At 28.5% G+C, this 49,914-nt stretch carries 41 protein-coding genes and 7 tRNA genes; 20 read left to right on the top strand and 28 right to left on the bottom strand.

What is annotated here, in order from left to right; translation table 11 throughout:
• Positions 1 to 140 precede the first annotated feature (140 nt).
• The 3 genes from MSCUN_RS00265 to MSCUN_RS00275 form a co-directional block, all read right to left on the bottom strand.
• A complete protein-coding gene (locus tag MSCUN_RS00265; RefSeq protein ID WP_095609351.1) occupies positions 141 to 311 on the bottom strand; it encodes a preprotein translocase subunit Sec61beta in 171 nt (56 codons plus the stop codon).
• Between the two features lie 233 nt (positions 312 to 544).
• Positions 545 to 1,825 (bottom strand): phosphomethylpyrimidine synthase, encoded by a 1,281-nt coding sequence (gene thiC / locus MSCUN_RS00270; RefSeq protein ID WP_095609352.1) that lies wholly within the window; start codon positions 1,823 to 1,825, stop codon positions 545 to 547.
• Positions 1,826 to 2,010: 185 nt separating this feature from the next.
• A complete protein-coding gene (locus MSCUN_RS00275; RefSeq protein WP_095609353.1) occupies positions 2,011 to 2,859 on the bottom strand; it encodes a methanogenesis marker 8 protein in 849 nt (282 codons plus the stop codon).
• Between the two features lie 135 nt (positions 2,860 to 2,994).
• Between MSCUN_RS00275 and MSCUN_RS00280 the strand changes: the two genes are divergently transcribed.
• From MSCUN_RS00280 to hxlB, 6 genes are all read left to right on the top strand, one after another.
• A tRNA-Met gene (locus MSCUN_RS00280) sits at positions 2,995 to 3,103 on the top strand.
• A gap of 244 nt (positions 3,104 to 3,347) precedes the next feature.
• On the top strand, positions 3,348 to 4,082 hold the full coding sequence (locus MSCUN_RS00285; RefSeq protein WP_095609354.1) for a ThiF family adenylyltransferase: 735 nt from the start codon (positions 3,348 to 3,350) through the stop codon (positions 4,080 to 4,082).
• 499 nt (positions 4,083 to 4,581) lie between these two features.
• Entirely contained in the window at positions 4,582 to 5,919 is a 1,338-nt protein-coding gene (glnA, locus tag MSCUN_RS00290; protein WP_095609355.1) for a type I glutamate--ammonia ligase, read from the top strand.
• Positions 5,920 to 6,275: 356 nt separating this feature from the next.
• Positions 6,276 to 7,961, top strand: a complete 1,686-nt coding sequence (locus tag MSCUN_RS00295; protein WP_095609356.1) for a DUF128 domain-containing protein — start codon at positions 6,276 to 6,278, stop codon at positions 7,959 to 7,961.
• A 225-nt stretch (positions 7,962 to 8,186) separates the two neighbouring features.
• Positions 8,187 to 8,372 carry a 4Fe-4S binding protein gene (locus tag MSCUN_RS00300; RefSeq protein ID WP_095609357.1) on the top strand — a complete coding sequence of 62 codons (186 nt, stop codon included), beginning with the start codon at positions 8,187 to 8,189 and terminating at the stop codon, positions 8,370 to 8,372.
• 197 nt (positions 8,373 to 8,569) lie between these two features.
• Complete coding sequence (gene hxlB / locus MSCUN_RS00305) at positions 8,570 to 9,154, top strand: 6-phospho-3-hexuloisomerase (protein ID WP_095609358.1); 585 nt, start codon at positions 8,570 to 8,572, stop codon at positions 9,152 to 9,154.
• A 54-nt stretch (positions 9,155 to 9,208) separates the two neighbouring features.
• On the opposite strand, the gene MSCUN_RS00310 is transcribed toward hxlB, so the two are convergent.
• From MSCUN_RS00310 to MSCUN_RS00335, 6 genes are read right to left on the bottom strand one after another with little or no spacing between them, the layout of a single operon-like run.
• Complete coding sequence (locus MSCUN_RS00310; RefSeq protein ID WP_095609359.1) at positions 9,209 to 9,496, bottom strand: DUF2097 domain-containing protein; 288 nt, start codon at positions 9,494 to 9,496, stop codon at positions 9,209 to 9,211.
• 27 nt (positions 9,497 to 9,523) lie between these two features.
• Positions 9,524 to 10,312, bottom strand: a complete 789-nt coding sequence (locus MSCUN_RS00315; protein ID WP_095609360.1) for a formylmethanofuran dehydrogenase subunit C — start codon at positions 10,310 to 10,312, stop codon at positions 9,524 to 9,526.
• A gap of 40 nt (positions 10,313 to 10,352) precedes the next feature.
• Complete coding sequence (locus MSCUN_RS00320; protein ID WP_095609361.1) at positions 10,353 to 12,065, bottom strand: formylmethanofuran dehydrogenase subunit A; 1,713 nt, start codon at positions 12,063 to 12,065, stop codon at positions 10,353 to 10,355.
• A gap of 3 nt (positions 12,066 to 12,068) precedes the next feature.
• Positions 12,069 to 13,412 (bottom strand): formylmethanofuran dehydrogenase subunit B, encoded by a 1,344-nt coding sequence (locus MSCUN_RS00325; protein ID WP_095609362.1) that lies wholly within the window; start codon positions 13,410 to 13,412, stop codon positions 12,069 to 12,071.
• 7 nt (positions 13,413 to 13,419) lie between these two features.
• Positions 13,420 to 13,875, bottom strand: coding sequence for a molybdopterin dinucleotide binding domain-containing protein (locus MSCUN_RS00330; RefSeq protein WP_095609363.1), 456 nt, complete (start codon positions 13,873 to 13,875; stop codon positions 13,420 to 13,422).
• 1 nt (position 13,876) lies between these two features.
• On the bottom strand, positions 13,877 to 14,110 hold the full coding sequence (locus MSCUN_RS00335; protein WP_245837679.1) for a 4Fe-4S dicluster domain-containing protein: 234 nt from the start codon (positions 14,108 to 14,110) through the stop codon (positions 13,877 to 13,879).
• 438 nt (positions 14,111 to 14,548) lie between these two features.
• On the opposite strand from MSCUN_RS00335, the gene MSCUN_RS00340 reads away from it, so the two are divergent.
• The 8 genes from MSCUN_RS00340 to MSCUN_RS00375 all read left to right on the top strand — a co-directional run bounded on the left by MSCUN_RS00340 (position 14,549) and on the right by MSCUN_RS00375 (position 23,315).
• Positions 14,549 to 15,640: a formate--phosphoribosylaminoimidazolecarboxamide ligase gene (locus MSCUN_RS00340; RefSeq protein ID WP_095609365.1), complete on the top strand. Its 1,092-nt coding sequence runs from the start codon at positions 14,549 to 14,551 to the stop codon at positions 15,638 to 15,640.
• Positions 15,641 to 17,264: 1,624 nt separating this feature from the next.
• Complete coding sequence (locus tag MSCUN_RS00345; protein ID WP_095609366.1) at positions 17,265 to 17,486, top strand: hypothetical protein; 222 nt, start codon at positions 17,265 to 17,267, stop codon at positions 17,484 to 17,486.
• A gap of 16 nt (positions 17,487 to 17,502) precedes the next feature.
• Positions 17,503 to 18,153, top strand: coding sequence for a hypothetical protein (locus MSCUN_RS00350; protein WP_095609367.1), 651 nt, complete (start codon positions 17,503 to 17,505; stop codon positions 18,151 to 18,153).
• An 11-nt stretch (positions 18,154 to 18,164) separates the two neighbouring features.
• Entirely contained in the window at positions 18,165 to 18,662 is a 498-nt protein-coding gene (locus MSCUN_RS00355) for a hypothetical protein (protein WP_109582938.1), read from the top strand.
• Between the two features lie 430 nt (positions 18,663 to 19,092).
• Positions 19,093 to 19,872 (top strand): hypothetical protein, encoded by a 780-nt coding sequence (locus tag MSCUN_RS00360; protein WP_095609369.1) that lies wholly within the window; start codon positions 19,093 to 19,095, stop codon positions 19,870 to 19,872.
• A gap of 20 nt (positions 19,873 to 19,892) precedes the next feature.
• Positions 19,893 to 22,019, top strand: coding sequence for a hypothetical protein (locus tag MSCUN_RS00365; protein WP_095609370.1), 2,127 nt, complete (start codon positions 19,893 to 19,895; stop codon positions 22,017 to 22,019).
• Positions 22,020 to 22,066: 47 nt separating this feature from the next.
• Positions 22,067 to 22,207, top strand: coding sequence for a rubredoxin (locus tag MSCUN_RS00370; protein ID WP_095609371.1), 141 nt, complete (start codon positions 22,067 to 22,069; stop codon positions 22,205 to 22,207).
• Between the two features lie 220 nt (positions 22,208 to 22,427).
• On the top strand, positions 22,428 to 23,315 hold the full coding sequence (locus MSCUN_RS00375) for a LysR family transcriptional regulator (RefSeq protein ID WP_095609372.1): 888 nt from the start codon (positions 22,428 to 22,430) through the stop codon (positions 23,313 to 23,315).
• Positions 23,316 to 23,379: 64 nt separating this feature from the next.
• Here the strand turns inward: MSCUN_RS00375 and lysS are convergent, their stop codons facing one another.
• Positions 23,380 to 24,969, bottom strand: a complete 1,590-nt coding sequence (gene lysS / locus MSCUN_RS00380) for a lysine--tRNA ligase (RefSeq protein ID WP_095609373.1) — start codon at positions 24,967 to 24,969, stop codon at positions 23,380 to 23,382.
• Between the two features lie 476 nt (positions 24,970 to 25,445).
• Between lysS and MSCUN_RS00385 the strand changes: the two genes are divergently transcribed.
• Positions 25,446 to 26,099 (top strand): potassium channel family protein, encoded by a 654-nt coding sequence (locus tag MSCUN_RS00385; protein WP_095609374.1) that lies wholly within the window; start codon positions 25,446 to 25,448, stop codon positions 26,097 to 26,099.
• 487 nt (positions 26,100 to 26,586) lie between these two features.
• Here the strand turns inward: MSCUN_RS00385 and thiC (MSCUN_RS00390) are convergent, their stop codons facing one another.
• The gene (gene thiC / locus MSCUN_RS00390) at positions 26,587 to 27,891 is read right to left on the bottom strand and encodes a phosphomethylpyrimidine synthase (protein ID WP_095609375.1); all 1,305 of its coding nucleotides are present in this window, start codon (positions 27,889 to 27,891) and stop codon (positions 26,587 to 26,589) included.
• Between the two features lie 493 nt (positions 27,892 to 28,384).
• Positions 28,385 to 29,305, bottom strand: coding sequence for a carbohydrate kinase family protein (locus MSCUN_RS00395; RefSeq protein WP_095609376.1), 921 nt, complete (start codon positions 29,303 to 29,305; stop codon positions 28,385 to 28,387).
• 450 nt (positions 29,306 to 29,755) lie between these two features.
• Between MSCUN_RS00395 and MSCUN_RS00400 the strand changes: the two genes are divergently transcribed.
• On the top strand, positions 29,756 to 30,589 hold the full coding sequence (locus tag MSCUN_RS00400; protein WP_095609377.1) for a heavy metal-binding domain-containing protein: 834 nt from the start codon (positions 29,756 to 29,758) through the stop codon (positions 30,587 to 30,589).
• A gap of 186 nt (positions 30,590 to 30,775) precedes the next feature.
• Here the strand turns inward: MSCUN_RS00400 and nrdD are convergent, their stop codons facing one another.
• From nrdD to MSCUN_RS00435, 7 genes are all read right to left on the bottom strand, one after another.
• On the bottom strand, positions 30,776 to 33,091 hold the full coding sequence (nrdD, locus tag MSCUN_RS00405) for an anaerobic ribonucleoside-triphosphate reductase (RefSeq protein ID WP_180738358.1): 2,316 nt from the start codon (positions 33,089 to 33,091) through the stop codon (positions 30,776 to 30,778).
• A gap of 479 nt (positions 33,092 to 33,570) precedes the next feature.
• Positions 33,571 to 36,915 (bottom strand): DNA polymerase II large subunit, encoded by a 3,345-nt coding sequence (gene polC / locus MSCUN_RS00410; RefSeq protein WP_180738359.1) that lies wholly within the window; start codon positions 36,913 to 36,915, stop codon positions 33,571 to 33,573.
• Between the two features lie 299 nt (positions 36,916 to 37,214).
• Positions 37,215 to 37,664: a zinc ribbon domain-containing protein gene (locus tag MSCUN_RS00415; protein WP_095609380.1), complete on the bottom strand. Its 450-nt coding sequence runs from the start codon at positions 37,662 to 37,664 to the stop codon at positions 37,215 to 37,217.
• Positions 37,665 to 37,850: 186 nt separating this feature from the next.
• Positions 37,851 to 38,318 (bottom strand): zinc ribbon domain-containing protein, encoded by a 468-nt coding sequence (locus tag MSCUN_RS00420; protein WP_095609381.1) that lies wholly within the window; start codon positions 38,316 to 38,318, stop codon positions 37,851 to 37,853.
• Between the two features lie 25 nt (positions 38,319 to 38,343).
• Entirely contained in the window at positions 38,344 to 38,712 is a 369-nt protein-coding gene (locus tag MSCUN_RS00425) for a zinc-ribbon domain-containing protein (RefSeq protein WP_095609382.1), read from the bottom strand.
• Positions 38,713 to 38,949: 237 nt separating this feature from the next.
• Positions 38,950 to 39,369 carry a zinc ribbon domain-containing protein gene (locus tag MSCUN_RS00430; protein WP_095609383.1) on the bottom strand — a complete coding sequence of 140 codons (420 nt, stop codon included), beginning with the start codon at positions 39,367 to 39,369 and terminating at the stop codon, positions 38,950 to 38,952.
• Positions 39,370 to 39,597: 228 nt separating this feature from the next.
• Entirely contained in the window at positions 39,598 to 39,906 is a 309-nt protein-coding gene (locus tag MSCUN_RS00435; RefSeq protein ID WP_095609384.1) for a hypothetical protein, read from the bottom strand.
• A 717-nt stretch (positions 39,907 to 40,623) separates the two neighbouring features.
• Here MSCUN_RS00435 and MSCUN_RS00440 point away from each other — a divergent pair.
• From MSCUN_RS00440 to MSCUN_RS00455, 4 genes are all read left to right on the top strand, one after another.
• Positions 40,624 to 41,379, top strand: a complete 756-nt coding sequence (locus tag MSCUN_RS00440) for a class I SAM-dependent methyltransferase (protein ID WP_095609385.1) — start codon at positions 40,624 to 40,626, stop codon at positions 41,377 to 41,379.
• Positions 41,380 to 41,517: 138 nt separating this feature from the next.
• A complete protein-coding gene (locus MSCUN_RS00445) occupies positions 41,518 to 42,732 on the top strand; it encodes a hypothetical protein (RefSeq protein ID WP_095609386.1) in 1,215 nt (404 codons plus the stop codon).
• A 44-nt stretch (positions 42,733 to 42,776) separates the two neighbouring features.
• Positions 42,777 to 44,453, top strand: coding sequence for an ATP-dependent DNA ligase (locus MSCUN_RS00450; protein WP_095609387.1), 1,677 nt, complete (start codon positions 42,777 to 42,779; stop codon positions 44,451 to 44,453).
• Between the two features lie 98 nt (positions 44,454 to 44,551).
• On the top strand, positions 44,552 to 44,917 hold the full coding sequence (locus MSCUN_RS00455; RefSeq protein WP_095609388.1) for an exodeoxyribonuclease VII large subunit: 366 nt from the start codon (positions 44,552 to 44,554) through the stop codon (positions 44,915 to 44,917).
• 63 nt (positions 44,918 to 44,980) lie between these two features.
• Here MSCUN_RS00455 and MSCUN_RS00460 read toward each other — a convergent pair whose 3' ends face one another.
• The 9 genes from MSCUN_RS00460 to MSCUN_RS00500 form a co-directional block, all read right to left on the bottom strand.
• On the bottom strand, positions 44,981 to 46,678 hold the full coding sequence (locus MSCUN_RS00460; protein ID WP_095609389.1) for an AMP-binding protein: 1,698 nt from the start codon (positions 46,676 to 46,678) through the stop codon (positions 44,981 to 44,983).
• Positions 46,679 to 46,682: 4 nt separating this feature from the next.
• Entirely contained in the window at positions 46,683 to 47,246 is a 564-nt protein-coding gene (locus tag MSCUN_RS00465) for a helix-turn-helix domain-containing protein (RefSeq protein ID WP_095609390.1), read from the bottom strand.
• Positions 47,247 to 47,812: 566 nt separating this feature from the next.
• A tRNA-Glu gene (locus MSCUN_RS00470) sits at positions 47,813 to 47,887 on the bottom strand.
• A gap of 70 nt (positions 47,888 to 47,957) precedes the next feature.
• A tRNA-His gene (locus MSCUN_RS00475) sits at positions 47,958 to 48,032 on the bottom strand.
• Positions 48,033 to 48,070: 38 nt separating this feature from the next.
• Positions 48,071 to 48,154: transfer RNA gene (locus MSCUN_RS00480), tRNA-Leu, on the bottom strand.
• Between the two features lie 141 nt (positions 48,155 to 48,295).
• Positions 48,296 to 48,370 (bottom strand) — tRNA-Glu (locus MSCUN_RS00485).
• A 35-nt stretch (positions 48,371 to 48,405) separates the two neighbouring features.
• Positions 48,406 to 48,479, bottom strand: a tRNA-Ile gene (locus MSCUN_RS00490).
• Positions 48,480 to 48,491: 12 nt separating this feature from the next.
• Positions 48,492 to 48,564, bottom strand: a tRNA-Asn gene (locus MSCUN_RS00495).
• Positions 48,565 to 48,763: 199 nt separating this feature from the next.
• On the bottom strand, positions 48,764 to 49,774 hold the full coding sequence (locus MSCUN_RS00500; protein ID WP_095609391.1) for a radical SAM protein: 1,011 nt from the start codon (positions 49,772 to 49,774) through the stop codon (positions 48,764 to 48,766).
• Between the last annotated feature and the right edge of the window lie 140 nt (positions 49,775 to 49,914).

A 49,914-nucleotide genomic window follows, 5' to 3' on the forward strand; every position in this document is an offset into this window, starting at 1 on the left:
TAATTATATTTATATTTCTATTTTTATTTAATTTTATTCTATATTTTATATTAAATTAATAGAAATATTGTAAAAAAAAGTTTAAAAAAAAGGTGGTAATGTGTAAGTTTATTTATTACTTACTACTTTTTATAAAATATTTATATTGCTACATTGGTTGTGAATCTTAATGCTATACATATTAGCATAACTAGAATAACACCTATTACCACTTGTGTTGGTGATAATTCAATACCATAGTTTTCATCATTAAAGTATCTTACAAGTCCTGCTCCACTTGCAGGTAGTGTTTTTTTGCTTTCTTTAGCCATTGTTTTTCTCCTAAAATCATAAGAACTGATTTGTTTTAATATTGATTTTTATTGCGGTTTTTTCTTTATTTATTGAGCAAAATAAAATATATCTGATTTAATTTCAAGAACTAGAATTTTTCTTGAAATTTCTTTTTTTCATCTTAAAAAGATTATATATACTTATATATATTTTCAAATTATATTAAAACTTTGCATTATATACTACACTGCTTTTTTTTAATAAGAATTTTTTAATCTTTAACATGATCTTTAATCATTTTAAGAGCACAAAAGTCTCCACACATACTACACATCTGTTCATCTTCAACTTTTTGACTTTCATAATATTCACGTGCTGTATCAGGATCTATAGCAAGATTAAATTGTTTTTCCCAGTCAAATTCTTCACGTGCATGAGCCATGTCATTTTCATGTTTTATTGCTGATGGTAAACCTTTTGCTACATCTGATACTTGAGCTGCTATTTTTGATGCTATTACACCTTGTTTTACATGTTCTTTATTTGGAATACATAGATGTTCTGCTGGTGTAACATAACATAAAAAGTCTGCTCCACTAGCCCCCGCAATACTTGCTCCTATTGCTGCTGTTATATGATCATATCCTGGTGCAATATCAGTTACAAGTGGTCCAAGTACATAAAATGGTGCTCCATCACAGATTGTTTTTTGAATTTGCATATTTGCTTGAACTTGACGTATTGGTACATGTCCTGGTCCTTCTACCATAACTTGTACTCCAGCATCACGTGATCTTTTAACAAGACGACCAAGAGTTGTAAGTTCACGTATTTGTGCTATGTCTGTTGCATCATGAGTACATCCAGGTCGTAGTCCATCACCTAGTGATAGTGTTACATCATATTCACGACATATTTCAAGAAGATAATCATATTCTGAGTATAATGGATTTTCACACTCATTATGTACAATCCATGCAGCTGTAAGTGCACCTCCACGTGATACAATACCCATTAGGCGTTCTGAATCTTTAACAGCATTTACTGAATCTTGTGTTATTCCACAATGTACTGTTATAAAGTCAACTCCTTGTTTTGCTTGATTTATTATTGTATCAAATAAGATGTCAGGATCCATATCTACAATTGCTTTTTCATCTTTTGAAGTTCTAACTCCTGCTTCATATAATGGTACTGTTCCAAGTGGTATGTCTGTACGACTTCGTATTGCACGACGTATTTCATCAAGTTTTTCTCCTGTACTTAGATCCATCACAGCATCAGCACCATATTTTACTAGAATATCTAGTTTTTCAAGTTCATCATCTAAGCTTTCTTGTTCTGTTGATGATCCTATATTTGCATTTATTTTTGTCTTTAGGCTTTCTCCAATACCTGTAGGATGAGTATTTGCTGTAATATTTTTTGGTATTACTACTTTTCCACAAGCAATAAGTCTTCGTAGTTTTTCAACATCTACATTTTCATCTTCTGCTACTTGTATCATCTCAGGGGTTATATTTCCCATTTTTGCTTGTTCTAATTGTGTCACAATTTACTCTCCAAAAATTTAGTCAATTTATAAAATATATATAATCTTAAAATATTTTTTTTCTTAAAATAATTTCTATATCAAATATTATATTATAGTTCTAATTTATGTAAAATATAAAATATATATTTTCAAAAAAAGATTAAAAAAAAGGAAGATAAGAAGTTTTTAAAGTAGTTATTTATTTAAAGTAGTGGATTTGGTATATCTTCATCATTTTGTGGATATACATTTATACTTAGATCTTTTCCGGTTTTACGTAATCTATCATCAAGTAGTTTGTGTCCAGCTTCAGATGTTGCATACATTGATACTTTATCTCCATAATAGTAAGCTTTATTTTTTTGTGCATATTTACGTACATATTCTGATGCACATCCTGATACAATATCAGCATATTCAAATACATCTTTTATTTCATCTTCTGTTGCTGATGTTGTATGTGCTACAAGTATGTATATTGTTACATCATCTGGTAAATTCATTTCACGTATTTGTTTAATGAGTGGTGATGGTAGTATGGTTATGGCTATTTTTTTGTATCCTTTATCTAATGCCATTTTAAGACCTGCTATTGGATCAAGTGATGCAGTTTTAGGATCTAGAACATTTTCTATTCCTACATTTTCTATTACTTCTGGTATTGGTGTAGTACTAACTAGTGCTGATACTCGTCCTCCTACTCCTTGGATTATTTCAGGATCATCCATTAATAGTGTTCCTACTCCATCACATGCTCCTACTACTACATCTATATTTCCAAGTTCTTTGTTTGTTTTTAGTATTTCTGATATTCCTACAGATAGCATGTCATCTAGGCGTACTTTTCTTTGTGGTGTACACATTCCAAAGTCATCTATTCTATATTGAATGTTTTTCTTTATTGCTTCTGGTGTTATTTTTTCCATTTTATGATATTTATTAAATATTGGGCAGTAGTCTATTTCAGGTTGTTCTACTTTTGTTACTTTTCCATTTTCTATTGTTACTTTTGCTCTTCCTATTGCTTCAATTACGTGTTTATCTTTAATCATTTTTGCATCCTTTCTTTATTTTTTTTTATGTGTATTTATTATATTTTTTTTTAGTATTTTTAATTTTTAGTTTGTGAGTTATGAAACCATAAAATATAAATATGACTTTAAAGATATCTATTACTAAGTAGCCACGCCGGGGTGGCTCAGCTGGTTAGAGCGCACGGCTCATAGGGTATTAAGCAGAGCTCTGACTTTTTCCTGGGATACCGTGAGGTCGCGGGTTCGAATCCCGCCCCCGGCACTTATACTATTAAAAATAATAGTATGAGTAGTAAAATCTTTAATAAAATATAAAAATGTTATTTAACATTTACAATATTTTTTTCTTATTTTTATAAATACTAATTTTTTCTTAAATTTCAATATTATAATTCTATGATTTAATCATTTTTTTTATACATGATATATTAACAATTGTTATATTAGTTAAATGATATAAATAATTAATTAAGAAAATCCAAGAAAAAATAAAGGATGAATATATTATGGTAAATCTATATGATGAAATGATAACAAGACAAAAAGAAATATTTACAACCACACAACAAGAAAAACTTAAAAATACACCTGTATGTATAATAGGATGTGGAGGTCTTGGTGGTTCTGTAATTGAACAATTAATACGTGTTGGATTTGAAAATTTAACAATAGTCGATGAGGATGTATTTGATAAAACTAATATGAATCGTCAACTAAGATCAAATATTGACACAATAGATAAGCCAAAATCACAAATAACAAAAACTTACATAAAAAAAATAAATCCTAATGCTAATATTACCTCATATAATATGAAAGTAGATATGGATAATGTTTCAGATATTATAAGTAACTCTAAAATTGTAATTGATGCTGTTGATAATATATTTACACGTGTATTAATCTCACGTTTTTGTTATGATAATAAGCTTTTATTTATTCATGCTGCAATTGATGAAACCACAGGACAACTTACATCATTTAATCATAATACACCTACATATGAGGAACTTTTTAATCTTAAATCAAAAAATATGTCAATAAATGAAGCATGTGAATATTATAATAATATTAATTTTAGAAAACCTCAAGTTTTAGGTACAACTGCTGCTATTTTTGGATGTTTAGAGGTTAATGAGGTTATTAAACATGTTTTAAAATTAGATGATAGGATTTTAGCTCCTAATCTTTTACAATGGGATGTTTTTAGTCCTTTATCTTTAGATATTATTGAACTTTAATACATTTTTTACTATCTTTTTATGTTAGATTATAAAGTTTATTAGACTTCATGTTTTTATTAGAAATTTAATAGTTGTTTATAGTATTTTATTGTATTTTTTTTATATTTTTACTTTTTTGTGCTTATTTTTTTCTATTTTTTATTTCTTTTTTTATATAAATTTTTAAATATATTTTAATTACATATATAATAATATTATTTGAATTATGATAATATGAGTTTGAAACTTTTTTATGAGTTTAGTTTTAAATAGAGACTAGTTTCAAGGTTTTTTATCATTTTTTTATTTTAATAAAGTAATTATTCAAAATATTTAAATACTATTACTTTAAAAAATAAGCACAAGTAGGAAAAGGGCTTCCGACTATATGTATTTTTATTTAAGAAGAATAAAAAAAAATCATGAAAAAAACCCAAACTAGGAAAAAAAATATAAAAGAAAACCTTCAAAAAAAACACAAAAACAAAAGAATAATTTAACTTAGGTGAAAATTTTTATGTCAAAAAGAGATGACAAAATAGATGAAATTGTCAAAGCAATAGACGAATACGGTTCAAAATTTTTAAGATTCCAATTTGTAGATATACATGGAACACCAAAAAACTTATCAGTATCACTAAACCGACCAGATGATGTAGAACACATTATAGAAGATGGACTACTATTTGATGGATCATCCGTACCAGGATTTGTAGGAATCAACGATAGTGACCTCGCATTAAAACCGGATCTCAGCACATTTTCAACACTCCCATGGAGACCAGATGAAAAAGGAGCATGCAGATTCATATGTGATGTATATAATATAGATGGAACACCATTTGAAGGCGATCCAAGAGGAGTACTTAAAAAATCACTCAAAAAAGCAGAAGAAAGAGGATACCAATTCAACATGGGTCCTGAACCTGAATTCTTCTTAATTGAACAAGATGAAAAAGGAAACTACAAACCAGCAGACGATGCAGAATACTTCGATGTAGAGCCACTAGATCAAGGGCTAGATGTAAGAAAAGAAATAGTACTCGGACTTGAAAAACTAAACTTCAACATAGAAGTAAGCCACCACGAAGTAGCACCAGGACAACATGAAATAGACTTCAGATTTGATGATGCACTAAAAACAGCAGATGCAGTAGTAACATTCAAACAAGCAATCAAAGCAATGGTAGACAACCTTGGATATCAAGTAACATTTATGCCAAAACCATTCTTTGGAATAAATGGAAGTGGAATGCACTGTAACCAAAGTCTATTTAAAGATGGAAAAAACATATTCTACGACCCAGATACAGAAACACAACTCTCCCAAGAAGCAATGTACTTCATTGGAGGACTACTTGAACATGCAAAAGCATTATCAGCAATACTCTCACCAACAATTAACTCATACAAAAGACTTGTACCAGGATATGAAGCACCATGCTACATAGCATACGGATTAAGAAACAGAAGTACACTACTAAGAATACCAGCATCCCGTGGAATTGGAACAAGAATTGAATGCAGATCACCAGATCCATCATGTAACCCATACTTAGCATTTGCAGTACTACTTGAAGCAGGACTTGATGGAATGGATAATAAAATTGACCCAGGAGAACCAACAGAATTCAATGCATTTTCACTAACACAAGATGAACTAGCAGAACAAGGAATAGAAACACTACCAACCAGCCTCTGGGAAGCATACCACTCTCTAGAAAAAGACGAAGTAGTTAAAAATGCACTAGGAGATTATGTATACAACCAATTCTACAATATAAAAAGAGCAGAATGGGATGACTACAGAATACAAGTATTTGACTATGAACGTGAAAAATTCCTAAACATCTAAAAATTAGGGTATTTATATGAAAAATACCTAAAATTTAACCTCCCATACCTTTTTTTCATACTTTCAAAAATCTTCTAAAAAAATCCTAATTTAAACATCAAAAAAAATACATATAAAAGAAAAAAAATAGAAGCTAAAATTTAAAATAATTTTTTTAAAACTAATAAAAGAAGATTTAAAATAAAATATAGAATTCTCTTTTTTCACATGGAAAAAAACTAAGTCCTTTTAATATTTACAAAAATAAATAATCCAAAAAAAATCTTAAACTCCAAAAAAATGAAAAAAGAACTTAAAAAAAAACTAAAAAATATATGTAAAAACAACTTAAAAAAGGGGATGTGATTACTATTTCTATGAAACAAGAAACAGATATGAAAATGATGGAAATCTTACGTATACTCTATAATAAAAATGAAATACTAGGAGCTAAAGTCATATCAGAAGAACTAGAAAAACGTGGATATTCACTAGGAGAACGAGCAGTACGATATCATATGCACATACTTGATGAAAAAGAACTAACAGAAAAAGTAGGCTATAAAGGACGTAAGATAACTAAAAAAGGTATAGAAGAACTAAAAAAAGGACTAATATATGACCAAGTAGATTTCACATCCTCCCTTTTCCAGGAAAAAATGTATAATGTAACACTTGAACCTCGTACATCTAAAGGATCTGTTATTGTAAATCTTTCATCAATAAATGATCTTGAAAGTATAAAACCAATAATCAATGATGTATTTGATGTAGGACTAGCTGTAAGTGACAGATATAACATTATACAAAAAGATGATAAAAAATACATAGAAACTGTATGTGGAACAACAATAGATGGAGTATTTCAGAAAAAAGGAATAATATCAAAACCTATTTGTGGTGGACTTCTTCAAATTGAAGATAACATGCCAATAAACTTTATTGAACAAATATCTTATACAAAAACTTCAATAACACCACTTGAAGCATTTACAGGACAAGGATCAACATCAGTACTTGATGTAATAAGTAGTGGTACAGGTGTAATACCTGCAAACTTCCGTATGATACCAGCAGTTAAAAAACCTGAAGCTATACATATTCTAAATCAACTTGCAAAAATTGGAATATCTGGTGTTATAACAATGGGTGAAGTAGGAAAATCAGTACTTGGAATACCAGTAAATGATGGAATGATAGGAATTGCAATAATAGGTGGTGTAGCTCCACTTTGTGCTGCACAAGAGGAAGGATTTGATCTTAATGTTAAACTTGCTGATACTTCTGTTGAATATAGTAGTATGAAATCTGATAATCTCTACACACCAAAATTACCATTTAAAGCAGCACATTCAAAAGTAGATGAAGTAAGATTCTTAATGAACAAGATATATAATATAATCTCAGAAGTAACATATGATGTAAATAAAGAACAAGGAAATGTAATAACAAACATATCCTATCTAAAACGTGAATATCTTGATGATGCAATAGAAATAATGAATGAAGTATATAAGAAAAAACCAGAATACTGTGTGGGAAATAAGTACTCAGTAATTAATGCAAAAGATAATATGGTAGGAATTGCAACACTATGTAGTTTAACTGTTGATGGAATCCTTACAAATCATGGAGTAAGTTCAACACCAGAATATAGTGGTGTACTTGATATTTATGGAAATAATAAAAGATTCATTGATCTTATATCCTATGAAGGCTCATCAATAGATCCACATGAAATATTTATTAAAAAGAACATGCAAAACATTCAAGGATCACTAGATGATGATGGAAAAATACTAGCAAGTGTACATACAGTACCATATATAGCACGTGATATGACAATAGATATATTTGAATTACTTGAAGATTCAGGACTAGGAGCATTAAATGTTGGAAAACCAAATGAATATACATATAATGCACGTGTTGAAAAATATAACTTTGGATATGTACTTTCAGGTGGACTTAATCCAATAGCAGCAGTTCATGAAAAAGGCATACCTGTTGATGTAAAATCACTTGAAACAATAATGGACTACAACCTATTTGAAGAATTATGAGAAATTACCATAGTTATTATAAAACAAATAATAATAATGTATGTTATTTATCAAAATAACTTTAATAAATCTTAATTTTCTTAGATTTTTTTAAATTATTTGTTATTTCATAAATCAAGAGGTATAACAGACGTTATTTAAATAAATATTTATATTACATTAAAGAAAGATAATGAATAATATAATATTAGTGTTTGGTTTTTATAATGTGTGGTGTAAAAAGAAATGGTTAATTTTAACAAACAGCTATGTAATGGAATAGATAAATGTGAATCAAATGGTGTATGTATAGTGGTATGTGCACTAGATGCAATAGAAAATATAAATAATTACCCAAAGATAAATGAAGATGCATGCACAGAATGTGAATTATGCGTAAGAAACTGTCCAAATAGAGCATTTTCATTATAAAAACTCTAACCTTCCTTTTTTTATATTAATATAACAAACTTCTTTTTTTTTAATAAATAACAAAATTAAATAATCATTTTAAATAAATATAATAACAACAAAGTGATTAAAAAAACATTTTATTATCTTATTATTTTTTCATACAAAATGAAGTAGTAAGAAAAAAAATTAAAAGAATTTTATAGGAAATAAATACTATGATTTATGATGATGCATTAAATGACATAATAGAAAACGTAACAAAAACAACAAAAAATGTTAAAGATGAAGAAGTTACTCAAATGACAAAAATGCTAGAAGATGTAGAGAATATTTTTGTTATGGGACTTGGACGTTCAGGACTTGTTGCACGAGCATTTGCAATGCGTTTAATGCATCTAGGATTAAGTGTATATGTAGTAGGTGAAACCACAACTCCTGCAATATGTGAAAATGATTGTTTACTTGCAATATCAGGATCTGGAGAAACAAGTCACATAATAAGCACAACAGAAATAGCAAAAGGTATAGGATCAAAAATAATAGCAATTACATCATATCCTGAAAGTACATTAGGAAAACTATCAGATATCATAATACAACTTCAAGGAAGAACAAAAATAGATGCAGAAAACGATTATACCTCACGTCAAATTAGTGGAATGCACCAAACACTCTCCCCTATGGGAACAATTTTTGAAATAAGTGCACTAATATTCCTAGATTCAATAATAGCACAAATGATGGATGATCTTGGACAAACAGAAAAAGATCTTAAAGCTCGTCACACTGTACTTGAATAAAAAAAAATAGAAAAAAAAGAAAAAATACTTAACCACCCATTTTTACACTTTTTTTTATATGGATGAATTAACTACTATAACAACTTCATCTGTATTTGTAATATAGCGAAGTTCAATAATATCACTTAGTATACTTTTAATATTAATTTCAATTACCTGATTTAGAATTTCACCTTCAAGTTGTAAGGTTATAATAACATTATCATCTTCTATGTCAATAAATAGAATTTTACCAGGTATAAATATTCGATTATATGAAATTTGAAGATGAGCATTTTCCTTGAAGTTTTCTTTAATATAATCAATTAACTCATCTTCATATAAAATTACTTCATTAACCACTTAATAATACAACTCCCCTCTTTTTTTTCATTGTTTTATCCATAGTTGTGCTTTTCCACGTACTGTTTCATCACCCGTATAGAGGGCATATTTTCCAATATGATATTCTCCATTTATCTGTGGATTTTGTATTACTTCTTTTTTTGTGAATCCTTCAAGTATTTCACCAACATCTCCATTTACAACTATTATTCCACGTTTCATTTGTCCTGCAGGCCATTTGCTAATATTTCCATTTATTTGGATATATCCTCCAGTCATGTGTATTGCTGGTAGCATGTCACAGTTTCCATTTACTATAATTTCACCACCTGACATACATTCACCAAGTTGTCGTCCTGCATTACCATTAATTAGTATGCATCCTCCATTCATTCCACGCCATTCTCCCATGTAGGATGCTCCACAGAATTCTTTTACATCTCCATTAACTATTATGTTTCCACCTTGCATTTCACGTCCAACATAGCTTTCAGCATTACCATTAACTATGATTTCACCACCCTGCATTTGAGCACCAAGATGCATATCAACATTACCATTTGCTATGATTTGTCCTTTAGTCATACGAAGACCAATATATTTTACACGATCTAAATTTCCATTAATAATAATAACACATTCATCACCACTACTTGCTTCACCTGTAGTTGTTATATTAAAGTAGTCTGATAAGTTTTCTCGTCTATTTCCATGATAAATTAATGTGTTTTCTATTTCATCATCTGTTTTATCATATAATAGTTCTGGGAGTATATTGTCAAATTCAAGGGGAATTTTTGTATGTTGTTTCATAAATAAGTTTATTGTACGCATAATATAATCAAATCCTTTTTTTTCACTTTTATTTTTTTTTTCATGGTTTTATATCTACACGTTTTTCAGGTTTTGTGTAATGTTCTGGTACTCCATAGTTTTCATACTTAATTGTGTAGAATCTGTTAAATTCAGGCTTAATAGTTTCAACTAGTTTTTCTTCTTTTTCTTCAAGTCCACATACATTAGTCCATATATGACGACTTGGTGTTGTTTTTATAATTTTTCCATCTTTAACTAGTATTTGTCCATCTTTAATAGTATAAAGTGCATTAAGAAGCTTATCTTCAATAACTTTGGAGTTATTTTTAGAAGTTGGATCAAAATCATCCACATTAATATCATATACTGATACATCAGCTTTTGCACCTACACCAAGATGTCCTCTATCTTCAAGTCCTAGTATTTTTGCAGGTGTTGAACGTGTAATTTGTGCTATTTCATACCATGAATATTCTCTATCATAGGATGGTAGTGATGTTCTATTTGATGCCCATGGATGTACTTCATTATCTAGCATATCATTTAGTTTTTCATTACTCATAATCCATGATATTATCTTAGGATATCTGATAAATGGTCCTCCATTTGGTGAATCTGTTGTTAATACCATTTTTTCAAGATCTTTAACACCAAGTAGGAATTCTAATCCTATTGCCCATTGAAATGCACTTACTGGTGCTTTAGCTGAGTATATTGATGGAAGTAGTCCTGCTGCTGTTTCAACTTCAATATCTTTATTTGCCCATTTAAGTCCTGAAATCTTATATAGATCATACTGTGTTGGTGCATCTGCAGTCATTGTAGTTGTTTCATCAAATGTGATTTGTCCAATATCAAATGTAATATGATCATTATGATTTATATAATCAATAAGTTCATCTGCTGCTGATGTTACATCACGCCAGGTTGTTCCTGCATAGGAGTGAAACTGGATGTGTGTTGAATGAAGTATTTGATCACGTTTTACGTTTTTGTTTTTCTTAATATCTTTAACACATTCATATGTTTCTAGTGTTGTTTCATAATTACCAGGATGTCCTAGATCATTTGTATGTACATGTACAGAATGTGGTAATGCAAGATTTTCATTTACCTGTGTTAATGCTCGTATTACTTCACGTCCTGTTACATTCCAGTGTTCTTCTGGATCATCTAGTCCATGTACATTTTTTCCCCATCCCCATGCTTCACTTCCACATGGATTTACTATTTTAATTCCATATCCACGAGCTAGTTTTAGCCATTTTGATATGAATATAGATAGATCTTCCAGATTATTTTCTTTTACATATTTTAGCATAAACCAGTTATTTCCAAAAAGTGTAAGTGTTGGAATATCAAGGTTAGGAATTTCATTTATTTCCTCATGTGCATGTTTTGCTTCAAGTGGTGGTACTGCTGCTTCAGTTACTGTTGTATATCCCATCTTTGTATATCTGTATCCTATGGTTGGACATGTAGGTAGTGAAAATCCTGCTTCAAAGCCATGTATTTTACTTGTTGCTGGTTTTATTCCACGACGTATATCTTCAGGTCTGTATAATCTTCCTGTTGAAAGTTTAGGTCCTGCAATGTGTGAGTGAAGATCTACACCTCCTGGCATTAGAAGTTTTCCATTTACATTGATTCTTTTTGCATCTGTTGATACACTTTCAACTATTTTATCATCACATATGTAAATATCCTTTTTTTCTCCATTTATATGGTTTTTTGGATCGTATACTATCCCATTTTCTAGTATGTATTCCATAGCTTAGTTTTCCTCCTTTTTGTTTCTTATTTGTTGTAGTTTTTCATAGATATGTGATAGTATCCATCTATCTGAATGACAGTTTTCTGGTTTTTCTATTACTTTTTTCATGTATATTGGTATTGAATCCATACGGTATGCTGTTCCTTCAGTTTCAACTCCTACTCTGGTACTTGGTAGTACTACATCTGAAAGTTCTGTGAAAGGTCCCCAGTGTGTATCTATTTGTACTACTGGTATGTCTACTAAGTGTTTTATTGTATGTCCTGGAAATTGTATTACAGGATCTGCTGCTGTTGCCATGAAAAAGTCTGCTTCACGTCTATTTAATAGGTCAATTGTTGTGGTTTCACCTATCATGTATCGTGGATATCCACGTGCAAAGTCTACTCCATATGGATATCCTGTTTCACTTGTCATTGCCATGTTAAATCCATTTACATTGAAAAATCCACGCATTGGTAGCATTGACCATTTAGAGTAGGCATTTAAGTCTTCTACTACTTGTATTAGTATGTCTATATTTCTTTGTTTAGTTTCATTTTGTGTAAGTCCAAGTCCAAAGAATAATGCTCCATTTTCAGCATTTTTCATAGTTTCAGCAAGTTCATATATTTTTTCACGTTTTATTCCTGCTACTTTTTTGGCTTTTATTTTTTTTCCTTGTATTGCAACTTTAAGTGCATTAAAGAATGCATAATCCTGGTTTATGTCATATTGTATTACTTGATCTGATACTTTTGCTGTATTTGTATATTTAGGATCAATTGTTATAATTGTCCGATCCTCACGTCCATTTTTTCGGAAGTATCCTTGTGGAAATGTTGTGTATCGTGACATGTGTCTTGGATGATCATCCATTGGATTTGTTCCAACATATAATATTACATCTGATCTGTTTTTTACTTCTCCTAATGTCATTACAGGATGTCCTATGTTTTGGAATGCTTGTATTGTTGAGCCGTGACATATTGTTGATTGGTTATCTATTACTGATCCTGTCATTTCTGCGATTTTTATTCCTTCTTTTATTGCTTCAACTGATGTTTCACCCCAACCATAGAGTACTGGTCTTATACTTTCATTTAGTAGATGGGCTACTTTTTCTAGTGCTTCATCCCATGTGCATTCTGTTAGTATTCCATCTTCGTTTCGTATCATTGGATTTAGTAGTCTTTGGTCTTGGTCGTTTATTATTTTACTTGCACCAAGTCTGCATGCATGTCGTACTCCTACTATTTTTTCATCTTTTAGTAGGTATGTTATGTCATCACAATTATTTCCACAGTATGAACATGAACAGTTTTTAACTTCTTTATCATAATCTGTTATTGGTTGTTGTGTCATACTCATTTTATTCCCCTATTTTTTTATATACTGGTTTTTCACCAAGTGATTGTGTATTATCATGGTTGTATTTGTTATATGTTTGACTTATCAAATCAGTAGTTAGTAGTACTGGTTTTTCAGATTTTTTTATTGTTGCTTTTATTCCCTTATATGTTGGTATATTACAGCAGTATGTCTCAGGATTTACTACTATGTTAGCCCATGGTCCACGAGGTATGAATATCATGTTTTCATGTGGTGCATCGTGTGATTTTTTAACGTATAATGTTACTTCTCCCCACTTTGTTTTTACATCTATTTTGTCTTTACTTTTAAGATGTAGTTTTTCCATATCTCTTGGATCCATGAATGCTACTGCTGTTGATTGTCTGTATTCATCTTTTAGTGTTGATCCTTTTTTTTCATAGAAAGCTTGGATAATACTTGTTCCTGTATTTATTATTACATCAAGTTTGCACATTTTATTTGTCTCCATGGTATATTGCTTTTGTTGGACATGTAGTGTTACATATTAGGCATTCATTACATTTTTCTGGGTGAAATAGTTTTATTATTCCATTTTCAACTAGCATTATTACATCTGTAGTGTCAGGTCCATTTCCTCCTGTTATTTCAGGACATATTTGCTGGTTTATTGGACATACTATTACACAAGCTCCGCATCCTAGACAATGGTCTTGATTAATTTTTAACATTATAAAAGTATACTCCTATTTAAATTCATTTTTATCATTCATTATTGCCTTTTTTTTGTAAGATTATATTTATTAAAAATAAAAGGTAATATCATGTTTTTTTTTATTATTATAAAGGTGGTGATGTTCAAATTTTGTTGTATTAATATATTTTCTTTAAAAAAAAATCCCATTTTACATATTAATAGCTATTGTATATTATTTATGTATTTTTTAATTTATAAGAATTTATCAAACATTTTTTTTGATATATTTATGAGTTATTTATTTTTTAAAATTTAGTATGAAAATCTTATAAAATTTCTAATAATTTAATTTTTAAACTTTAAAATCAAGTATTTTTGTTATAAAATAAACTATCTAATTATAATAATAACTAATAATAAAGTATAATAATATATAAGCCTTTAAAAAAACTTATAGGTTGGTATGATAAATATGGGAAAAGTTAATAAATCAGAAATTGATGAAATACTTAAAAATTATGATAAAAAAGACATAACAATTGCAACATTAGGAAGTCACACAGCACTCCACATTCTACGTGGAGCAAAACAAGAAGGATTTAAAACAGCAGTAGTATGTGAAGAAGGAAAAGATGTACCATACAAAAGATTTGGAGTAGCAGATGAATTCATATACGTAGATGAATACAAAGACATAGTACGTGAAGATATCCAAGAACAACTTCGTGCAATGAATGCAATAGTAGTACCACACGGATCATTTGTAGCATATGCAGGATTAAGTAATGTGGAAGATAAATTTGTAGTACCAATGTTTGGAAACCGTGACATACTCCGTTGGGAAGCAGAACGTGACCTTGAACGTGACATGATCATGAATGCAGGAATTCGTATGCCAAGAAAATATGATGGACCTGAAGACATTGATAAAACTGTAATGGTAAAATTCCCAGGAGCACGTGGAGGACAAGGATACTTTATATGTTCAAGCTTTGAAGAATTCCAAGAAAAAATTGAAGAAATGAAATCACGTGACTGGATAACAGATGATGATGTAGCAGATGCACACATTGAAGAATATGTTGTAGGAACAAACTTCTGTATACACTACTTCTACTCAGTATTAAATGATGAAGTAGAAGTACTAGGAATGGATAGTCGTTATGAAACAAACATTGATGGAATTGTAAGAATACCAGCAGCAGATCAACTTGAAGCTAACATCAGCCCATCATATGTTGTAAGTGGAAACCATCCTGTAGTAATACGTGAATCACTACTTCCACAAGTATTTAAAAACGGAGATAACCTAGTTGCTAGTGCAAAAGAACTTGTAAAACCAGGAATGAATGGACCATTCTGTCTACAATGTCTTGTAAATGATGATCGTGAAATTGTAATATTTGAAATGAGTGCAAGAATTGATGGTGGAACAAATAGCTTCATGAACGGTTCTCCATATTCATACATACAATTTGGAGAAGAAATGAGTATGGGACGTAGAATTTCTCGTGAAATTAAAAATGCAATTGCAGAAGATAAACTAGAAGATATCATAACATAGATAATATGATTCTAAGTAATCATTAAATTTTCACCACCTCTGATATTTTTTTTTATCTTTGTAGAAAATCTTTTTTTACAAAATTTTTTCATTGTAAAGTAAATATTGGAGCTTTGTAGAAATCCCTATTTTTTTCATAGATTATTTGATTTTATGACCGTGTAAAAAAAATTTCAGGGTTTCAAAAAATTTTATAATTTTTAATCTAAATATTTTATTCGTTTAAAAAAGTTTAATTTTATAAAATAAGAATGTAGAATCAATATAATAAAAGGAGTATATATTTTAAAATGTTTAAATGAAAAAATACATACTCTTAGGAGTATATTGATATCATATCTTATAATATTTATGATTTTGAAAAATGGAAAAAAATAAATTTAGAATTTAAATCTTAAAATAATCATTAAAATCATGCTAATAAAACTAATTTTAATTTTGATAATCGTTTCTATTATTTTTGAGAATAAAAGATGTTTGTCCACATTATAGTTCAAAAAAAATAATTAAATATGAGTATAAAACAATAAAATTAATAATATTAAACTAAAGAAAAGTAAACATTAAAATAAGGAAATATAAATGTGAAAAACTTAATAAATAATTTATTACAGACTTATCATACTTTGTTTTACCAATAAATATAAAAAAAAGCCAATAATTGATAAAATAATATTATTATTTTCTATTTTTGGTTATAGTATCTATAAAATATAGGATTATTTAAAACAACAATCAAATATGGGAATTTCACATCAAAGTATTGAAAACGTGATTAAAAACTATAAAATGAAAATAAAGAAGAAAATTTGAGTTATTAAGGATATTAATTATTTGATAATCTTTGGATAAAAATTAATGGAAATTTAGAAGTATCTTTTAGCTTTATTTGATGTTAAAAAGAATACTTTAATTTCGATGAATGTACTCGAGGACAAGTCAGAAAAGACAATAAAGAAGTTTTTAATAAAATCAACACGTAACTTAAAATCTAATTTCAATAACAACAGATTTAAAATCAAGTTACAGATTACTAATAATATAATTGGGATTTAAACACCAATTATTCAAAATTAACACAAAAAATAATCTTATTTCAAAAATATTAACCAAATTAGTACAGCCTTACTTTAAAAACTTAATATATGCACTATAAAATTAGAATATAGAACTAACAACAAATAAAATCTAAAATAAGTTCTAAAAATTATTCCTAAAGTTAATAAAAAAAAGAATAAAATTAGAATATTTTAACGATAAAAATAAAGTTTATTGAAAAACTCTAAATTTTTTGACAAAGCTCAATTTTAAAATAGAAAGACTTAAAATAATTAAAAAACAAATTATATATTGTAGGATTATTTTTTGTGTTCATAACAAAAATTTATCCAATATTTTTAAATAAATAATTTATTCTATTTTTTTTTAAATTTAAAACTTGTATTTAACAATAATTTTTTATTTTAATAAATATAAACTATAATTTAATAATTTAAAAATAAATTAACAAATTTTAGACAATAATATAAACAATATAATTATAATTTATTTATTAATAATTTTATGAAAAAATAGGATTTCAACAAAGTCTTAATTATAAAAAGTTATAATAAGGAGTAAATAAATGAAAATAACTAAATATAATTGTTTTTTATTAATAATTATGATAATTATAATTTTATCTTCTATTACAGTAATATCAGCAAATGATACTAATAGTACAAGAAATTTAAATTATAATATTTCAAGTAATGACTCATATATGATGGAAAACAATACATCTATAAATTTTAAACAAAAAATAGATAATAATATAATTAAAGAAAATACCAATAATAATCTATAAAAATGGTGGAGTTGGATTGTATATTCATAATGTATATTATTCATTACCTAACCAAACAATTATAGTCAATACAAGTAATTATAATAAATTTATTAAGACAAGTAATTCTGCAGACATTAATGAAACATACTATAATTCAACAAGTGGTGGAGTAATACATCGTGATCAAAATCAACTTTGTTTCATAAATGAACATGTTGATGAAATATGGATAGTATCAGATACGTATAATAAAAAATGGTTAAGCATGAAAGAAAAAATAGATATTATTACTAAACTAGGAGATTCTACTGGAATTTTAACTGGACTTATTCAAAGTAGATGGAATTTTAATATTTTAAGTAATCCACTTTTTACAGTTCCTTCTTTTGTATTATTATCGTATTCATCATTTGTATTCATTCATACAACTGATTTATGGATTCGTGATAATTATATAAATTCTTCACAATGGGGCAAATACCATACTCATAAGAATCATTTTGATAGCTATGATTATGTTGAAATTTTTAACACTTCTGATCCTTCACGAGTAGATATTGTTGAAATACCATATACTATTCATGGTTATGATAGAAATAATGCTATATATATTCCTTATGAAGGTGAACCAAGAAATTTAACTGTTTCTGAAACTTATACATATTTTCAAAATGAGACTGTATAAAGGTGGTATTGTTGTATAAAAATAAATTATTAGAAAAAATACCTAAATCATCAAAGTTAGCAATATTATTAATATTTTTACTAATACTTTGGATTATTTTGATAAAAGATTCTATATGGATAGCTCCACTTATGATATATTCAATTTTAGAATGTTTTATTAACTCTGATGAATTAAGTGATAAAATGATTACTGCAAAAGGAAAAGATATATATTTTTTTGGATTTAGTTATAATATTTTAATACCAATAATTACTGTATTTGCTGTTTGTACAGGTATTGTTAATATTAAGGATAATAATTTAAATAATTATATTTTGGTTTTATATGTGATTATTTATATTTATGAATTTATTTTATTTACTTTATGTTTAAATCCTCGAAAAATGATAAATTTCATAAGAAATAAAGGTTATAGAATAAGTAAAATAGAAGATTATAAAAAATTATTAAATTTATTAATTATCATTGGATGTGTTCCACCAATTATATTAATATTAATAGTATAGTATATTTCTCTAAGTTCATACTTTATTATTTGTATAACTTAAAGTGGTTAGTTAAACAATTAAATATTCTATTTATGATGAATTCATAGTTTTTAGAGAAACACTATAATATTAATTTTAGTGGAAAATTTCTTCTCTTCTTTTTTTTTAATTTTGTATAAATTAGTACGTATCTTATAAGATAATCCTTAAAGATATGTATATTTTAGATAAAAATGAACTTTTAAAGTATTATTATATTAGAAAATCATTTATTTTTTATAAAATACCCTCCAAAATGCTTAAAATTAATTTTATTCTAAAAACCTTTTTTATAGATGAATATATAATGTAATATTTGAGAAAGTCATAAAATATTTGAAGATGACTTTTATAAATCAAATAAGTAAAAAAATATTCAAAATTATTACATGAAATGGTATGATTAACAATGAATAAAAGTAAATTGCTTTCTTTTATTATAGTTTCATTCTTTTTATTATCAGTAATAACCACAGTAAACGCAGCACAAAATGATACACAAACAACCGATCAAATAACAGATAATACACAAAATACAAATACCAACATAGAAGAAAATACAAATGCTAAGGTAAATCAAAAAAGTAGTAAAAATATAGAAATACAAAAAAGTAGTGACTCTATAAAAACTGGAAATCAAAATATAAAAGTAGCAACAAAAAAACAAACAAAAAAAGATACAACATTAGATGTTAACAACTACCAACAACTCACAGATGTGATAGAAAACATAAACCAACAAACAACAACAGAAACACATACAATAAACCTACATGATGGTGATTATACAATTATCAATCCAATAACAATAACAAACACAACACCACAAAACATAATAATCAATGGAAATAACCAGAAAATCGATGGAACAAACACAAAACAATTTTTAACAATAACACCAACAATAACACTTACAATAAACAACCTAGTAATAGTTAATACAAATGCCCAAAATGCATCAGCAATAAAAAATAATGGAAATCTAACACTAAATAATACCATAATCCAAAATAACACAGCAACAGATACATCAATCATAATGTCAACAAATGCAAAACTTACAATCATAAACTCAGATTTATCAAATAACAAAGCAACAAACATGGGTGGTGTAACATATAATAATAACACAACAATAAACATAACAAACTCCACACTAAATAACAACACAGCATTAAATGGGGAGTAAACTATATCTACGAAAGTAATATGACAATATACAACTCTACATTTAACAATAATTTTGCAACAAATGCAAGTGTAAATTATAATATACAATACAGTAACCTAACAGTAAATAAATCACAATTTAATCACAACCAAGCAGAATTAGATGGTGGAGTAAATTTCAATGCTAACAATTCAGATATACATCTGTTAAATTCAAACTTCACATATAACAATGCAACATATGGTGGAGCAGTACACAACAATAATACAGGAACTATAACACTAAAAAACTCAACATTCATGAACAACGGAGCAATGTATGGTGGAGTAATCTGTAATTACGGAGATGGAGATATAATAATTGAAAATTCTTCATTTTTAAATTCAAATGGAATGTATGGTGGAGTAAATTTTAATGATAAAGGAAATATCTACTTTAGAAATATATACTCAGCAAATAACACAGGAACATATGGTGGAGAAAATTATAATCATGATGGATTTATAAGTATTGAAAATTCAATATTCCAAAATAATACAGGACGAAGAATAGGAGGAGTAAACTATAACTTTGAAAATGGTATAATGATAATTAAAAATTCCACATTTAAAAATACACAATTAATACCATCTGAAGGATCAATAGGAGGTATTGATGTATGTGGTGGAGTAAATTATAATTATATTGGAGCTGTTATGAATATAACAAATTCATCATTTATAAATAACACATCAAACTCATCAGGTGGAGTATTATATAATATGGGTGATATGAATATTAATAATTCCATATTTACAAATAATAAAGCTATACAAAATGGATCAGCAATATATAACATAGCAACATTAAACATAACAAACTCAAATTTCACAAATAACTTCGGTGTACATAATGAATCAATATATACAACAGTAAATATAGCATTAACAAATAATACAATAGTAAATGAAATACCAACAGTAATAGATCAAAACACACCATTAAACTCACCAATACTAGAAGTTTCACTAAATACACCAGTAACATATACAATTGAAAATAATACAACTACAATATCAAAAAATGCATCAAATATCATAACAACAACACATACATTTACAACAAATCAAACTATAACAATACCAATAAACTATCCATCATACAGTGCAAATAACACAAACATATCATTAATCGTAATACCAGCAAGACTTAATCAAACAATCAATGCAACAATAAATACACAACAAACAACATTAAATAACCTAACAATAACAGCAATACTCAAAGATCAAAATGGTAATAATATAACACAACAACAACGAGTAACAATAAAAATAAATGGAGTAACACAACAACAACTAACAATAAATAATGGACAACTTAAAACAGTAGTAGATACATCAAACTTCACATCAAAAAACTACACAGTAACCATAATAGTCAGTGATACAACACGATATAATAAAGTAGAATACACACAAAACCTTGAAATAATCAATCGTAATGCAACAATAAACTTTATAACAAACACACCAGAAGTACTAGGACAACTAGTAATTAATGTAACATTAAAAGACATAAACACATCAACAACAGAAATTAACAATGGATTCATAATTTACAAAATCAATGGACGTACACTACGTAATGCAGATGGAAGTGAAATAAGAACTATTGTAACAAATAGCACATCACAACTTATCTTTAACATACCAGAAACAATTGGAAAAGGAACATATAACATTACAGCTAAATACATAAGCTCATATTACAACCGTGTTGAAAATATAACATTTAACCTAACAATAACACCAAAAACTATAGTTAACTCAACACTTACATCAATAACAACAACACAAAAACAAAATACAACACTAAATCTAACAATCAAAGATGAATATGGTAATGTAATTACAGGTAGAATATATTCTGTTGTGAAAATTAATAGTGTAACATATAATAGAACATATATAGAAGATGGAAAACTTAACGTTGTATTAAACACAGAATCTTTCATAAATCCAAAATATAATATAACAATAAAAACAGGACCAAGTCCATTATATACTCAAGCTGAATTTAACATGACACTAAATATAGTAAAATCAGATACAACACAAACTAATAAAACAAAAAACATAAAAACAACAAACATCACAACATATAATAATCAACAAGTAAAATGAAAAACAACAATAAAAAAAAATAATATTCTTATAAGGAGGAATTAATAATGCAAAAATGGAAATGTACATTATGTGGATGGATATATGACCCAGAACGTGAAAATGGAGTAGATTTTGAAGATTTACCAGCAGACTGGAAATGTCCCCTATGTGGTGCAGGAAAAGAAGCCTTTGAACCTGTAGAATAAATTAATCCACTAAAAACACATAAATCTATGTAAAAATAAGAAAATTTCAAAGTTTTTTTATTTCTACAATCTTTTTTTTTATTCTTTTTTAAAAATATAACCTCATAACATTTACACTTGCAATACACGTTTTAAAACTATTTTTCTTAAATTATAATTATCTTAATTAACTTAAATGAAAATACTATTATTTATAAAAAAAATATTATCTTGATTAGTTATGAAAATTAAAGCTAAAATAAGTCTCAGTGTAGATGATAATACATATGATTATAAACTCTTTGAAACACTTGATGCTATAAATAAACTGCATTCGCAACGAAAAGCAGCAAAACATGTAGGAGTTTCACACTCAGTACTTAATAGACGTATACTAAAAGCTGAAAAACAACTTGATGAAAAACTAGTTGATGTAACACCACGTGGATCATATCTTACAGAATTTGCTCGAGATATTCTTGATGAATATGAAACTTATATGCTTCGTCTTAATAATCATGATTCTATGATAAAAGTAGCAGGTGGTCCTATAAGTTGTGAATTTCTTCGTGAACTTGCAATAGGATATAATTTGGCTAATATAAGTTTTATTGAAACTGATCCTGATACTGCATATGATTTGGCTAATATGGGTATGATTGATATTCTTGGATTTGATGATCCAGTATTAGCATATATTCATAATCTTGAACCAATACCACTTGGACGTGATTATCTTAAAATGTTAATACATCCTGGTGAGGTTTTTAATTCTATTTATGATCTTGAGGGTTTATCATTTATTGAGGTTGAAAATTCTGCACAAAGACTTGTTTGGAATAGTCTTGTAGATTATAATGTTAATTTTGATATTGTATCAACTGTAAGTTCTTTTCATGAGGCAATACGGATGGTTGAAAATGATCCAAACTTATATACATTCATAAATAATAGTATGTCATATACATCAGAAAATACATCTAATGTATTAGAGGATAATACTAGTCATATAATCAGTGCTTTAAATGTTAAAAATGATAGTTTAGTTGAAAGTTTTCTTAATTTTGCATCACATAATGCACAAAAGATAACTGTAAGTTATGGATTTAAACATTTACTTGATGAATGAAAAAAAAAGTTAAATTAAAAAAAAGAGGGTGGTGAATTTTTTTAATAAAAGAATTTTATATTATTTATTCTTCTAATCTAAATCTTTTTACAACAAAGTCCTTATCAAGTGATAGTACAAATGATGCTGCTCTTGGTCCTTGTTTTTTACCTATGATTGTTTTATAGATTGCTTGGAATGCTTTTTGTGGTTTCATACCTAGTGCTTCAAGTATTTCATACATACGATCATGGAATTCTACATCACTATTAAATGTTTCATTTTCAAGAACATCTGCAAGTTGAGATAGGAACTCTTTTTGTTCATCTGTAATTTCAATACGTGGCATTTTCTTCATTACTTGGAATTTTACAAATTTAGGAGCATATGTTTCAAGCCAGTTGTTTACATATTCAAGACGTTGGAGATAATCTGCACGATCTATGTCATTTAGTTTACTAAATTCTACATCTTCTAGACGTGATTGTAGTTGATGATTTTTCTTAAGTATTTCATAGATTTTTTCAGCATCTCCATTTGCTATTTGGTATGCAACAGTTAAGAATCTGTATGATGCTTGGAATGGCATTACAGGTGATTTTTCTTTAATTTGTGATACTTCATATATTTTAGTTAATTTTTCTTTTTCTTTTGGGTTACTTGCTTCTTCTTCATCATATGCTATTCTTTCGGTACGATCATATTGATCCATAAGATCTAAGAATCCCATTTTTGGACTGAAATCTTTTGGTTTTAATGGTTTGTTTCTGAATATGAAGTAGTTTAGTGTTTCTGGTTTTCCTATTTTTAGCCATGCTTCAGGTGAGAAGAATACTCCTTTTGATTTACTCATTGCATCTCCATCAAGTGTGATCCATTCATATGGAACTGGGAATGGTGCTGGGTAATCAAAGATTTCTTCAGATATTATTTTACTTACGTCATATGATCCTCCACTTGCTGCGTGGTCTTTTCCAAATGGTTCACATACTATTCCTAGTATTTTCCATCTTGCTGCCCATTCAACACGCCATGTGAGTTTTCCTTTTCCTGTAGTGTAGTCTTCTTCACCTTCATGTCCGCATTCACATTTGTATTTTACCATTGTTCCATCATAATCATATGCTTCTGTTGTATTTACACGTCCACATTCTTCACATATTGGGTTGTATGGTAGCCATGTTTCTTTTAATGGGTGTTCTCTGTATTGGTTGAAGATTTCACGTATACGATCAGCGTTTTCTAATGCTATTTTTGTAGCTTCTGTGTATTCTCCACCTTTATACATCTTTGCTCCACTTTCAATTATTAGATCTTCTATATCAAATTCACCTAGTGCTTCTGTGAATGGTTTTTGGAAGTGTTCTACAAAGTTGTCACAACATCCTTCAGGACAAGGTATTTCATAGTATGGTTGTCCTAAGTATTTTTCATATGATTCTGGTAGTGGGAATGGTACTTTTCTTAGTGGATCATAGTCATCTGCTATCCATAGTGTTTTTGCTTTTGCTCCGAGTTTTCTTAGTTCTTTACTTACAGCATTTGCTATGAATACATCACAACTGTTTCCTATGTGGATTGATCCTGATATGGATGTTCCACTTCCTACTGTATATTCATCTTTATCTTCTTGGTATAGTTCCTCAGCTATTCTTTCTGTCCAATGTTTTGTCATTTATATCACAAAAATTTCCTTTATTTTTGATTTAATTTAATTAGTGTTAAAATTATATGTAAACCTATGTAAACCCATTAATTAACATGAAAAACTTTTCATACATACATTTTTTTTGTTATTTTTTTTTAAATTCATTAAAAAAAATTCCATTAAATCTCCTTTTTATATTACTCTTTTTTTTAGTTTAAAAAAATCAGATCTAAAAAAATTTTAATAATATATAATTTATGGAATGTTAATTTGGGAAAATGAAAGGAATACTTTTTTTCATATTTTTTTTATACTATTTTAAATATTTGTAACTTATACTATTAACTACTTTTTATTAAAAAAATAATATAGATTAATTATTTAAGAACAATGAAATATAAATTATAAACTATAAAGAACATGAAAAAATATTAAATTTATTTTTTATAGTAATATAAAAAAGGAAATTAAAAATTATCTTATATTGAGAGGAGAAAAGTAGTATGTATGTAATTATTGTAGGTGCAGGACGTGTAGGACAAAATCTTGCAAACTCACTAATAAGACAAGGAATAACAGTAACACTAATTGAGGATAATGAAGTTAAATCATCCGAAGTTGCAAATGAAATAAATGCAATGGTAATAAAAGGTGATGCAACTAATATTAAAATACTTGAAGAAGCAGATATTAGTGAAGCAGATGTATTTGTAGCAGCAACAGGACATGATGAGGTAAATCTTTTAACATCAGTACTGGCACAAAAATATGAAAATATTAAAAAAATAATAGCACGTGTAAATGAACTTGAACATGTAGAAGCATTTAATCGTGTGGGAATAAAAATTACAGTAAGTCCTGAATCAACTGTAGCAACATATCTTGAACGTATTATTACAAGACCTAAAATTGCTGATCTTATCGTACTTGGACGTGGTACAACAGAATTACTAGATATTAAAATTGAAAATAAGAAATTATTTGGAAAACGAGTACTTGATTATAGTCCTACTGAAAACTATATGGTATGTGCAGTTTATGAAGATAATGAGTTAATAATTCCACAAGAAGATACATTATTTTATAAAGATCAGAGAATTTCAGTACTTACAAAATCAGATTATGTAGATGAGGTTACAAACTTCTTTGCATCATAAAAGTAAACTAAATTCTTCCTCTTATATCAAACTCTTTTTTTTAGCAGATTTTTAATTATTCTACTATTTTTATTTTTAGAATTAGTAATTTTATTAATAGTTGAAATTTTTTTAAAATAAGATAATTTTTTAAAATAAGATAAAATAAAAAAAGAATAATTTAAGTTTCATGGTATAAGTTTCATGGTATTATTCTTAAATTATTATATGTTAAGATTTTAAAAAGAAAAAAATATGGCATTTTTTCTTTCTATCGTGTTTCATTTTTTGTGATATTTAAATAAAAATAATTTTTTAAGGTTTTTTTATAAATTGTCTTATATTCCTAGATAAAAAAGATATGAAAAAGATGAAATATAGGGATAATTTATGGTGATTATCCTACATTTCTAAGGGATTCTTTTCTCTTTTTTGGTATAAAACATTTTATTTTTAATTTTTTTTTATAATTTATGTCTGATATTTTTGTATAAAAACCTTTCACTGCTTAGTTATCGAAAGCTTCTTTGTCAGCTTTATCTAACCATTGGTTTACAATTTTAATTGCACAGTAGTTTCCACACATTGTACAGGTATCATCTGCTTCAGGTGGTCTTTTATCTCTGATAGCTCTTGCATCTTCAGGGAATAATGCGTGTGCGTATTGTTCTTCCCAGTTGAGTTGTTTTCTTGCATCAGCCATTTTGATATCTTCTTGTCCGAATCTTTCCATGTCTATTGCAAGGTCTCCTGCGTGTGCTCCGATTCTTGTTGCAATTACTCCTTCACGTACATCTTCTACTCCTGGAAGTGCGAGGTGTTCTGCTGGTGTTACGTAACATATGAAGTTTGCTCCGTATCTTGCACATTGTGCTGCTCCTATTGCTGATACGATGTGGTCGTATGCTGGTGCAATATCTGTTACTATAGGACCGAGCATGTAGAATGGTGCGTTTTTACACATTTTTTTCTGAATGTTGATGTTTGTTTCAATTTCGTTAATTGGGATGTGTCCTGGTCCTTCTACGATTGTTTGTACTCCTCTTTCTCTTGCTCTGTCTACGAGTTCTCCTAATACGATTAGTTCTTGTATTTGAGCTCTGTCTGTAGAGTCTGTAAGTGCTCCTGCACGCATTGCGTTTGCCATACTTAGACATACATCGTATTCTTCTACGATATCTAGTACTTGGTCGTAGTTTTCATATAATGGGTTTTCTACATCGTGGTGTACCATCCATGAGGATATGAATGATCCTCCTCTACTTACAAGTCCTCCTTTACGTCCTTCTCTTTTGAGTCTTTTGAGGGTTTCACGGTTTACTGAACAGTGGATAGCCATGAAGTCTATTCCGTCTTTTGCTTGTTTTTCAATGTTTTTAAGCATGTCGTCTGGTTCCATGTATATTGCGGATCCTTCTTTTTCGATTGCTTCTACTGCTGTTTGGTATATAGGTACGCTTCCTACAGGTTTTTTTGTGTTTGCAAGTACTGTTCTTCTTATGTTGTCTAAGTCTCCTCCGATACTTAGTTCCATAAGTGTGTCTGCTCCTGCTTCTTCTGCAACTTTTGCTTTTTCAAGTTCCATGTCAAGATCATTAATATCTGTGGATGTTCCTATTGTTGCATTTACTTTTGTTCTTAGGTTTTCACCAATACCTACTGCTACAGTTTCTCTTTGGTTGTTATCTGGTATTGCAATGTATCCTTTTGCAACCATTTTTCTGATGTATTCAGGGTCTAATTGTTCATCTGCAGCTACAGCTTTCATAGCTTCGGTTATGTTTCCTCTCATAGCTTCTAACATTTGTGTCATTATTTTAAACTCCTATATTGTTATTAATCTTGTCTATTTTTTAAGATAGTCTATAAAAGCCCAAAAAACTAAGTTTGGTTTTTAATAAAATGTTAATACCATTTTTTTTGATATAGATTAATGTTATTAGTTTTTAACATCCCTTTTTGCTATCTTCTTAAGACTTGTGTAATACTTTTTTTAGATATAGTATTTAAAGGGTCTCATATTTTGGGTTAATTTTATGATTTTTTGATGCTAAATTTTTGTTAATTTTTGTTTTTATGTAAAAAATCTTAATAGATTAGAATGTTTTTCAAGTAATTTTAAAAAAAGGTAATACTTTTACATATTAAAAATAATACTTTTGTCTGGATTTCTGAAAAATTTCTAAAAAAAAGAATTCAAAACTAAAAAAATCTTAAAAAACAGGCCCAAAATTCAATAAAATTTTAACATAAAATGGATTAAATTCAAAAAAAGTTAAAAAAATGGTGAGGATTTTATGATTTTTTTAATCATTATAAAAATCATTCATTTTTTCAAGAACTTGATCTTGTGTAGGAATATTTGTCTGTGTACCTTGAGCTTGAACAATATATGATGCAACAGTTGATGCAAATTCACCACACATTTTAACATCATTACCTCTAAGATACTGACTTAAGAATGCTGCACGATATGAATCTCCAGCACCTGTAGGATCTTCTGCTTTAACTGTTAAAGCATCAATATGAATTGGATCTTCACGTTCTTGATATATTTCACTACCATTACTTCCAAGACTTTTAACAATAATGCCAGGACCATAATCGAGAATTTCATCAATATTCATTTCAAGCAAATCACAAATACATTCAATTTCATGTTCATTACCAAATAAAATATTACAATTTTGTAGCATGTCATGTAAATTCTGTGTTGTATATAAAGTTAAATCTTGTCCAGGATCAAAAGATACAAGTTTATCATTAGCATATGCAAATTTAGCACATTTAATGTTATATTCAGGATCTCCTGTTGCAATATGCATAGCTTCAGCATCTAAAATAGCAGCCTCATTAATAGGTGTTGTTGAATACTTTTTAGCTGCACCCCAGTAGAAATAAAACATTTGTTGATCCTCAGGATTTGTTAAAACAAAAGCTGTAGGTGTGTTAAGATTATCAGCAACAATCATATTAGCAATATTAACTCCATCATCAATAAGCTGACTTTCATATTTACTACCAATAAAATCTTTACCAACACATGAAATAAGATCAACATCTAGACCCATCTTAGATGCAATAACAGCAACATTACCAGCTGCTCCTCCATGTAATTGTTCAAGATTTGTAACTAAAGCTGATGTATTAACTTTTGAAAATTCCTTAACTTGCATGATGTAATCAAAACATGTATGTCCTATAACCAGTAAATCAATTTCTGACATTTATTGTCCTCCTTTAAAAAGAATTTAAATATTTTTTAATTAAGAATAAAAAAAATAATAGAAATTATTCTATATCGTTTTTATCTTTATGTAAAGTATTTTTTATTATTTAAATAACTTAAAAATTTTTTTCTTATTTAATCATACTACACTACTTTATTTTATAAGAAAAAAAGAGATTTATTATTAAAAAAAAATATGATTAAATAATTTTCATATACTAAATATATGTATCTATGTATCATAATAATTTTATTGAAATATAAAAATTTGAATATAAAATTTCAATAATACCAAATAAAAACTATTATCTAAATTCAAATCTTATCCCCTTAAAAAAGTAGTCTTATTTTTAATTGTTTTAAAAAGATTTATCTAAAATTATAATGAAATAATAATATAAAGTATGATCTAACAGGTTTTACTAGAAATAAAGAAAAATGATATAAAATGTTTGAAAAACTACATGATAAAGGATTACAAATCCACGTACTTGCAATAATAATAGGAACACTGGTAGGAATACTATCAGTATATGTATGTGTAGAACTTAATCTAGCTGTATTTGGATTTAATATATGTATTATCATATCACCTGTTATTGCAGGATTTGTTGAAACTGTAATTGCACAGTACTTCACACAAAAAACATCAGGTGCAATAAGTGCAATAATATTATTTGTTATAACAAATATAATAGGATGGCTTGTATTACCACAAGAACTCACATTTAACATCTTTACAATCGGAGGACTTCTTATGATGCTTCAAGCAGCATTTCCTCTGACAATGAACTGTATATTAATAGGTCTACTTCTAGTACTTGTAACAAATTTTGGACGAATTATTGGATATATCGTGAGAAAACTACATTTAAATCCACAAAAAAATGTAATGCCCCTTGAAAATATTGAACTTAAAAATAATTATGGAATACTAATTATTAATGAGGGAATAGGGGTAGATATAAAAAAATACTTTGGAATGATAGTAGTTGAAGATATAATAAAATTTAAAGATAAGTCAAGCCAGGAAACAATAGAGTATATGGAAGGTAGTCTTGCTGATAAAAAGTTGATAAAATATAAAGATTATCTTAAATCTAAGGAATTTATTATTAATGAACTTGAGTCTGAGGCTAAAAAGATAGGTGCTAATGCAATTATAAATCTTAAAATTGAATATACAAACTATAACCAACAATTACCACCTGACATGCTTATCATAGCATATGGTACAGCAGTACTTGTTGATGAATCATATATTTCAAATCCTATAGAATGAGCGAAATTTATAATAAATATTATTAGTTTTTTTTATCTACTTTATAATCTCCCAATATCCCTTTTTTTTAATTAAAGAAATTTATGTTAACTCTTTTTTTTGTAGATGAAATTTATTTTTAAAAATAGAAAAAATAGAAGGAAGGGTGGTTAAGTTATTAGAACATCAAGGTCTCTTTTTTTAGACTTATTGTTCCCATCGTTTTCTATCAAGTAACTCTTGTTTTTTACCTTTGTTCCATCCACCAGATGCACTATCTGCATGTCCTACTTGTTGTACATATCCTGTTATTCTATCATACCATTCAACGTTTTTAGTTTCTCCACAGTGTGAACAGGTGGTTTGAAGTCCTTTCATTAATGTTTTACAGTTTATACAGAAACTTAATGCACTACTGTATGCCCAGAAACCAATGTCTGTTTTTCGTGTAATTTTTTGTGTTAGGCTCATTAAACTATCAGGATCACTGTATGATTCTCCCATAAATGCATGGAAAATATGTCCTCCTTGTGTTAATGGGTGGTATTCTGATTCTATTTTTATTTTTTCAGGTAAGCTCATGTTTGTATCTACTGGTACATGGCTACTGTTTGTGTAGTATGAAGCATCACTATCTCCATTGCAGATTACTTGGTCAGGGTATTTTTCACGATCCATAGTTGCAAATCTGTATGCAGTACTTTCTGCTGGTGTTTGGATTACTCCCCATCTTAGTCCTGTTTCTGCTTTTAGTTCATCTGCACGTTCATTTATGTATTTTATTACATCAAGTCCTAGTTGGTTTGAACTTGGATCTTCTAATCCTGCACCTGTTTGTGCTTGAAGCATTTCATTTAATCCTACAAATCCAAATGATAGTGTACTGTTATCTACCATGTAGTATGGGTCTTCTCCCATTTTTTGTGTTAAAAATGGTAGTATTTTATAGTCATTTAGACATTTTAATGCTCGTTCACGTCTTAGGAGTAGTACATCTTCTACTATTTTCATGTAGTCATCTAGGTAGTCAAATATTTCACGTTCATCTCGTGCATTATATCCTATACGTGGTAGGTTCATTGTTACATATGCAAGATTTCCTGTTCTTAGACAGTCTTTTTCCCAGTCACCTGTCCAGTTATCTGATAATCTTGTTCTGCATCCCATGTAGTTTGCCATGTTTCCCATGTAGTCAGGGAGCATGTTTATGAAGTATGCTGTTCCAAATTTAGCTGATAGGTAGTGTACACGATCGATGTCTTCTGTGAATTCTGGTGTTAGGCACTCTTTTCTTAGGTAGTAGATTGTGTTTGGGAAAAGGTGTGGTTTTCCTTCTGAATCTCCTTTTATGAGTGCTTCTGTGAATGCTTTTTGTAGTAGTCTTACTTCTTTTTCAAAGTCTCCATATACTCCTACTACTTTTCCTCCAGGTCCGTATGCTGGTTCATCTTTTAGGAAGTCTGGTACTGTGAATTCTAATCCTATACTTGTGAATGGTACTTGTCCTCCACGTGCTGCGTAAGCCATGTTGAGGTTGAATATGAGCATTTCTACTGCTTGTTTGATTTTTTCATATGGAAGTCCTGCTGCAAATGGTGCTACAAATACGTTCCATAGACTCATTGCTTGTCCTCCACTCATGTTTTGTTGTGCTGCTAGCATTATTTCTCCGGAGTGGTTCATGAGTGTTTCTATGTGGTTTGGTGCTCCTGCTACACTTGTGTGGTCTCCTGTTCCATCTACTTTTAGTCCGTATCTTATGAATTGTCTGAGGTCATGTTGGAGACAGTTTATTGGTCTTCCTGCAAAGAATTCAAGATCGTGTATGTGTACAGTTCCATTCATGTGTGCATCTGCTAGGTTGTGTGGTAGTATGTTTAGTAGTGCGTATTGTTTTAATGATTCGTCTGCTACGTATTTGTGTATTGTTTCAGGGTTGTTCATCATGTTTGCGTTGTCTTTGTTTCCTGATTCTATTAGGTTTGTTATGTTGTATACTGGCATTCCTAGTCTTGTGTATTTACGTCTTAGTGATTCGAGTCCATTTTCTGTTAGTTTTGTGTTTACCATTTCGCGTATGATTGGTGCTGTTAGGTAGTCGAGTTCTAGTTTTTTAAGTTCTTTGTATACGTCATTTGCTATTTTATTTGCTAGTTTTGGTGTTGTTTGTGTTTCTTGTACTAGTGTTTTTGCTATTTTTTCTTTGTCGAATGGTTCTATTGTGTCGCGTGCTGTTCTTACTCTTAGTGAGTTGTAGTTGTAGTATTTATCTGCAAGGTTTTTGTTTTCTTTTTTAAGGAAGTTGTATATGATGTTTTTTATTTCTTTAGTAGTTATATCTTCGTGTGCTTCTTTTGATACTTTGTGTGCTATTCTTTCTGCAAGACCTAGTGGTATATTTATCATTATACAGGATTTGATTAGTTTTTCGTAACTAAATTTTTCTTTTATACCATCATTTTTTATTACGTATATTTCGTTAAGGTTGTATGTATCGGATATGGTTTCTGGGTCTTTCATCATTTTATATCACATGCCTTGTTTATTTTTTTTATATTTTTTTTCTTAGTTAATTATTTAGTAGTGTAAATATATATAATTATGTTAGTACTTCTACGAACGTTTTTGGTATTTGAAATGAATGAATTTAAAAATCATAAAATTAAGTAAAATGTAATAAAAACTAGGTTAAATCTTGATTAAAATTATTAATTTTTAAAATGAATAATTAAGTAAGTTATTTATATAAAAATAACTAAAAAAATAGATTTATTTTATATTTTATTAATTTATTTGTCTGTTTTACCTAATTTTATGTGGGTGGTGGTTATGGGTGTGTTTGTTGATCTTTTGTGTTTTTTTATATTATTTTGGGTTAATTTTCATAAAATTTTGCATATTTTCTTTAATTTTAGTGCATGTTTGTACGAACAATATACCCGTATAGGTATACTTATTTTTTAAAATAAAAAAAAGAGATAGAAAAAAGAATTCTCCTATCTTTAGAAGAATACATCAAGTGAACTTTGTCGTGACTTATCACTTTCAAAGAGTGAATTAATTGATGTTTCAAGAATTTCAATACGTTCAACAACATATGGACTAATAGGATAACGATGAGATAAATCCTTTGAAATTTCAAGATACTTAAGAACAGATCCTTTAGAAATACTAAGTATAAGATTATTTCCACATTTACACTCACCACTTAATGGTATTCTACGATATTTTTCACCACATTTTGTACATCGTACTTTTTGTCTTGAAAATGCACGAATATTTCCTGTCATATCAGGTAGGAAGTGTGAATTAAGAACACCTTCAACAACTCCTTTTTGATCAACACATCTTAGTTTTTCAGCAAGTCCTATTTGATGTTCTACCTTTTCAGGCATTGAATCTAAAATCTTATAAAGACATGTTTTAGGACCTGCATGGATAGATGAGGTAGGATGTGAATACATAATTCCATGATACTGTTCATCAGTTCCAAGTCTTCCTTCAACATTATCTATCATATCATTAACATCTGATGGTTTAACACCACCTTCCTCTGTTTTACGATAAATCTCAAGTGGTATTCTCCACATACAATCAATGTTATGTGATTCATCATCAATTTCCTCAGGATCAATACGACTACTTAATACCAGAGGTGCATCCATACTACCTCCACGTGTACTAGGCAAGTATGTCTTTCCAAAATTAAGAAGTGCATCTAAAAGAAGCATTACAGCATCCTCATCACTATCACAATTTCGACGTTTAGCAGAATGGAAATATGGATGAGCATAACAACCAGCAGCCTTAGTATATCCAACAATACGACCAAGAACACCTGCTGATGTGTGTGGTGCAAGCCCAGCTATAAGTTCACCTACAAGATCTACACGATCTTCTGCATTATAAAATGGTTCCATATCATAATAACGTGTAAGTAAATCATCTATGAATTTTGAGACTTTAAGCAAGTAATCTCCACATTTTTCACTTACAACAACATCCTGAATTTTAAGTTCTATAATCTGATCATCACTAGTAATAGGTTCATCATAAATATCATGTGTATATCCCATTTCTAGTATTTTTTCATAAGGAACTCCAATTTCACTTGGTATGAAGTGTGTTAGTGGAAGATCTGTTGAATCATGTCTTACTGTTCCATCACGATATGTGTATATTTCATTTCGAGCTCTAAGAATTCCTTTTTCTAGTGGTTCTGGGAATTTATCCTCTGATATTAATCCTTTAACACCTTTTATTTCATCAAGACGTCTTATATTAACATTTTCAAATGCACGATTTAATTCACGATCAAGCTTAATGTTTTGAGTTGATGATGATAATAGTTTCGTATGACTTCCACACACAGGACATATTGCCCGGTATGATGTTATACCACATGCTTCATTTGTACATTGACATTTTGCTAGTGTTACTTTAATTGTTCCTTTTTTTGCAGCTTCTGTAATGTTTCGTAGATTTCCAGCATAATTTCCAATTGGGAAAAGAGAGTGTGGTGCAGGTCTCATTAATCTTTCTTTAGTTTTTTCTGGTCTTCCTACACGTCCTCCAATGTAAGTTGGTGCTTTAGCTTTAAGTTTAACAGGACTAATCATACATACAGCATCAAGTGATTTCATATCTTCATCAAGTAATACATGAGTATGAAGAGTACGCATTAAAGTATAAAGTACATCATTATCTATTATAATAGTATCATCAACTACTTTATGTTCAACTCCAATTACTTCAAAAATTCTTTTATGGTAATCTAGTGGTAATGGATTAGTATCACATTCATATACTGAATCTGCAGTTTCAATATTCTCATAAAGAAAATCATGTAATTCATTTAGTTCTTGTTTTGATACATCATGATAGTAGTATGTATATTTTGGGTGTAGTGGTGTATCTGTTTTTTCTGCTATTTCAAATGCTTTTTTAGCATCTATTGGAAGTTTTAGAAGATCATCTAATTCAAGTTCACATTTAAAATCTATGTCAAAATCATCTTTGGTTTCTTTATAGTATTGTGAGTTTTCAACTTCCTGTGCCCACCATTCTTCACACCAACATGATATATCAAGTGGTATGTTTCCACGTAGATATTCACCAAATGCTACAAGCATATCTCCAATAAATATTATTTCCACAACATCATTACGTATTTGTTTTGCAAGTTTTATGTCATTTACTTGTATTACATCTCCATTTCGTAGTTTTACTATTGGACCTTCTATAGAATCACATGGTACAACACAGTTTCCTTTTCCTGGTTTTTCAATTTTCATCTGTGTTCCTACAGCTAGAAATTGTACTATTTCCATTGTAGCTGGATGTATTGCCATTGATGCAAGACCACTATCACGTGTTCTTCCATATCTAAGTCTGAATCCTCCTTTAGTACTTGGATATGCCATCACTGGTCTTCCACCGATGATATCTTCCATGTATTTTGCTTTCTTTTTAGGTTTTATTTTTTCTTCATCAGTTTTTTTATCATCTTTTTCTTCTTTTTTTGTTGCTTTTGGTGCTGTGAATTCCTCAAGCCATTTCCATCCATCGATTTTGAGGTTGTTTGCATATTTTACAATTTTTCGTGATTTTTGAATTACACCTTCTGCAATTGCCAGTAGTGCTCCTCCTCGTATATGGTTGGTTTCTACTCTTGGTAAATCCCTATTTTGTACTTCTATTGGATCTGTTTGTTCTCCTGTTACTTCTACTGGTATTCCTCGTACTGCTCGTCTTACTTCATCAGATGTTGGTGAGTATTGGAGGTTGGTTACTTCTGATTCATAGAGTTCTACTTCTTCTACGTATCGTTCTATTTCATCATCTGTTGGCTTGTATCGATCTAGTCCTTGTGCCATTCGTATGTAGTCACCTAACAGTACAGTAAGTGCTGCTGCTGTTCCTCCTGCACTTCTAATTGGTCCTGCGAAGTATACTCCAAAGCATTTTCCTCCATCTGGGTTGTCTTTTATTTTGACTTTTGCAATTCCTTCTAGTGGTGCTGCAACTACTCCTTCTGTTAATATTGCAAGAGCTGTTCTTATTGCACTATCAGCATTTTTTTCTTGTATTTCGTAGTTGTTTGTTCCATCTTCTATGTCATCTTTTGTTGCTATTTCTTTTGCTATTTGAAATGCAACTTCTTCACGTGACATGTTTTCTTCTAGTTGTTTTATTCTTTTTGCTACACCTTCAGGTCCTACTAGCCCTTCTACACGTTCTGCTAAGTCCTTTGCTAGTGGAATTTCTGGTGTTAGTTCAAGATCTTTTCCTTTTTTCCTTGCTTCTGTTGCTATTTCATATAATTGCTTGGTTTTCTCTTCAAGCATGTCAAAGTAATCCAGATAAATTCCTCCCTTAAAAATTAGTTTTCTTTTTATAATAATAAAAGGGTGATGTTTATTATTTTTTTTTGTGGATGATTTAGAATTTTAATATTTTTTCATCTTTTTTTCATTAAATTAGTCTAATATATTATATGTATTTTATATAGAATCTGTATTATAATTTTTTCGATAAAATTAAAAAAAAAGTTTAATTCGTGTTGAATATGTTTAAATGTAAAATGAGTAGAAGTTTATAAAAAAAATAGAATAAGATAATAATTTTAAAAATATACTCTATTTTTTTATTTATTTATGTTAACTAATCCTACAAGTTTTGGTAGTTTATGTTGTTTGTGTTTTGCTTGTGCACAAATATATGAATCATATACTGTGTAAATAAACCATATCAAATATATTGCTTGGAATATTAATTTTATAATTCCTGTATATGATACTAATATTTTACATATTATTGCTGATATTATTGCTTCAACTAGAAATCTGTTGTAGTATCCTAGATATATTTGTCCACATCCAAAGACAGGTGTAAATAGTCCTATAACTAGTGATATTAGTGCTGCAGTTTTTGGTGTGTCACGGGGTGTGTCTTTGAAGTCTTTTATTTTCTGAAATATTGATCTGTTATCTGTTGGTTCTTTTTTTGTTAAATCTTTCTTTGGTAGCTTAGCTCCGCAGAGATTACATCTTGTAGCATCATTTAGATTATCATAGCCACATTCGGGACATTTCATTGTTTCATAAATCTCCTAAAAAAAATATTTTATTATTATATCCAATGTTTTATACTTGAATTTTTAATATTTAAGATTATTATAATTTATTTTTTTTTCTATGTTAATTAAAATAAAAATAGTATTTAATCTGAAAATTACTAAAAAAAAGTTATGGTGGTGAAAATTTTTAAAATTATTTTTTTTTTATTCTAATGTGTATCCAAATAGTTTTGGTATTGGACGTCCTTCATTGATTGCTTTAGCACACCTGTATGTATCATAACATGTGTAAATATACCATATAACTAGTAGTGTTGCAAAGATGAATGCAGAGATACTTCTCATTATTATAAAGAATCTCATTAATCCTGTACATAATACACCAATTATTACTTCTACTAAGTATCTTTTGGATAATCCAAGATATAAGTTTCCTGCTCCAACGAGGACTATTATAAATCCTCCAAGTATAGATATTAATGTTGCAAGTGCTACATTTTTATGTGGACGCATTGTATTGTTATTATTAGGGTTATTATCATAATTATTATAATTATCATTATTGCAACTGTTACAATTATTGTTATTAACCATTTGAAGTTGTGCTCCACATGTTATACATCGTATTGCATTATCATCATTTTCTGTTCTGCAATATGGACATGTTTTCATTTAATTTAAACCTCCTATGTTTTTTTTATTGTATGTTAGTTCCAAGAAGTTTTGGTAATGGTTTATCTTCATTTATAGCTTCAGCACATTTATATGTGTCATAACATGTATAAATGTACCATATTACTAGTAGTAAGTTAAAAATTTCACTTACATATCCACCAAGTAGTGTTAAACCATAAGATACTAAACCTATTATTATTTCAATAGCTGCTCTTTTAAATTGATTTAAGTATAATTGTCCTGCTCCACAGAGTGTAAAAAATCCCAGGACTATTGAAATTCCCAGAGCATAGTACTTATTTTTTGGACTTTCTATTATTAGTTTTGTACCGCATTTTTTGCATTGTGTTACATTTTCTTTGTTTTCTGTTTGGCATTTTGGACATTTCATTTTTCTTTGAAAATCTCCCATATTTAATTTAATTAATAGTTTATTATTAGAAAATTATAAATTTATTGTATATTATTTTAATAAAATTGATTTTTTTTTACATGAAAAAAGATGTAGTTATATGTTTTTTATAGAATTATTTATATTAAGAGTTTAAAGTAAAAAAAATATTTTAAATAATAATAAAAAAAAGTAATAGAAGGTTGAAAATTATAAAAACTTTTATAAATTCTCATTTTATTGTATGTCACGACCAAATAATAGTGGTATTGATCGTCCTGTAGTAAGTGCATCAGCACATTTATATGTATCATAAGTTGTGTAGATAAGCCATATTAATGGTAAAATATAAAGTATCATTCCAATAGTCATACTTATGAAAAATACAACATAATATGATATAAGATTTAATACAATTGATATTCCACATTCAACTCCAAATCTTTTATAAAATCCAAGATATAATTGTCCTACACCATCAAATATAAAGAAAAATCCTATGACAGCTGAGAGTATTGTTGCAAAGTATTTACTTTTAAATTTAATTTCTCTATATTCTTGATGATTTTGAGACTTAGATGCTGGAAGTATTGCATTACATACATTACATCGTTCTGAATTATCGTTATTTTCTGCACCACATTCGGGACATTTCATTAATTTTCGCCTCTTATTAATAATTAATTATATAATAATATGTTGATTTTAGTATAAAATTAGTTAGTATAAATAAAAGTTAGTTTTTTAGGGTGGGTGTGTATAATTTTTAAATTTAATAAAAAAAAGGAGTTATTTTTTTTTAGATTTAGTAAAATTTATCTTCTTTTTTTTTAATATTATATTTTCTTAATTTTTTCAGATTTTTTTTTTGATTGGTTATATTATTTATAAGAAGCATAATAATATGATTATAATTATAATAATTATTATTGCAGCTATTATCACATAACTTGTGCTTTCATCAATTTTTTGATTTTCAATATCTGTTTTTACTTGTTTATTTTTAGCTTCCTCTTTTTTAATATCAGCTTTAATATCTTCTTCTTTTTTTTGGAAGTCAGACTTTATATGATCTTTCGTATCTTTTAAGTCATCTTTAATTTTTGTTGATGTATTGGTAGTTTTATCATCATTTCCTATTATTTCATTTTCATCACGTAGTTTTTGTGTAAATGAACGTTTATCATCTGACATTGTCATTTCAACTCCATATTAATCTTTTTTTTGTTTTATTTTTATTTCATAAGAAAATGTATTTTTTATTTTTTCTACATTATTTGTTTAAAAAATAAAATGGGAGTTATTTTTTTTATATTGGTGAATGTAAATGTAGCTAGGTTTAATTTAAATATGGATAAAAAAGAGGGGAGAATATAATATTTTACCTCTTATTTATTAATTGTTTTTTTTTAATTCATTTTTTTTGTATTATTATTTTTTTTCTGCATTTATGTATTTTTTAGTTTAAACTATTTTTTTTTCAATGAGTATTTTTATTTAATTAAATTATTTTTTTCCCTTTTTTTTTGTTATTATAATGATCCCACTATATTTTTTTTCATTATAGTTCTTATAAAATACGTTTTCATATCTTTTTTTTGAATGTAATTTATATTATACAATTTTAACTATTTAACTATATTATATATTCTATTTTAAAATTCATGTTTTCTTTAATAAAAAATTTATAAAAAAAGAATAGTTTTAATAGAAACTTTTAAAGTTAATTGTATAATATTAAAGTTTACTTATATTTACATAATATTTTAATAATATCTTTTTAGTAAAAAAAAGATAATGTTTTTACAATAGCTTTAAAAATAAATAATTATTTTCTAAATCAGATCTATTTTTATAAAAAAAATATAATTTCATCTAAAAAAAATAAACTAAAGGAGCTTTAATTAAACAATGAACATGAAATGGAATGCAAAAAAATACACAGATAAATTTAACATAATAACAAAATATGGAGAAGACATGCTAGATTTAATAGATATAAAAAATGATCATATGAGCTGTATAGATCTAGGATGTGGAGATGGAAAACTCACACAAAAACTAGAAAATATGGGACTTAAAACCATAGGAATTGATGAATCAGAAGATCAAATAAAACAAGCATGTAAACTACATCCAAATTTAACATTTAAACAAGATAATGCAGTGACATTTAAAGTAAATCCTGTTGATGTAATATTTTCAAGTGCAGTTTTCCACTGGATAAATCAAGATAAACAACAAGAAATGATACAAAATATATATAATAACCTAAAAGATGATGGACAATTCATATTTGAACTAGGAGGCTCAGATAATACAAGACAAATACATGAAGCACTACACATTTCATTTAAAAAATATAATCTCACATATGAAAATCCATTCTATTTTCCAAGTGTATCAGAATATACACAAATACTTGAAAATGCAGGATTTAAAGTAAGATATCTAATAAATTTTAAAAGACCAACATTATTTGAAGGTGAAGATGGAATGAAACAATGGCTTGAAATGTTTTTAAGTATACCATTTAAAAACATACCAGAAGATATAAAAGATAAAATCATACAAAACACTGTAGAAATACTAAAACCACAACAATATAATGAAGGTAACTGGTATCTTGACTATGAAAGACTAAGAATAAAAGCCATAAAAGAATAAAATTTAAGAATAAAAAATAATAATTCAAACATAACATAACTAATAACATAAAAACGCGAAAAAAAATATAAAAAAAATAATAATTTAATTATAATAAACTAAAAAAATCAATCAAATAAATGGGAGATAGAGAAAAAAATGATACTAAATGATGAAAACAGTGAATGGAAAGTACAATATTTCAAAACCTATGCAACACAATCAGATAATGAAGAAGCACTAAAAAGTGAAGAAAACATAAAATTTGAACACTTCCCACCAGCACTAGGACAATACTACTCTGATGATATATCAATGGAAGATTTTGAAAAAATATGTGATGGAAAATTACATCTAATTAAATCCAAAAAATGTGAATACTACCCATCAATCATCGATATAAACTATGAAAAAACAATCAAAACACAACTAAACATGCTAATGCAAGAACAAATGAAAAAACTACATGAAGAAGACCCAGAATTTCTAACAGATGATGAAAAAGATGAAATTAACAAAGCAGAATTTCCATTCATAAAACTCATGACACTTGTATATACAAAAGATACAAAAGACATGACAGAGGATGAACAAAACGAATGGAAAGCATACATGAATCAATTCATCACACAACAAATAGTATTTGGTGTAGTAAATATGTACTTTACAATGAAACTATACCAAGATAACATATATAAAACAGTATTTGAAACACCATACAACCAAGAAGAAGTATGGGATAAATACACAAAAAATCAGAGTGGAATCTGTGTAACATATGACTTTAAAGAAGTATCAACTCAAATGCTACAACGTGTACAAAACTTATACCCAGTATTATATGTACCACACGTAGTAAAAAGTGATGAACTTGACTTTAAAGTATACAACCTCTTTTGTGCATCAATGTTTAAAGTAGATGATGAAGTTACCAAGTATGATAAATCATGGGCATACCTCTTTGCACACAAATATACAAACACAGAATACATGATGCTAGATTCACTACTTGAACCATTATATGCACAAGTAATGACAGATGATAAAATTCAGGAAATACTATCTGAAAACTACCTAGAAATAACAGATGGAGAACTAAACTATAATCATAAAAAACTAATAGAAGATCTATCAACATTCCTAGATTCTGATAAATTCCATGAAAAAATTGATGAAAAACTAACAGAAGTATATAACATAACACCAAATCAATTTGATGTAGACTTCATGAAACCAGAAGCTGTATATCTCGGCTTAAACTACCCTGATGATAAAGTTGATGAAATTAAAAAAATATGTCAAGATAAACAAATTCGTATCTTTAAAATCAAAAAAGATGATGAAAAAGGACTATTTAAAGCAATACTACACTAAAAATAATAAAATAAACACACAATTAAGAAGGGGAATATAAATTTATGACACTACAATACCAGAAACTTGTAGAAGTATATGAAAAAATAGGATCAACAGCGAGTCGTCTTCAAAAACAAGACATAATCGCAGAATTCCTAAGTGAAATACAACAAACAGACCCAGAAGCAACATATGATGTAACACTACTTCTACAAGGAAAAATATTCCCACCATGGAGTGAAAAAGAAATAGGAATTTCAACACAACTCATAATCAAAGCACTATCTAAACTATCAGGAACAAATACTAAGAAACTTGAAGATAAACTAGCACAAATAGGAGATCTAGGTGAGCTAACAGAAGATGTAGTAGCAAACAACAAACAACAAACATTCTTCCAAATACCACTTAGTGTACGAAAAGTAATAACCACACTACAACGAACTGAGGAATTTACAGGAAGCAAATCACAAAATAAAAAATTAAATCAAATCATAGAATTATATACATCAGCCTCCTCACTTGAAGCTAAATACATAACACGAACAATAACAGAAAGACTTAGAATAGGAGTAGGTGAAGGAACATTAGTTGATGCAATAGCACAAGCATACAATATAAACAAAGAAGTAATAGATAGAGCATACATGTTATCAAATGACTTAGGAGAAGTAGCAAGACGTGCAATGCAATCAGAAGAACTTGTAAAAGAACTTACCATAACACCAGGAAAACCAATAAAACCTATGCTAGCACAACTAAGTCCTGGAATTAAAGATAGTATAGAAGAACTAGGAAATGTAATAGCTGAAACCAAGTATGATGGAATAAGAATCCAAATACACCATACAAACAATGAAACCAAACTATTTACCAGACGTCTTGAAAATGTAACAGAAGCACTACCTGAAATAGTAGAATATATTGATATTGCAATGCCAGATGTAGATTATATTATAGAAGGTGAAATAATAGCAACACGTGATGGTAAACCAATATCATTTCAACACATACTACAACGTGTAAAAAGAAAACATGACATAGATAAGATGCGAAATAAAGTTCCACTTAAACTTTTTACATTTGACATATTATATTATGAAAAACCAATAGCAGAATTACCACTTATTGAACGTCGTGAACTACTTGAAGAAGTAATTACAACAACAGATCATGTTAACTTAAGTACAATGTGTGTGGTAAATCCTGAAACATACCAGGAAGCTGAAAAACTATTTGAATGGTCAATAGAAACAAATCATGAAGGAATCATGCTAAAGAATGCTGATAGTCCATATTCACCTGGTAAACGTGGAAAAAATATGCTAAAATATAAGCCTGTACGTGAAACACTAGATTGTGTAATAACAGGTGCAACCTATGGTAAAGGAAAACGAGCAAAGTTCTTCGGCTCATACCAACTATCATTATATGATCCAGAAACACAGACATATAAAACACTTGTACATGCAGCAACTGGAATGGATGATGAAATGCTTGAATCACTCACAAAACGCATGGAAAAACTCGTAATACAACAAGATGAATTAAATGTAAAAATAAAACCAGAAGTAATACTTGAAGTAGCATTTAGTGAAATTGTAGAAAGTAGTGAATATGAAACAGGATACTCACTAAGATTTCCAGCAATAAAATCAGTACGTGATGATTTACGTCTTGATGAAGTAGATACAACAGATAAACTAAAACAAATCATGCAAATAGCAACAAAAGAATAAACACCTTTACTTATTAACCTCCATAACTTTTTCAACCTTTTTTTTGATAAAAATAAATAAGTAATACAAAATAAAATAAATAGTATTAATAACTCATTATGCAAGATCAGAAAATATTTAAAATAGCAACAATAACAACAATAATTGGAATAATAGGACTAATACTAACATCTGGTATGGTAATGCCAAATGAACTTAAAATAAAACAAATAGATAACTCACACATAGATGAACAAGTACAAATAACAGGACACATAATATCAATCACAAAAACAAAAACAAAAACAACAATACTAAAAATAGCAGATAATACATCAACAATAAATGTAGTAATATTCAATGATGCTAACATTAAAAACCTAAATCAAAATACAAAAGTAACAATAACAGGCAAAGTAGCACAATATAAAGGACAACCTGAAATAATCCTAGAAGATATGACAAATATCAAGATAAACTCATAAAAAAATTATATAAAATAAAAAACTAATTCTAAAAGAAAGAGGGTGAAGAGTAGGAATACTACTTTATTCATCTTTTTGTGATTCTTCTTGTATTTTTTTCTCATCATCTAATCTGATTTTTTTTCTCATTATTTTTCCACTGATAGTTTTTGGAAGTTCATCTACATATTCTATTGCTCTTGGATATTTATATGGAGCTGTTACATTTTTTACATGATTTTGTATATCACGTGTTAGTTCATCTGATGGTGTGTATTCTTTATTTAGTACTATAGTTGCTTTTACAATTTGTCTACGTACAGGATCTGGAATTCCTGTTACTGCACAATCAACTACTGCATCATGTGATAGTAGAGCACTTTCTACTTCAAATGGTCCTATTTTATATCCTGAACTTTTAATTACATCATCTATTCGTCCTTTATACCAGTAATATCCATCTTCATCAATCCATGCTAAATCTCCTGTATGATAGATTCCTTCATTAATTGCTTCTTGTGTTTTAATTGGATTATTATAGTATCCTTTAAAGAGTCCTAGTGGATATCCATTAGATATATCTATTACAATTTCACCTTCTTCTCCAATATCAGCTTCTTTTCCATCTTTGTTTATGATTTTTATGTTAAATAGTGGTGCTGGTTTTCCCATTGATCCAAGTTTAAGATCTATCCATGGGAAGTTTGCTATGGTTGCTACAGTTTCTGTTTGTCCAAATGATTCTCGTATTTCTAGTCCTGTTAAGTCTTTAAATTTATAGTATACTTCATCATTTAATGGTTCTCCTGCTGTTGTTACATGTTGTAATGATGAGTAATCTAACTCTTCTAGTCCTCCATCTTTGATGAATAAACGATACATTGTTGGTGGACAACATAGTGTTGTTATTTTATGTTTAAGTGCTCGAGATAGTACATCATATGGGTGGAAACGATCATAGTTGTATATGTATATTCCTGATCCACAAATCCATGATCCATATATTTCACCCCATAATGCTTTTCCCCATCCTGTATCTGCTATTGTATAATGAAGTCCATCTTCTACTACTTGATGCCAGTAGTTTGATGTTACAATGTGTGCTAGTGGATAGCCGAAGCTGTGTTTTATCATTTTTGGTTGTCCTGTTGATCCTGATGAGAAGAAGAGTACTGATATATCATCTACACTATCATCATCATATACAGGTCTTGTGAAGTCTTCAGATGCTTTTTCAACTTCACTTCTTAAATCATACCATCCTTCTTTTTTTGTGTTTCCTGCTGTTATTTTGTTAAGTTTTATGGAATCTAGTTGTTCTTCTACTTCATCATATCGTTCTGGTACTCCTTCATCTCGTATTGTAATTACTGTGTTAATTTTAGCATGTTCTATTCTGTATTTGATATCTTCATGTTTTAGCATGTGTGTTGCTGGTATTGCTATTGCTTTAATTTTATGTAATGCTACAATTGAATACCAAAAGTCATACTGACTTTTTAGTGCTAGTAGTACTCGGTCTCCTTTTTTAATTCCTAGTGATGTGAAGAAGTTTGCTGCTTTATCACTTAATCTTTTCATATCAGCAAATGTAAATGTTTTTTCTTCGTTTTCATCACACCATTTGAGTGCTATTTTATCCGGATCTATTTTTGCATATTCATCTACTATGTCATATGCAAAGTTGAAGTTTTCTGGAACTTCTATTTCTAGGTTTTCATAGAAGTCTTCATATGAGTCAAATTCTTTTTGATTTACGTATTTATCTATTAATGTTGTCATTTATTCACCCTTTTACATTTAATACATCTAGGAATTTAGCTTTTTTATCTCCTACTGCTACCATAGAGTGTTTATGTGTTGAATCAAAGTATATTGAATCTCCCTCATTTAAGTCTATTACATTGTCTTTTATGTAGATTCTTAGTGTTCCTTCAAGTATGTATACAAATTCAAATCCTTTATGGTAGTTTGGTTCTGGTATGTAGTTGTCATTACGTGGCATTACAGTTACAATGAATGGTTCCATTGTTTTATGCATAAAGTTTGATGCTAAGTTTTCATAGTCATATGCTTCACGTCTATCTACTCGTACTCCTTTATCTTTTCTGGTTACTGTAAATGTGTGCATACGTGTATCTTCACCAGTTAATAGTAGACTTGTATCTACATCAAATATTAGTGATATTTCATATAGTATACTTGCTGGTATGTCTATTTCTCCTGATTCATATTTGGTGTATGTTTCTGTGTCTACGTCTAATTTGTCTGCTAGTTGTTGTACGCTCATTTCACATACTTCTCTCATGTCTTTTACACGGCTTGCAATTTCTTGTTGAATTGTTGGCATAATCTTTATTTCTCCCCTTTTTTTTGTTTAATTGTTTACACTTTTTTTTAATAAAATGATTAAATTATTTGAAATTATAAATGTGTTTTTTTTTATTCTCTCGAATTTTGTATAAAAAAAATGTTCTTTTTTTTATTATCTATATAATTATTTATTAAACATGATATAAAAATACTAAATTTTTTTAATATAAAAAAGATTTCAAGTAAAAAAAAAATGATCCTAAAAATATATGTTCATTTATCTTTTTTTTACATATCTAAACATACAAAAGATTTTAGTTAAAAAATCAAATTTAATATAAAAAATTATTAAGATTTTTTGATCTTTTGTAATTTTTAATTATTATTTTTATAACTATATATAAATTATCATAAAAAACAATAAAAAAAGAGTAATTTTAAAACAAGTAACTTTTAATAAAAAAACGCCTAAAAATAACAATAAAACAAGAATATTTCAAATTATATTAAATTTAAAAATCTAAATAAAATTAATACAAAAAAAAAATTAATAATTTTAATAAAAAGTAATAATAATTCTCTAAAAAAAGTATAAATTATGAATGCTCCGACCGGGATTCGAACCCGAGTCTTCGGCTCGAAAGGCCGAAATGATTGGCCGGACTACACTATCGGAGCATATTAAAGAAAAACTTTAATTAATAGTCACATAAAGAAAAGTAAAACATTATTTTTACTTTTTTTAAAATGGGGCCTGGGCCGAGAATCGAACCCGAGTCACGGGATCCACAGTCCCGAAGAATAACCACTATCCTACCCAGGCATTAATATAAGTTCTATACATTCATTAGTTGTATAAAGTGCGGGAGCAGGGATTCGAACCCTGGGAGGCCTACGCCAACAGGTCCTAAGCCTGTCCCCTTTGGCCAGCTCGGGCACCCCCGCATATTAAATAAGTTTTATTACAAACGGGCATCCCCTTTGATATAAAATACCAAACCAATACTTTACATAAGGAATGTATCGTTTAAATATTAAAGAATCTAGAAACTAAAATTAATTATTATAGTAAAAAGTTCTAGAAAATGCTCCGACCGGGATTCGAACCCGAGTCTTCGGCTCGAAAGGCCGAAATGATTGGCCGGACTACACTATCGGAGCATAATTTATAAGATAATCATAATAGTTATATGAAATGGGCCCAATGGGGTTCGAACCCATGGCCGCCCGGTTATGAGCCGGGCGCTCTACCTGGCTAAGCTATAGGCCCATATTTAAAAAGCGCCGTCGACAGGACTTGAACCTGTGACCAATCGGTTAACAGCCGAACGCTCTACCTACTGAGCCACGACGGCACAACATAACTTTTATCTTACAATACTCTATATATTACTAATCATATATAAAGTTTCCTACATAGCATTATATTTTAGAATAAGTTTTAACGCTTTATGTAGTACAATATAATGTTTGTTTTTCTAGTATATAAACATTTTGATTTTATACAAATCAAACATAAAAAAATGATAAAAAAATAAAGATAATATTAATTTATTATATTTTTTTAATCTTAACATTATCATAACACATATCAATATACCTTTGAATAAAAGGTTCAAGTTCTGGTCTTAGGAAATTATCACCCTCAAGACGTGACATATCAGAAAAACTACCTTTAAGATCACGATCTGCCCAGTAAACTTCTTCTTCTACTCGTCTTCCATACCTATTTCCATACATTTTAAATAATGGGAATTTAGTTAATCCATTACTACCTGCTTTAAGTAGTACTCCAATATTTGCTAGATTATCTGTCCATGTTCCTGTTATTATTTCAATTTCTGGGAAACGAATTCGTACAGCTGCTACAATACTTGCATAATACAATGAAGCAGGTTGTGGTGTAAGACAATAATCAGTATCAGGATGAGGATTTAATGAATAAAATATTATACGATCAATATCAAGTTCTTCAATTAAATCAAATAAATCATTTAGATGATCAATTTCCTCACCAAGTCCTATAATGATTGTTATTGCTTTTTTAAATCCAAGTTCACCTGCAGTTATAAGCATATTTTTTATATCATCCATTGATTTACTTGGACATACTTCATCATGAAACTTAGGATTTGCTGTTTCAACAGCACCTGTTATACCAACTATTTCATCACCATACTGGTCTAGTTCATCTGTTATTCCAATATTAAGCCATACAGGATTATCTGTTATATCATAGATGGTTTCAGATATTTCACGTATTTCATCAGTTGAATATATACCATAACCTCCAGATAAGAACTCTATATTCCATCCCATACGTTTGGTGAGTTCTGCTTCTGCATATATTCCTTTTACATGACGTCGTGCCTTTTCAGGTTCATCTATCCGATCTTTTTGTGATGACATATAACAGAATTTACAATCACCTTTTTCACAATACCATGAAAGAAATATTGCACGTTCTAATGTTACATCACGTCCATGATATTTACGAGTTATTTTATCTGATTCATCAAGTAGTTCTAGTACTTTTTTATTTCTTACTTTTTCTATAACATCCATTATCTATAATCTCTCCCAAAATAAAAATAAAAAGTTTTATTATATAATTATTATATCTATGTTTTTTCTCATATAATGATAAATAAAAAAAATATGATAAAAATTTAAATTAAATCAAAATTATATATTATATATATTAT

It is taken from the genome of Methanosphaera cuniculi, from assembly GCF_003149675.1.
Classification (GTDB): Archaea; Methanobacteriota; Methanobacteria; order Methanobacteriales; family Methanobacteriaceae; genus Methanosphaera; species Methanosphaera cuniculi.

Coding starts and splice junctions, on each gene's coding strand:
- MSCUN_RS00265 (WP_095609351.1), bottom strand. CDS start 311: ATGGCTAAAGAAAGCAAAAAAACACTACCTGCAAGTGGAGCAGGACTT.
- MSCUN_RS00275 (WP_095609353.1), bottom strand. CDS start 2,859: ATGATTAAAGATAAACACGTAATTGAAGCAATAGGAAGAGCAAAAGTA.
- MSCUN_RS00285 (WP_095609354.1), top strand. CDS start 3,348: ATGGTAAATCTATATGATGAAATGATAACAAGACAAAAAGAAATATTT.
- glnA (WP_095609355.1), top strand. CDS start 4,582: ATGTCAAAAAGAGATGACAAAATAGATGAAATTGTCAAAGCAATAGAC.
- MSCUN_RS00295 (WP_095609356.1), top strand. CDS start 6,276: ATGAAACAAGAAACAGATATGAAAATGATGGAAATCTTACGTATACTC.
- MSCUN_RS00300 (WP_095609357.1), top strand. CDS start 8,187: ATGGTTAATTTTAACAAACAGCTATGTAATGGAATAGATAAATGTGAA.
- hxlB (WP_095609358.1), top strand. CDS start 8,570: ATGATTTATGATGATGCATTAAATGACATAATAGAAAACGTAACAAAA.
- MSCUN_RS00315 (WP_095609360.1), bottom strand. CDS start 10,312: ATGCGTACAATAAACTTATTTATGAAACAACATACAAAAATTCCCCTT.
- MSCUN_RS00320 (WP_095609361.1), bottom strand. CDS start 12,065: ATGGAATACATACTAGAAAATGGGATAGTATACGATCCAAAAAACCAT.
- MSCUN_RS00325 (WP_095609362.1), bottom strand. CDS start 13,412: ATGACACAACAACCAATAACAGATTATGATAAAGAAGTTAAAAACTGT.
- MSCUN_RS00330 (WP_095609363.1), bottom strand. CDS start 13,875: ATGTGCAAACTTGATGTAATAATAAATACAGGAACAAGTATTATCCAA.
- MSCUN_RS00335 (WP_245837679.1), bottom strand. CDS start 14,110: ATGTTAAAAATTAATCAAGACCATTGTCTAGGATGCGGAGCTTGTGTA.
- MSCUN_RS00340 (WP_095609365.1), top strand. CDS start 14,549: ATGGGAAAAGTTAATAAATCAGAAATTGATGAAATACTTAAAAATTAT.
- MSCUN_RS00345 (WP_095609366.1), top strand. CDS start 17,265: ATGAAAATAACTAAATATAATTGTTTTTTATTAATAATTATGATAATT.
- MSCUN_RS00360 (WP_095609369.1), top strand. CDS start 19,093: ATGAATAAAAGTAAATTGCTTTCTTTTATTATAGTTTCATTCTTTTTA.
- MSCUN_RS00365 (WP_095609370.1), top strand. CDS start 19,893: ATGACAATATACAACTCTACATTTAACAATAATTTTGCAACAAATGCA.
- MSCUN_RS00370 (WP_095609371.1), top strand. CDS start 22,067: ATGCAAAAATGGAAATGTACATTATGTGGATGGATATATGACCCAGAA.
- MSCUN_RS00375 (WP_095609372.1), top strand. CDS start 22,428: ATGAAAATTAAAGCTAAAATAAGTCTCAGTGTAGATGATAATACATAT.
- lysS (WP_095609373.1), bottom strand. CDS start 24,969: ATGACAAAACATTGGACAGAAAGAATAGCTGAGGAACTATACCAAGAA.
- MSCUN_RS00385 (WP_095609374.1), top strand. CDS start 25,446: ATGTATGTAATTATTGTAGGTGCAGGACGTGTAGGACAAAATCTTGCA.
- thiC (WP_095609375.1), bottom strand. CDS start 27,891: ATGACACAAATGTTAGAAGCTATGAGAGGAAACATAACCGAAGCTATG.
- MSCUN_RS00395 (WP_095609376.1), bottom strand. CDS start 29,305: ATGTCAGAAATTGATTTACTGGTTATAGGACATACATGTTTTGATTAC.
- MSCUN_RS00400 (WP_095609377.1), top strand. CDS start 29,756: ATGTTTGAAAAACTACATGATAAAGGATTACAAATCCACGTACTTGCA.
- nrdD (WP_180738358.1), bottom strand. CDS start 33,091: ATGATGAAAGACCCAGAAACCATATCCGATACATACAACCTTAACGAA.
- polC (WP_180738359.1), bottom strand. CDS start 36,915: ATGCTTGAAGAGAAAACCAAGCAATTATATGAAATAGCAACAGAAGCA.
- MSCUN_RS00415 (WP_095609380.1), bottom strand. CDS start 37,664: ATGAAATGTCCCGAATGTGGCTATGATAATCTAAATGATGCTACAAGA.
- MSCUN_RS00420 (WP_095609381.1), bottom strand. CDS start 38,318: ATGAAAACATGTCCATATTGCAGAACAGAAAATGATGATAATGCAATA.
- MSCUN_RS00425 (WP_095609382.1), bottom strand. CDS start 38,712: ATGAAATGTCCAAAATGCCAAACAGAAAACAAAGAAAATGTAACACAA.
- MSCUN_RS00430 (WP_095609383.1), bottom strand. CDS start 39,369: ATGAAATGTCCCGAATGTGGTGCAGAAAATAACGATAATTCAGAACGA.
- MSCUN_RS00435 (WP_095609384.1), bottom strand. CDS start 39,906: ATGTCAGATGATAAACGTTCATTTACACAAAAACTACGTGATGAAAAT.
- MSCUN_RS00440 (WP_095609385.1), top strand. CDS start 40,624: ATGAACATGAAATGGAATGCAAAAAAATACACAGATAAATTTAACATA.
- MSCUN_RS00445 (WP_095609386.1), top strand. CDS start 41,518: ATGATACTAAATGATGAAAACAGTGAATGGAAAGTACAATATTTCAAA.
- MSCUN_RS00450 (WP_095609387.1), top strand. CDS start 42,777: ATGACACTACAATACCAGAAACTTGTAGAAGTATATGAAAAAATAGGA.
- MSCUN_RS00455 (WP_095609388.1), top strand. CDS start 44,552: ATGCAAGATCAGAAAATATTTAAAATAGCAACAATAACAACAATAATT.
- MSCUN_RS00460 (WP_095609389.1), bottom strand. CDS start 46,678: ATGACAACATTAATAGATAAATACGTAAATCAAAAAGAATTTGACTCA.
- MSCUN_RS00465 (WP_095609390.1), bottom strand. CDS start 47,246: ATGCCAACAATTCAACAAGAAATTGCAAGCCGTGTAAAAGACATGAGA.
- MSCUN_RS00500 (WP_095609391.1), bottom strand. CDS start 49,774: ATGGATGTTATAGAAAAAGTAAGAAATAAAAAAGTACTAGAACTACTT.